Raw genomic sequence first — 56,033 nt, forward strand, 5'->3', positions numbered from 1 at the left:
TCTTCTTGGACTGCGCCTGTACGGCCGTGTCGCAGACCTTCTTGGCCCAGTCGTCCAGCTTCTTGTTGCCGTCGTCGTCCGAGCACCCCGACAGCGCCAGTACCAGTACCGCACCGCCGGACACTGCGGCCGCGAGCTTCTTGTTCACCGGATTGGTCCCTTCCATGGCTCTCGGCCCCGGAACTTACACGCCGACCGGGCCGGGACCCCACGCCGGGCATCCCCTACTGCCCCTATTGCAGCCATTTGCACCAAGGGGCGCGGGGCGAGAGAAGGCTCACGACACGCGCCGTACCGCCCGCCGGAACGCACGAGGGGCGGGCGGCGCCTCAAAAAGCGCCACCCGCCCCCGTGTTGGGACGGCGGGACCGGCTACGAGACGACCGCGGGGTCGGCCGAGCTGGCGACCTTCCCCGAGTTCTCCTCGTCACCGACGGCGATGCCGCGCCGCTTGGAGACGTACACCGCGCCGACGATGACCGCGATGGACAGGACCGCGATCAGGACGCGCATCCCGACGCTCTTGTCCTCTCCGTAGCTGAACTTGACGACGGCGGGCGCGATGAGCAGCGCCACCAGGTTCATCACCTTCAGGAGCGGGTTGATCGCCGGGCCCGCGGTGTCCTTGAACGGGTCGCCGACCGTGTCGCCGATCACCGTCGCGGCGTGGGCCTCGCTGCCCTTGCCGCCGTGGTGGCCGTCCTCGACGAGCTTCTTCGCGTTGTCCCACGCGCCACCGGAGTTGGCGAGGAAAACCGCCATCAGCGTGCCCGTGCCGATCGCGCCGGCGAGGAACGCGCCGAGCGCGCCCACGCCGAACGTGAAGCCGACCGCGATCGGCGTGAGCACCGCGATCAGTCCGGGCGTGGCCAGCTCGCGCAGCGCGTCCTTGGTGCAGATGTCGACGACGCGCCCGTACTCGGGCTGCTCCGTGTAGTCCATGATCCCCGGACGCTCGCGGAACTGCCGCCGCACCTCGTACACCACGGCCCCGGCCGACCGCGACACGGCGTTGATCGCGAGCCCCGAGAAGAGGAACACGACCGCGGCGCCGAGCACGAGGCCCACCAGGTTGTTGGGCTGTGAGATGTCCATCACCAGGTTCATCGGGGCGCCGTCGCCGAGCTTCTGGCCGACGTCGTCGGCCGCCTCGGCGATCGCGTCCCGGTACGAGCCGAACAGCGCCGAGGCCGCGAGGACGGCCGTGGCGATGGCGATGCCCTTGGTGATGGCCTTGGTGGTGTTGCCCACGGCGTCCAGGTCGGTGAGCACCTGCGCGCCCGCGCCCTGGACGTCGCCGGACATCTCGGCGATGCCCTGCGCGTTGTCGGAGACCGGCCCGAAGGTGTCCATGGCGACGATGACGCCGACCGTGGTGAGCAGGCCGGTCCCGGCGAGCGCCACCGCGAACAGGGCGAGCATGATCGACGTACCGCCGAGCAGGAACGCCCCGTACACGCCGAGGCCGATCAACAGCGCCGTGTAGACGGCCGATTCCAGTCCGACGGAGATGCCCGCGAGGACGACCGTGGCCGGGCCCGTGAGCGAGGTCTTGCCGATGTCCCTGACGGGGCGTCGGCTGGTCTCGGTGAAGTAGCCGGTCAGCTGCTGGATCAGCGCGGCCAGGACGATGCCGATGGCGACCGCCACGACCGCGAGGACCCGTGGGTCGCCGCTCTTGGTCAGGATCGCCGCGTCCTCGACGCCGTCCAAGTCCGCGTACGAGGACGGGAGGTAGACGAAGACGGCCACCGCGACGAGGGCGAGCGAGATGAACGCCGAGATGAAGAAGCCGCGGTTGATGGCGGTCATCCCGCTGCGGTCGGAGCGCCGGGGCGCCACCGCGAAGATGCCGATCATCGCGGTGATCACGCCGATCGCGGGCACGATCAGCGGGAAGGCGAGCCCGGAGTCACCGAACGCGGCCTTGCCGAGGATCAGCGCGGCGACGAGCGTGACGGCGTACGACTCGAAGAGGTCGGCGGCCATCCCTGCGCAGTCGCCGACGTTGTCGCCCACGTTGTCGGCGATGGTCGCGGCATTGCGCGGATCGTCCTCCGGAATGCCCTGTTCGACCTTGCCGACCAGGTCGGCGCCGACGTCGGCGGCCTTGGTGAAGATGCCGCCTCCGACACGCATGAACATCGCGATCAGCGCGGCTCCGAGGCCGAAGCCTTCGAGCACCTTCGGTGCGTCCGCCGCGTAGACGAGCACGACACAGGAGGCGCCGAGCAGACCGAGCCCCACCGTGAACATGCCGACGACGCCGCCCGTACGGAAAGCGATCTTCATCGCTTTGTGCGAGACGGCGGTGAGATCCTTTTCCGGCTCGCCTTCCGCCGGTGTCGCTTCCCGGGCCGCGGCGGCCACGCGCACATTGCTGCGCACGGCGAGCCACATACCGATATAGCCGGTGGTGGCCGAGAAGGCCGCACCGATCAGGAAGAACACCGACCGGCCGATGCGCTGATTCCAGTCGTCCGCGGGCAGCAGCATGAGCAGGAAGAACACCACGACGGCGAAAACGCCGAGGGTCCGCAACTGCCGCCACAGATAGGCATTCGCGCCTTCCTGCACCGCCGCGGCGATCTTCTTCATGCTGTCGGTGCCCTCGCCGGCCGCGAGCACCTGGCGCACGAGCACCCAGGCGACCGCCAGGGCCGCGATCGCGACGGCCGCGATGACCATCACGATGAGGCGGTTGTCGTCGGTCAGTACCGGACCCGCGAGGATTGAGGGGTGGTCAAGCTGATGAGGGGTAGAAAGCCCCGCCATTCGTCCTCCTTGACGCTTGGGCTGAGCTCAAGATGTGGACGGATTGTAGGGAGCCGGACCTGATCAAAACAGAGCGCCGCAAACGGAATTGGCGCACAGGTGCGTATCTTCAAAAGATCGCAGCCGTCGATTGACCCCGAAAGCGGTAATGCCCCAAAACCATTGACGCCGGAGTCGACCACGCCTTCTCGGCCCCCACCTTCATTGATCACCACCCCCTCGCCCACCAATTTCCTCACTTGTCACATAAACGAAAACCGTGCGCAGGCATACGGAGAACAGATTTATGCAACGAGGGAGACGGCAGGAGGCCGGTCGGGCCGGTCGGCCGGGTGGGGCAGGTGGGGCGGAGCGAGGCAGGTGCGCGGCGCTCGGTGGGGGCACACGGCCGCGGGGCCTTCGCCGGGGCCCTGGGGGCGCAGCTTCGGCAAAGGGGGTTTGGGGATGGGATGCGCTGTCCGGTCCGGTGGAGCCAGGCGGGAGGCCTCGCTGGAGCCCGGCGGGAGGCCTTGCTGGGGCCCGTCGTGGGAGGCCTCGCTGGGGCCCGCGTGGAGGCGCGGCCGGGTGGCCTCGTTGGGGGCCCGCGGGAGCACGGGCGGGAAGCACCCGCTGGGGCATGGCCGGGAGGCACCGCTGGGGCGCGCGTGAAGGCCCGGCTAGGAGGCACTGCCGGGATGGAGCTCGGGGCGCGGCTCGGCAGAGCGGGCGCGGCTCGGCAGAGCGTTGGCCGCGGGCGCGGCCGGGGCGTCGCTAGGGCGTCGTGGGCCAACGCATGCGGATCAGGCCGCCGCCCTCGTCCGCCGTGACCTCCACGTCGTCGACGAGCCCGCTGATCACCGCGAGGCCCATCTCGTCCTCGCCCTCGGCCTCGGGGTCCTCAGCGCCGGGCCGGCCGTCGGACGCGGCCGCGGGCACGACGCGCGGCGCCTCGTCACCGACCTCGATGGAGAACTGCTTCTCCTCCTCGACCAGCGCGACGCGCACGGGCGCGGTGATCCCTGCGGCTTGATGCAGCCCCACGGCACGGGTGCAGGCCTCGCCGACCGCGAGCCTGACCTCGTCGAGGACGGCCTCGTCCACTCCGGACCTTCGCGCCACCGCGGCCGCCACCAGTCGGGCGGTCCTGACGTGCTCGGGCAGCGCGCTGAAGCGGAGTTCAACGGTGGCCATGCATCCCCCTCGGACATACACGCGTGCTGTCGAAGGGCCGGGCCGTCGGCCCGGCCCCCCGCCGTACTGCCACTCCGGGACGGAGCCCGGAAACCCCGGACCTGCCGGGGCGTCCGGCTCAGTCGGTGGCCGCGACCGCTTCGTCGACCGAGGTGTGGATCGGGAACACCTTGGTCAGGCCGGTGATGCGGAAGATCTTGAGAATGCGCTCCTGGTTGCACACCAGGCGCAGCGAGCCCTCGTGGGCCCGCACGCGCTTCAGGCCGCCGACCAGCACGCCGAGTCCGGTGGAGTCGAGGAAGTCCACGCGCTCCATGTCGACGACCAGATGGAAACTGCCGTCGTTCACCAACTCGACCAACTGCTCGCGCAGCTTGGGCGCGGTATAAACATCGATTTCGCCACCGACCTCGACGACCGTACGATCGCCGACGGTACGGGTCGACAGAGACAGGTCCACGGATCCTCCAGCACCTTGCTATCGAGCGGTCGCCCCTCGGGACACCTCGGCCCACGCCCCCGGGACGGATCGCCAGCCGCGATGGCATTCAATCACTTACGGGCAGGCGTGCACGACGCCTTCGGACCATTGTCCATCCCGCCAGTGACACACTCGATGCCGATGGCCAACTTTTCCCCTTCCGGAAGACCCTCGGCGGACACCCCGGCACACGTCTCCCCGCAGACGGTCCTGGACCGTCTGACCACGGGGCCGAGCCGGGCTGCGCGCGTCACTCATACGGAGCACCTGCCCCCGAGGGCGGCCCGCTATGCCGTCTGGCCCGATCGCATCCGCTCCGAGGTCGTCGCCGCCGTCCAGAAGGCCGGAATCGAGCACCCCTGGGCCCACCAGGCACGGGCCGCCGAACACGCGCTTGACGGCACGTCCGTCGTCGTCGCCACCGGCACCGCGTCCGGCAAGTCATTGGCATATCTCACACCGGTGCTCTCCGCCCTCCTGGACGGCGCCGAGGCCGCGAACGGGCGCGGCACCACCGCCCTGTACCTGGCCCCCACGAAGGCCCTCGCCGCCGACCAGCGCCGCGCCGTGCGCGCCCTGGCCGAACCGCTCGGCCCGGCCGTCAGACCCGCCGTGTACGACGGCGACACCCCCGTCGAGGAACGCGAGTGGGTGCGCCAGTACGCCAACTACGTCCTGACCAACCCCGACATGCTGCACCGCGGGATCCTCCCGTCCCACCCCCGCTGGTCCTCCTTCCTGCGGGCCCTGCGCTACGTCGTCATCGACGAGTGCCACACCTACCGCGGCGTCTTCGGCTCGCACGTCGCCCAAGTCCTCCGCCGCCTGCGCCGCTTGTGCGCCCGCTACGGCTCCGATCCCGTCTTCCTCCTCGCCTCCGCCACGGCCGCGGAGCCCGCCGTGGCCGCGCGGCGCCTGACCGGCCTGCCCGTCACCGAGGTCGCCGACGACGGCTCGCCCCGAGGTGAGGTCGTCTTCGCCCTCTGGGAGCCGCCGCTCACCGAGCTCCACGGCGAGAAGGGCGCCCCGGTGCGCCGCACCGCCACCGCCGAGACCGCCGACCTGCTCACCGACCTGACCGTGCAGGGCGTCCGCTCCGTCGCCTTCGTCCGCTCCCGGCGCGGCGCCGAGCTGATCTCCGTGATCGCCCAGGAGCGCCTCAGCGAGGTCGACCGCTCCCTGGCCCGCCGCGTCGCCGCCTACCGGGGCGGCTATCTCCCCGAGGAACGCCGCGCCCTGGAACAGGCCCTGCACTCCGGCGAACTCCTCGGCCTCGCCGCCACCACCGCCCTCGAACTCGGCGTGGACGTGTCCGGCCTGGACGCCGTCCTCATCGCGGGCTATCCGGGGACCCGGGCCTCGCTGTGGCAGCAGGCGGGCCGCGCCGGGCGCTCGGGGCAGGGTTCCCTGGCGGTGCTCGTGGCCCGCGACGATCCTCTGGACACGTATCTCGTCCACCATCCCGAGGCGCTGTTCCACCAGCCCGTCGAGTCGACCGTTCTCGATCCCGACAATCCGTACGTCCTCGCGCCCCACCTGTGCGCCGCCGCCGCGGAACTTCCCCTCACCGAGGAGGACTTCCCACTCTTCGGGCCGACCGCCGAGGAGCTGATGCCGCAGCTGGAGGCCGCGAAGCTGCTGCGCCGCCGCACGAAGGCCTGGCACTGGACCCGCCGCGAGCGCGCCGCCGACCTCGCGGACATCCGCGGCGGGGGCGGCCGCCCCGTCCAGGTCGTCGAGGAGGGCACGGGTCGGCTGCTCGGCACCGTCGACGCCTCCGCCGCGCACACGACCGTCCACGAAGGCGCGGTCCACCTCCATCAGGGCCGTACGTATCTCGTGCGCCACCTGGATCTGGAGGACTCCGTCGCGCTCGTCGAGGAGGCCGTCCCGCCCTATTCGACGACCGCCCGCGACACCACCGCCATCTCCGTCCTCGACACCGACACCGAGATCCCCTGGGGGCCCGGCCGCCTCTGCTACGGCTCCGTCGAAGTCACCAACCAGGTCGTCTCCTTCCTGCGCCGCAAGCTCATCACCGGCGAAGTGCTCGGCGAGACCAAGCTCGACCTGCCGCCGCGCACCCTGCGCACCCGCGCGGTGTGGTGGACGGTCACCGAGGACCAGCTCGACGCGGCCCGGATCAACCCGGAGATCCTCGGCGGCGCCCTGCACGCCGCCGAGCACGCCTCCATCGGCATGCTGCCGCTCTTCGCCACGTGCGACCGCTGGGACATCGGCGGCGTCTCCGTGCCCCTGCACCCGGACACGCTCCTCCCGACGGTCTTCGTGTACGACGTTCATCCGGGCGGCGCCGGGTTCGCCGAGCGCGCCTTCCACACCGCCCGCGCCTGGCTCACCGCCACCCGCGAGGCCATCGCCTCCTGCGAGTGCGAGGCCGGGTGCCCGTCGTGCATCCAGTCCCCCAAGTGCGGCAACGGCAACGAGCCCCTGCACAAACGCGGCGCGGTCCGTCTGCTCACCACCCTCCTGAAGGACGCGCCGGTGGACTGAGCCCTGGCCGGGGGTGCCCACTGGCTCCTGCCGGGGCGTGCCGAGGCCTGTCGGCATCGCGGGCCCGGCCCGTGATCTGACCTCCGTCGTGAACGGCCCGAGCTCCGCCGCCGCCGTCACGTCCGACACCTGGCCTTGGACCTCGCACTTCACGATCCGCGTGCCCTGCGCCCGCGCCACCCGGCCCGCCCGCGCGCAGGCCTCGTCGGGCCCGGCCGTCCAGTGGTCCGCCGCGGCGAGCGCGGCCAGATCCGCGGCGCCGCCCGCCCGGTGCCGGGCGACCGTCACCTGCGCCATCGCCAGGGCGGCACCGGTGACCACGCACAGCACGGCCAGGACGACCACCACCCACACCGTGGCGGCACCCCTGTCGGCCTGGGCGGCGCTCCGGCCCGCCCGGAGGCCCACCTGGACAGCGCTCCGGCCCGCCCGCGGCCCGGCCCGTCTCACGTGCCCACCCCCGCCGCACCCGCCCCCACCGCGTCCTCCGCCAGCGCCACGGCCTCCGCGCGCAGCCGCACCCCGAGCCCCAAGGGCCGCGGGCCCGGTGACGGTGCCACCACCTCGACCCGCACCAGGTCCCCGTCCCGGCGCACGGCGACGCGCGCGCCGGGCGGTGCCGCCTGCCGGGCCGCCGCCACGGCTGTGCCCTGCGGATCCTGACGTGCCATCGCCCGCGCCCCCGCCCTGGCCGCGTCCACGCACTGGATCTGCGCGGACGCGGTCATGAGGATCCACAGGAGCCCCATCGTGAACAGCACCAGGGTCGGCAGGACCACGGCCGCCTCCGCCGTCACGAACCCGGCGTCGCCCCGCTCCTCGGGCCCGCCCGCGCCGCCCCGTCCTGCGGCCCTTGCCCTGCTCCTGGCCCGACCGGAGGTGCCCTCTGCGGCCGCCCCCGCCTCAGAACTGCACATGGAGCGCCCTCTCCACCACCGCTTGCAGCCCGGCGTGGACGGGCCCGCTCGTCACCACCTTGTAGAGCAGCCCGGCGAAGCCCACGGCTGCGATCAGCCCCATGGCGTACTCGGAGGTCGCCATTCCGGCATCCCGCGCGCCGGTGCGCGTCCCCGCCCAGCGGCGTGACGCCCAGGCCCGCGCCGAGTCGTACCCGCGCCCGTGCCCGCGCCCCGGCACCCGCCCACAGCCACGGCCACTCCCCTGACTCCGCCCCTGTCCCTGCTCGTGTCCCTGGACCCGCCCGGGTCCCTGGCCCGGCTCGTGTCCCTGGCCCTGTCGCGACATACCAACCCCCATGAGATGTCCCCTCGTTGAGATACGAAATTTCCTGTCCTTGCTCACAGCCCCCCGCCTTCCGAACTCACAGCCCTCCGCCTTCCGGACTCGCGGACCCTCCGCCTTCCGAACTCACGGCCCTCCGCCTTCCGGACCGCAGGCCTTCCGCCTTCCGGGCTCGCGGCCGCACCCCTCCGCGCGGCCGACGGCACCCCTTCAGCGGGCGCTCAGCAGCGCTCCCCCGAGGCCCATGACCACCGGCACCACCCCGAGCGCGATGAACGCGGGCAGGAAGCACAGCCCCACCGGAGCCGTCATCGCGACCGCGGCGCGGCGGGCCCGGGCGGTCGCCTCGCGGGCTCTGTCCGCCCGGCAGTCCGCGGCGAGGCGGGCCACGGGAGCGGCCGCGGGCGCCCCGGACTCCCCAGCCCGCTCCAGGAGCCGGGCCAGCGCCCCGGCGCCCGGAACGGCGCCCAACTGCCGCCAGGCGTCCGCGGGCTCACCGCCGAGCCGCACCTGTGCCGCGCCCCACGCGAGCCGCTCGCCGACCGGCCCGCGCAGCGACTCCCCGACGGCCTGAGCCGCCACGACCGGCCCGGCCCCGGCAGCCACGCACGCCGCCACCAGGTCGGCCGCCAAGGGAAGTTGCCGCGCGGCCTCAGCCGCGTCGAACTCCGCCTCCTGGCCGGGGCTCCGTCCCATCCGCGCCACGGCGCAGCCGAGCCCCACGCCGACTACGAGGCCCGTCGCCCCGCCGAGCAGCGCCCATCCGGCGGCGACCGCGCCGACCACGGCGAGCCGCACGCGGACCCCGTCCCGCCGCCCGGACAGGCCGCCATGCCACCGCGCGCGCCACCGCCCGCGCCACCGCGGCCTCCACGGCCAGGGCCGACCCGCCCGCCCCTGCTCGCCCAGAGCCGCCACCACGCGTCTGCCCAGGGCCCGTTCACGCCGGACCGCTGTCGCCACGAGGGCCAACCACAGCACCACCACCGCCGACCACACAGCCACCCCCACCCTGTGGAAAACCTCGGCCTCGCTCATCGCCCCTCCGCCTTTCGCATGATCCGCAGCGCCCACCAGGCGCCCGTGCCCTCCAGAAGCCCGCCCACGAGGAGGCACCCGAAGCCCGCTCCCGTGTGCAGCAACACCCGCAGCGGCCGGGCGCCGAGCGCGCCGCCCATCAACAGGCCGAGCGCGGGAAGCCCGGCGAGCAACACGGCCGTCGACCGGGCGCCCGCCAACTGGGCCCGCAGATCGGAGCGTTGGTCACGCTCGGCCCGCAGGGCACCCTCCAGCCGCTCCAGGCCCGCCGCGAGCCCCGCGCCCCGGTCGACAGCGACCCGCCAGCAGGCCGCGAGCCCCAGGAGCCCCTCGGCGCCGGGCTCCCGGGCGGCCTCGCGCAGCGCCCCCGGCACGTCCCCGCCGAACCGCGCCGCCGCGAGCACCCCGGCCCACTCCCCGCCGAGCCCCCGGCCCCCAGACCGACCGGAGCCCACCAGCTCTGCGGACCCCGTATCGGACCGGCCCACCGCGGGGTCTTCCGTGGCCGTCCGCAGCGCCTCGCCCGGCTGCCTCCCCGCGCGCGCCTCGCCCGCGAGCGCCCCGCACAGAGCGATCACCGCGTCCGTGCGCCGCTCCCGCTCCCTGCGGGCCTCCCGGGCCCTGCGCAGCCGCCCGGCCAGGGGCACACCGACCGCCCCCGCGACGAGCGGCGCCATCGATTCGCCCAGGACCGCGATGGCCAAGCCGCCCGCCAGAACCCATACTTCGGACCCCACACGGCCGCCGAGCCGCTCGCGCACCACGGCGACTGTCCGGTGCCACAAGGGCCCGGGGCCCGCCGTCCCGGGCACCGCGAGCGCCAGCCTCGCCCGCCGCAGCTCCCGGACCCGGGCGCGCCCTCCCAGGAGCCACACCGAACCGCCCGCGCACAGCACCGCACCCCATGCCGTCGCCGCGCTCACGCGGTCTCACCCCGGCTTCCGAGCAGGGTGCTCAGCCGCCGCCAGCCGCGCTCCTGGACGAAGCCGCGCTCGCCCCACCGCAGCGCGGGCACCGTCGTCACGAGCCCGGTGGCGTCCCGCTCCAGGACGTGCACTTCGGCCACGCGGCGGCGCCCGGCCCGGTCCCGGGCGAGGTGGATGACCACGGAGAGCGCGGCCGCCACCTGGCTGTGCAGGGCCGCGCGGTCGAGCCCGGCGGCCGTGCCCAGGGCTTCGAGGCGGGCCGGGACGTCCGCCGCGGCGTTCGCGTGCAGGGTGCTGCAGCCGCCTTCGTGGCCCGTGTTGAGCGCGGCCAGGAGATGCACGACCTCCGCGCCCCGGACCTCGCCGACGACGAGCCGGTCGGGTCGCATCCGCAGGGCCTGGCGCACCAGGTCGTCGAGGCCGACGAACCCCGCGCCCTCCTGGTTCGCCGGCCGGGTCTCCAGGCGCACCACGTGCGGGTGCTCGGGGCGCAGCTCCGCGGAGTCCTCGGCGAGGACGATCCGCTCCCCCGGGCCGACCAGGCCGAGCAGGGTGCTCAGGAGCGTCGTCTTGCCGCTGCCCGTGCCGCCGCTGATCACGTACGACAGGCGGGCGTCGAGCAGGGCGCGCAGGAAGCGCTCGCCGCCGGGCGGCACCGTGCCCGCGGCCGTCAGCTCCGCGAGGGTGAAGGCCCGCGGCCGCACGACCCGCAGGGACAGGCAGGTCGAGCCGACGGCGACCGGGGGTAGGACGGCGTGCAGCCGGGTGCCGTCCGGAAGGCGGGCGTCCGCCCAGGGCCGCGCGTCGTCCAGGCGCCGCCCCGCGACCGCAGCGAGCCGCTGGGCGAGCCGCCGCACGGCCGCCGCGTCCCGGAACGCCACCTCCGTGAGCTCCAGGCCGCCGCCACGGTCCACCCACACCCGGTCCGGCGCGGACACCAGGACATCGGTCACCGAAGGGTCCGCGAGCAGGGGTTCGAGCGGGCCGGCGCCCACGAGCTCGGAGCGCAGCTGCTGGGCCGCCCCCAGGACTTCGGCGTCGCCCAGGACGCCTGCCTGGGCCCGCAGGGCTTCGGCGACCCGGGCCGGGGTCGGCTCCGTGCCGTTCGCGGCGAGCCACTGGCGTACGCCGTCGAGCATGCGGGCACCCACGACGGCGTTCATACGCGTCCTCCGGTGGTGTCGGCCGGAAGCTGCTGCCAGAAGGCGGCGCAGAACCGGGCGAGCGGTCCGCGCGCCAGGCCGCCGGGTGGCTGTCCGCCGTCCTGGGCCGCCACGAGGCCGTGCTCCCAGGGCAGCTCGCCGATGAGGGGCAGCTGGAGGAGGCGCGCGACCTCGCCCGCGTCGAGCCCGTCGCCTCCGTCGAGCGTGCCGCGCCCGGACCGGCCTGTGGTGGCCACGACCCGCAGGTCCCGCAGCACCATGCCCGCGGCCGACGCGACCCGGCGCGCCCCGGCCACCGCGCGCAGCTCGCGCGGCACCACCAGGAGGCCCAGGTCGAGCTGGGCGAGCGCCTCGCCCACCGTCTCGTCCACACGGCGCGGCAGGTCCACGACGACCACGCCGCCGCGCCTGCGGGCCGCGGCGAGGACGGCCCGCATCGCCTGCGGGGCGACGGCGACGGTGTCGCCGCGATCCCAGCTGAGCACCCGCAGGTCGTGCAGCTGGGGCAGCGACTCCTCCAGGGCGCCGCCGCCGACCCGGCCGCGCGACTGGGCGAAGGCGGGCCAGCGCAGCCCGTCCGCGGTCTCGCCGCCGAGCAGGACGTCGAGCCCGCCGCCCAGCGGGTCGGCGTCGATGAGCATGGTGCGCCGCCGGGCGCGCGCCGCCGTGACGGCGAGGGCGCAGGCCAGGGTGGAGGCCCCGGCACCGCCCCGGCCGCCGATGACGCCGATGGTGAGGGCGGGCCGCCCCACGCCCTCGGCCACGTCGGCGATGCGGTCCACCAGCCACTGCTCGCCGTCCGGCAGGACGAGGACCTGCTCGGCGCCGATCTCCACCGCGCGCCGCCACACGTCGGAATCGTCCTGATCCCGCCCAACCAGCACCACTCCGCGCCGCCGCGCGGCTCCGCGCACCCGGTCCGCCGCGTCGTCCCCGACCAGGACGAGCGGGGCCGAGGCCCAGGTGTCCTTGCCGCCCCCGCGCTCCGGCACCCCGTGGTGCACCTCGGGTCGCGCACCCGCCGCGGCGCACAGCCGCAGCAGGTCATCCAGCAGGTCCGCGTCCTCGGTGACGATCAGTGGTGCGCCCGGCCGCCCGTCGGACGGCGGCGACGCGTCGCCCGCAATGACTCCGCCCACGATCTCCAGCCCCCTCTCGCTGCACGTCCTTCGAATGCGTGCCTGTGCGCATCCGGATCCGAGCCCGCGGAGACCGGCCAATGGAATCCGGCCATGAACTTCACGAGCGGAATCAGCGTGCTGCGCTCCCGGAAATCGTGTGGATCTTGGTCAATAACTGTGGAGAAGGCGGGGGCTGTGAATATCTCCGTCACCCATACCGGTGAGGCCCCGAACGACTTCCGCAGCGCAGCGCTACGACTACGCACAGTGAGGAATTGTGGGCAGGGCTCAGCGGCGCCCTAGCGGCCCATGTGGACGCTCGGCGAACAATGAAGATCAGAAACCGGGGGCAAAAACCCATCCGGACATGCGACGACCCCCGCCGGGGGGGAGAGCGGGGGTCGTCCCCTCGGTCCGACTCGGGGGGGGAGGAGCCAGACCGGGTTAGCACGGTCGCGAACGATCCGTGACTTCCATGGTGTACCCGAGAGCCTTCTCAGGCAAACCCACGCGCCTCAGCTTACGCCGAATGGTGGGCGCCTATGCTCGGGCTCGTGGAAAACCACTCCTTGCCTCGCACAGCCGCCTTCTTTGACCTGGACAAGACGGTCATTGCGAAGTCGAGCACCCTCACCTTCAGCAAGTCGTTCTACCAAGGTGGCCTGATCAACCGGCGAGCGGTACTGCGGACCGCATATGCCCAGTTCGTGTTCCTCGCCGGTGGCGCCGACCACGACCAGATGGAGCGGATGCGCGAGTACCTGTCCGCGCTCTGCCGGGGGTGGAACGTGCAGCAGGTCAAGGAGATCGTCGCCGAGACCCTGCACGACCTGATCGACCCGATCATCTACGACGAGGCCGCCTCGCTCATCGAGCAGCACCACACCGCCGGGCGGGACGTCGTCATCGTCTCCACCTCGGGCGCCGAGGTGGTCGAGCCGATCGGTGAACTGCTCGGCGCGGACCGGGTGGTGGCCACCCGGATGGTCGTCGGCCCCGACGGCTGCTTCACGGGTGAGGTGGAGTACTACGCGTACGGTCCGACGAAGGCGGAGGCGATCAAGGAGCTCGCCGAGTCGGAGGGGTACGACCTGGAGCGCTGCTACGCCTACAGCGACTCGTTCACCGACATGCCGATGCTCGATGCCGTCGGCCACCCCCATGCCGTCAACCCCGACCGGGCGCTGCGCCGCGAGGCCCTCGCGCGCGAGTGGCCGATCCTGGACTTCCACCGCCCGGTGCGGCTCAAGCAGCGGCTGCCCGCGCCGCCGCGCCCGGCGCTCGTCGCCGCGGCCGCGGTGGGGGCCGCGGCGGCCACCGCGGGCCTGGTCTGGCTCGCCACCCGCCGCCGCTCCGCGGCGGCGAGCTGACACGCGCGCGTGGGGATGCGCCCGGGCTCCGAGGGGCGACCGGAAAGCCCTGTCCGGTTCACCCTTGTTTGAACCTAAAAGTAAAGAAGTGCGCCCAGGGCTTCCGCTTCCCCCAGGACAGTAGTACAAAGGAGTCAACGGCCCGCGAGACCAAGGACATCCGAGAGGATTACCTTCAACCGCAGAACTGGCCCCACGGACCGAAGCATGAACACCGAGCACCCACGCGACGTCGACCCGTCGATTACGGGCCAGCCGCACCAGGTGACGGGCAAAGTTCCCGACCTGATGGGCACATGATTCGAGGACGCTTGGTAACTCGGTGGACATGCCAGCGGCGGTACGAAATCTCGTACCGCCGCAACCCTGTTCAGGGCCCGATCGCCCTCTCCTTGAAGCCCGCTGGGCCGATCGCCCTCTTCTGAGGTCCGCCCCAGGAAGTGCCCCGCCGGAGCCGCCTCAGGCGGCGCCCCGCTGCAGCGCCTCGCACACCGCCGTCGACTCCCTGACGCCCAGCTCAACGGCCTTGCCGCAGTGGGCGATCCAGGCCGCGACCCCCTCCGGCGTCCCGGACGCGTAGCCCGCGAGCGCCGCCGCGTAGGCGTCGCGCCCCAGCTCCGCGTGGCCCGCCTCGGCCGGGCAGACCGACTTCGGGTCGAGCCCGCTGCCCACCAGGACGACGCGCTCGGCCGCACGCGCGACCAGACCGTTGTGCGAGCCGAAGGGCCGCAGCACCGCCAGTTCGCCGTGCACGACCGATGCCATCACCAGGGCGGGTGCCGAGCTGCCCGCGACGACGATGCGTGAGAGCCCCTCCAGGCGTCCCGCCACCTCGTCGGCACCCGGCACCGCCAGCGCGGACACGGGCCCGTCCAGGGGCTCGTCGACCGGCTCGCCCGCGAGGCGCGGACGGCCCGCCGTCTCGTCCGAGTCGGCCGCCGCGACCAGGTGCAGCCGCGCGAGGACCCGCAGCGGCGACTGGCGCCAGATGGAGAGCAGCTGCCCCGCCTCGGCCGTGAGGCGCAGCGCGGCCCCCACGACGCGCGCCTCGGCGTCACCGCTGAAGTCGCTGCGCCTGCGCACCTCTTCGAGCGCCCACGCGGCACCGGACAGCGCGGCGGAACCACGGGCTCCGCGCAGCGCGGCCTCCGAGGTGATCTCGTTGCTGCGGCGGCGCATGATCCGGTGTCCGTAGACGCGGTCCACGGCCTTGCGCACGGAGTCCACGGCGTCCGGGACGCCGGGCAGGGCGCCCAGGGGAGCCAGCGGATCGGGTGTCGTACTCATGAGTACGACCCTACGCACTCGGGGGCGCCGCCCCACGAAGGAGTGGTCTTCTTCACTCAAGGGCCGGTGTGCCGCGGGGCGCGCCACTACGCTAACCGACCATGAAAATCGCTTTCGTGGGGAAGGGCGGCAGCGGCAAGACCACGCTGTCCTCGCTCTTCATCCGACACCTCGCCACCACCGGCGCCCCCGTCGTCGCGGTGGACGCCGACATCAACCAGCACCTCGGCGCCGCGCTCGGCCTCGACGACGAGCAGGCCGCCGAGCTGCCCGCCATGGGCGCGCGGCTGCCGCTCATCAAGGACTATCTGCGCGGCGCCAACCCGCGCATCGCCTCCGCCGAGACGATGATCAAGACGACACCGCCCGGCGACGGCTCCCGGCTGCTGCGGCTCCGCGAGCAGAACCCGGTCTACGACGCGTGCGCGCGGCCGGTGGAACTCGACGGCGGCGCCGTGCGTTTGATGGTCACCGGGCCGTTCACCGAATCCGACCTCGGTGTCGCCTGCTACCACTCCAAGACCGGAGCGGTGGAGCTGTGTCTGAACCACCTGGTCGACGGCCGCGACGAGTACGCCGTCGTCGACATGACCGCCGGCTCGGACTCCTTCGCCTCCGGAATGTTCACCCGCTTCGACATGACGTTCCTCGTCGCCGAGCCGACCCGGAAGGGGGTCTCCGTCTACCGCCAGTACCGCGACTACGCACGGGACTTCGGCGTCGCCCTGAAGGTCGTGGGCAACAAGGTCCAGTGCCAGGACGACATCGACTTCCTGCGCGAGCAGGTCGGCGAGGACCTTCTGGTGACCGTCGGGCACTCGGACTGGGTGCGCTCCATGGAGAAGGGCCGCCCGCCCCGGTTCGCCCTCCTTGAGGACACCACCCGCACCGCCCTGCGCACGCTTCAGGACGCCGTCGACGCCACGTACGAGCACCGCGACTGGGAGCGGTACACGCGCCAGATGGTGCACTTCCACCTGAAGAACGCGCAGAGCTGGGGCAACGCCAGGACCGGAGCCGACCTGGCGTCCCAGATCGACCCCGACTTCGTCCTGCGCGAGGAAGCGGTCGCCACAGCGTGAGAGGCCCCACGGGTGGACCCTCACGGGCCGCTCGCGGCTACCTCTTGGCCGGTTCGGCCCCCGGGACCCCCTTGGGTGCCGGGGCCGGGCGGGCCGAGAGGAAGGCGGGCCAGCCCTCCTTGGGGGCCTTGCCGACGCCGAGCTTGGTCAGCTTGGCGAGGACCTGCGGGTCCTGGGCGTCCAGCCAGTCGGCGAGCTGCCGGAAGGACACGCACCGCACGTCCCTCTTGGTGCAGACCCGCTCGATGGTCTCCTCGACGGCGCGCATGTACGTGCCGCCGTTCCAGGACTCGAAGTGGTTGCCGATGATCAGGGGCGCGCGGTTGCCGTAGTAGGCGCGGTCGAAGCCCTTGAGGAGGCCGTCGCGCATCTGGTCGCCCCAGTACTCATGCCGGGACGGATCGCCCTGGGAGGTCGAACCGGACTGGTTCACCATGAAGTTGTAGTCCATGGTGAGCGTCTCGAAGCCGCGCCCGGGGACGGGGACGAGCTGCATCGACAGGTCCCACAGGCCCTCCTTCTTCTCGGGCCAGAGCTGGTTGTTCACCCCGCTGGTGTCGTAGCGGAAGCCGAGTTCGCGGGCGGCCCGCATGAAGTTCTTCCTGCCTTCGAGGCAGGGGGTGCGGGCGCCGATGAGCTCCTTGTCGTAGTCGAAGGGCAGCGGCAGCGCGCTTTTCACGCCCGCGTTGGTCTTCCAGGCCTTCACAAAGGACTTGGCCTGCCGGATCTCGCTCTTCCAGTCGTCGACGGACCACTCGTCGACGCCCCGGCCCGCGCCGCAGAAGTGGCCGTTGAAGTGCGTGCCGATCTCGTTGCCCTCGAGCCAGGCGCCGCGGAGCTGGTCCACGGTGTCCCTGATTCCCTTGCGGTCGTTGAAGCCGATGTCCGAGCTGCCGGCCAGGTGCTGCGGCGGCTTGTAGAGCCCGCGCTTCTCCTGCGGAAGCATGTACACGCCGCTGAGGAAGTAGGTCATCGTGGCGTTGTTGCGCTTGGCGACCTTGCGGAAGTACGAGAAGAGCTTCTGGCCGTCCTCGCCAGCGCCGTCCCAGGAGAAGACCACGAACTGCGGCGGCTTCTGCCCCGGCGCGAGGCGTTCCGGCCGGGGCAGCAGGGGTTGCTTGCCGGTGAAGGCCGTGGAGCCGTCGCCGATCAGCCGGACCGGTGACTTGGGCGCGGCGGCACCGGCCGGCTTCTTCGCGCCGTGCGCGCCCTCGCGCGCGCTCTTCTTCGTGTCGGACGCGCCAGCTCCGCACCCGGCCAGGGCCGCGACGCAGACCACGAGGGCGGCGAGCCCGGCCGCGGCGGCAGTCCTCTGGTTGGCGGCCATCCGCCCACCTACTTCCGTACGAATCGGGACAGAACCCAAGCAACTTCGCACAGAGGTGCGGGAGCCCCATTACGACAAGCCGATGAATAGGCTTAATCACTCGTTGAGGTGATCACTTGCCCCATTTGCGCCAAAAATCCTGCCGTGACCTTTACTCTGCATTACGATTCGTTTACCGAGAGTTGAGTCGTCCCGCCGCTGCAACGCCGTGACCCACGGCCGCGACCCGCCCTCCGGCAGCCCGTCGGAGGCCCACCTGTTCCGCGACCGCGCCGCCCCGGAGGAGTCGGGAAAATGTCTGCCAGCGTCCCCTCACGCGCCACCGACTCGGCCCCGGCCGCAAGCACCCGGCAGCCGCACGCGCCACCGCCGCGCCGCGCCTTCCGTGTCGCGGGCGCCGACCTCTCCGCGTCGATCGCCGTGTTCCTCATCGCCCTGCCCCTGTCCCTGGGCATCGCCCTCGCCACCGGAGCGCCCCTCCAGGCGGGCCTCGTCGCCGCGGCCGTCGGCGGCGTCGTCGGGGGCCGTCTCGCCGGGTCACCGCTCCAGGTCAGCGGCCCCGCCGCCGGGCTCACCGTCGTCACCGCCGACCTCATCCAGCGCTACGGCTGGCGCACCACCTGCGCGATCACCGTCCTCGCCGGGCTCACCCAGGTGGGCCTCGGCTGTCTGCGCGTGGCCCGCACGGCCCTCGCCGTCAGCCCCGCCGTCGTGCACGGCATGCTCGCCGGGATCGGCGTCACCATCGCGGTCGCCCAGCTGCACATCGTGCTCGGCGGCACCCCGCAGAGCTCCGTGATCGCCAACCTCAGGGCGCTGCCCGCCCAGTTGACCGAGGTGCGTCCGGCCGCCCTGTCGATCAGCCTTCTGACCTTCCTCCTGCTGCTCGTCTGGCCCCGTCTGCCCGGGCGGGCGGGGCGCGCGGCGCGGGTCCTGCCCGCCCCCCTGGTGGCCGTCGCCGCCGCCACGGCGCTCGCGGGCTTCGCCGCGCTCCAGCTGGACAAGGTCGACCTGCCGTCCTGGCGCAGCCACGCGCTCGCGGGACTGCCCGAAGGGCCCGCGCTCGGCCTGGTGGCGGCCGTGCTCACGATCACGCTGGTGTGCAGCGTGCAGTCGCTGCTCGGCGCGGTCGCCATCGACAAGCTCACGTCCGGCCGCCCGGACTCGCCCCCCGGAGTGGGCCGTTCCGACCTCGACCGCGAGCTGCGCGGCCAGGGTGTGTCGAACATCGTCTCCGGCCTGCTCGGCGGCCTTCCCGTCGCCGGAGTGGCGGTGCGCAGCGTGGCGAATGTCCGCGCGGGTGCCGTCAGCAGGAACTCCACGATGCTGCACGGCGTTTGGGTAGTAGTAGCCGCCCTGCTGCTCGTGCCCGTCCTGGAGCTGATCCCGCTCGCCGCCCTCGCCGCCCTCGTCATGGCCGTCGGCATCCAGATGGTCAGCCTGAACCACATCCGTACCGTCACCCGGCACCGCGAGATCCTGGTCTACGCGGTCACCACCCTCGGCGTGGTCGTGCTCGGCGTCCTCGAAGGGGTCGCGCTCGGCGTCGCCGCCGCCGTGGCCGTGGCCCTGCACCGCCTCGCCCGCACCCGCATCACCTGCGACGAGGACGCGGAAGGAGTCCATCACGTGCACGTCCGAGGACAGTTGACGTTCCTCGCCGTGCCCCGCCTCAGCCGCTGTCTGCACCACATCCCGCACCGGGCGCACGCCGTCGTGGAGCTGGACGGCTCCTTCATGGACCACGCGGCGTACGAGACGCTGCAGAGCTGGCAGGACGCGCACGCCGCGCACGGCGGCACGGCCGAGATCACCGGCCGTGGCGGCCAGCGGATCGCCGAGCCCGCCAGGATCGCCCACTGCAGCTGCCGCCCCTGGACGCCGTGGCGCAACCACAACTGCGAGGCGCCCCCGCAGCACTCCCCCGACGCCCCCCACGGCCACCCCCACCACCAGCACGAACTGGCCCAGGGCATCAGCGCCTTCCAGCAGCACACGGCCCCCCGTGTGCGGGGTGAGCTGGCGCGGCTCGCCCGCGAGGGGCAGCGGCCCGTGCAGCTGTTCCTCACGTGTGCCGACTCCCGGGTCGTCACCTCCATGATCACGTCCAGCGGCCCGGGCGACCTCTTCGTCGTGCGGAACGTGGGCAATCTCGTGCCGCTGCCCGGCGCCGAGAGCGGGGACGACTCGGTCGCCGCCGCGATCGAGTACGCGGTGGACGTGCTGGAGGTCAAGTCCATCACCGTGTGCGGGCATTCGGGGTGCGGGGCGATGCAGGCGCTGCTCAGCTCGCCGCCGACCGGGGCGCAGACGCCGCTCAAGCGGTGGCTGCGGCACGGCCTGCCGAGCCTGGAGCGGATGGCCGCGTCCAGCACCGCCGAGCCCTCCGGCAGGATCGCCCCGCGGCTCGCCGGGCGGGCCCCCGCGGACGCGGTGGAGCAGCTGTGCCTGACCAACGTGGTGCAGCAGCTGGAGCATCTGCGGGCCCACGAGGCGGTCGCGCGCCGCCTCGCCGAGGGGACCCTGGAGCTGCACGGGATGTACTTCCACGTCGGCGAGGCCCAGGCCTATCTGCTGGCCGAGGGGACCGGCGGCGCGCCCGGCACGCCCGGCGGCCTGCCCCTGCCGCACGAGGTGTTCAGCCAGGTGCGGCCCTCGCCCGGGACGGGCCAGGTGCGGCCCTCCCCCCGCGCGGAGGCCACGCCGACCGGCTGAAACACGCCAATGGGCTGAAAGTAGCGGTTCCCCCCACCCCGGCGGGGGAACCGCCGCTCGGCCCGCCGGAGAAGGCCGCATCCCTTGCCCCGACAGGCCGCCCCGCCCCCGAGGGGCCCCCTACGCCAATCGCCCCCCGACCTGCTGCCCCCTACAGGTCTAAACCAATAATCGGCAAGCCCTTGTCACCAGGGCCGGGTGTCTGATGAGCTGTGGCTTGGGACACAACGGACACCCTGAGAAAGGGAGATGTCGTGAGTAACGAAAGCCTGGCCAACCTCTTGAAGGAGGAGCGTCGCTTCGCGCCGCCGGCCGATCTGGCCGCGCGGGCCAACGTCAGCGCGGACGCGTACGAGCAGGCCAAGGCTGACAGGCTCGGCTTCTGGGCCGAGCAGGCCCGTCGGCTGACCTGGGCCACCGAACCGACCAAGACGCTCGACTGGTCGAACCCGCCGTTCGCGAAGTGGTTCGAGGACGGCAAGCTCAACGTCGCGTACAACTGCGTGGACCGCCACGTCGAGGCGGGCCACGGCGACCGGGTGGCCATCCACTTCGAGGGCGAGCCCGGCGACAGCCGTGCCCTCACCTACGCCGAGCTGAAGGACGAGGTGAGCCGCGCCGCCAACGCCCTGACGGAGCTGGGCGTCGGCAAGGGCGACCGGGTCGCCGTCTATCTCCCGATGATCCCCGAGGCGGTCGTGGCGATGCTGGCGTGCGCCCGCATCGGCGCCGCGCACTCGGTGGTCTTCGGCGGCTTCTCCGCCGACGCGATCGCCGCCCGCATCAAGGACGCCGACGCCAAGCTCGTCATCACCGCCGACGGCGGCTACCGCCGGGGCAAGCCGTCCGCGCTCAAGCCCGCGGTCGACGAGGCCCTGGGCCGCGTGGAGGGCGTCGACAAGGTCCTCGTCGTACGGCGCACCGAGCAGGAGGTGGCCTGGACCGAGGGCCGCGACCTGTGGTGGCACGACGTGGTCGGGCGGCAGTCGGCCGAGCACGCCCCGGAGGCGTTCGACGCCGAGCAGCCGCTGTTCATCCTGTACACGTCGGGCACCACGGGGAAGCCCAAGGGCATCCTGCACACGTCGGGCGGCTATCTGACCCAGGCGTCGTACACCCACCACGCCGTCTTCGACCTCAAGCCGGAGACCGACGTCTACTGGTGCACGGCCGACATCGGCTGGGTGACGGGCCACTCGTACATCACGTACGGACCGCTGGCGAACGGCGCGACGCAGGTGATCTACGAGGGCACCCCGGACACCCCGCACCAGGGCCGCTTCTGGGAGATCGTGCAGAAGTACGGGGTGACGATCCTGTACACGGCGCCCACGGCGATCCGTACGTTCATGAAGTGGGGCGACGACATCCCCGCGAAGTTCGACCTGTCCTCGCTGCGCGTCCTGGGCTCGGTCGGCGAGCCGATCAACCCCGAGGCGTGGGTCTGGTACCGCAAGCACATCGGTGGTGACAACTGCCCGATCGTGGACACCTGGTGGCAGACCGAGACCGGCGCGATGATGATCTCGCCGCTTCCGGGCGTGACCGAGACCAAGCCGGGCTCCGCCCAGCGCGCGCTGCCGGGCATCGCCGCGACCGTCGTCGACGACGAGGCGAACGAGGTGCCCGACGGCGGCGGTGGCTATCTGGTCCTCACCGAGCCGTGGCCGTCGATGCTGCGCACCATCTGGGGCGACGACCAGCGGTTCATCGACACGTACTGGTCGCGCTTCGAGGGCAAGTACTTCGCCGGGGACGGCGCCAAGAAGGACGAGGACGGCGACATCTGGCTGCTCGGCCGGGTCGACGACGTGATGCTCGTGTCCGGGCACAACATCTCCACCACCGAGGTCGAGTCGGCGCTCGTCTCGCACCCGTCGGTCGCCGAGGCGGCGGTCGTGGGCGCGGCGGACGAGACCACCGGCCAGGCCATCGTCGCCTTCGTGATCCTGCGGGGCACGGCGAACGCCGAGGACGAGGGGCTCGTCGCGGACCTGCGCAACCACGTGGGCGCGACGCTCGGCCCGATCGCCAAGCCCAAGCGGATCCTGCCGGTGGCCGAGCTGCCCAAGACCCGTTCCGGGAAGATCATGCGGCGGCTGCTGCGGGACGTCGCGGAGAACCGCCAGCTCGGTGACGTCACCACGCTGACGGACTCCTCCGTGATGGACCTCATCCAGTCCAAGCTCCCGGCCGCGCCCAGCGAGGACTAAGTCGTTCCTCGGTCGGCTGCGGCTTGTCCGTGGCTGGTCGCGCAGTTCCCCGCGCCTCTTTGGGGCGCGCCTGAGGCACCCGGCGTTCCGTGCGCCGGGTGCCTTTTCGCGCCTGCCGAGCAGGCCGTTTGTCCTTAAAGTGGCTTTCGCCGGATACCCCCGCCGTACCCACCTCGAAGCGATTAGATAAGCTAAGGATCAACGTCAACAACGCGACAAGAATCATCAGGTGCGCCGGGAAGTCTGGTCGGCATGTGCTCAGCCCTGCCTACCCGACCGGAGGTCGACCCCTGTGGCCGCGCCCACCCCCACCAACCGCAAGTTCCTCGGACGCCTCTCCCTGCCCGAGCGCACCTTCGTGGCGAACGCGCTGCGCACCGAGACGGTCGGCGGCGTCCTGCTGCTCATCGCCGCCGTCGCGGCCCTGATCTGGGCGAACACCCCGCTCAAGGAGAGCTACGCGAGCGTTCGGGACTTCCATCTGGGCCCCGGCTCGCTCGGTCTCGACCTGTCCGTGCAGCACTGGGCCGCCGACGGGCTGCTCGCGGTCTTCTTCTTCGTCGCCGGGATCGAGCTCAAGCGCGAGCTGGTCGCGGGCGATCTGCGCGACCCCAAGGCGGCCGCGCTGCCCGTCATCGCCGCGATCTGCGGCATGGCCGTACCGGCGCTGGTCTACACGCTGGTCAACACCGTCGGCGGCGGCTCCACGGACGGGTGGGCCGTGCCCACGGCGACCGACATCGCCTTCGCGCTCGCGGTGCTCGCGGTCATCGGCACCTCGCTGCCGTCGGCGCTGCGCGCCTTCCTGCTCACGCTCGCCGTCGTCGACGACCTCTTCGCGATCATGATCATCGCGATCTTCTTCACCAGCGACCTGAACTTCGCCGCGCTCGCCGGCGCCGTCATCGGCCTCGCCGTCTTCTGGCTGCTCCTGCGCAAGGGCGTCCGCGGCTGGTACGTCTACGTGCCGCTCGCCCTGGTCATCTGGGGCCTGATGTACAACAGCGGCGTCCACGCCACCATCGCCGGTGTCGCCATGGGCCTGATGCTGCGCTGCCACCGCGAGGAGGGCGAGCCGCACTCCCCCGGCGAGCACATCGAGCACCTCGTACGCCCCCTCTCCGCGGGCCTCGCGGTGCCGCTGTTCGCCCTGTTCAGCGCCGGGGTGGCGGTTTCCGGCGGCGCGCTCGGCGACGTCTTCACGCGGCCCGAGACGCTCGGCGTGGTCCTCGGTCTGGTCGTCGGCAAGGCGGTCGGCATCTTCGGCGGCACCTGGCTCGCCGCCCGCTTCACCCGGGCCGAGCTGAACGACGACCTGGCCTGGCCGGACGTCTTCGCGGTCGCCTCGCTCGCCGGCATCGGCTTCACCGTCTCGCTGCTCATCGGCGAACTCGCCTTCAGCGACGACCCGGCCCTCACCGACGAGGTCAAGGCGGCGGTCCTCGTCGGCTCCCTGATCGCGGCGGTGCTCGCCACCGTCCTGCTGAAGCTGCGCAACCGCAAGTACCGCGCGATGTGCGACGACGAGGAGCGCGACGAGGACCTCGACGGCATCCCGGACATCTACGAACAGGACAATCCGGATTACCACTTGCGGATGGCGGAGATCTACGAGAAGAAGGCCGCCGAGCACCGCAGGCGGGCGGAAACGTCAGCCGGGTCGGGCGATCCGGACCACGGTCCGGCATGATCTGTCCAGAACCTTCCGCGCGGCGCCGGTCCCCGAGCGGCAGGATTGCGCACGCTGACCGGCAGACAGAGAAATGAGGAGTACGCGATGAGCGCACCCGACGGTCCCGTCGGCACCGAACGCAGCCTCGGCCAGCTCGTCTCCGCGGCGAGCAAAGAGATGTCGGAGCTGGTGCACGACGAGATCGCGCTGGTCAAGGCCCAGCTGACGCAGGACGTCAAGCGCGGTGCGATCGGCAGTGCCGCGTTCATCGCGGCCGTCGCCGTCCTCATCTTCTCGCTGCCGATGCTGAGCTTCGCCCTGGCCTACGGCATCCGCACCTGGAGCGGCTGGAACCTCGCGATCTGCTTCGTGCTGTCCTTCGCGGCGAACGTCCTGGTGGCGGGCGTGCTCGCCTGGATCGGCGTGATCTTCGCCAAGAAGGCCGCCAAGGGCAAGGGCCCGCAGAAGGCCGCGGCCGCGGCCAAGGAGACGGCTGCCGTACTGCAGAACGTCAAGCCGCATCCGCGCCCCGTGACCCCTGCGACGAGCGCCCTTGAGCTGGAGAAGGGTGAGCGGGCCGACGCTGTGGCACGCTCGACTGCATGACGGACCCCGCCAATACCCCCCAGCACGCCTCCGCGACCGCGTCGGCCGTACGCATCGACGGCCCCTGGACGCACCGGGACGTCGCCGCCAACGGCGCCCGCTTCCACATCGCGGAGCTCGGTGACGGGCCGCTGGTGCTGCTGCTCCACGGCTTCCCGCAGTTCTGGTGGGCCTGGCGGCACCAGCTCGTCTCGCTCGCCGACGCGGGTTTCCGCGCCGTGGCGATGGACCTGCGGGGCGTCGGCGGCAGCGACCGCACCCCGCGCGGCTACGACCCGGCCAATCTGGCCCTCGACATCACCGGAGTGGTGCGCTCCCTCGGGGAGCCCGACGCCGCGCTCGTCGGCCACGACCTGGGCGGCTACCTCGCCTGGACCGCCGCCGTGATGCGGCCCAAGCTGGTGCGCCGCCTCGCCGTCACCTCCATGCCGCACCCCCGGCGCTGGCGTTCGGCGATGCTGCGGGACATGAAGCAGACCGCCGCCGGGTCCTACGTGTGGGGCTTCCAGCGGCCGTGGGTCCCGGAGCGCCAGCTCGTCGCGGACGACGGCGCCCTGGTCGGCCGGCTGATGCGGGACTGGTCGGGGCCGCGCCTCCCGGACGACGAGGCCGTGGAGACGTACCGGCGCGCGATGTGCATCCCCTCGACGGCGCACTGCTCGATCGAGCCGTACCGCTGGATGGTGCGGTCCATGGCGCGCCCCGACGGGATCCAGTTCAACCGGCGCATGAAGCGCCCGGTGCGGGTGCCCACGCTCCATGTGCACGGGTCCCTCGACCCGGTGATGCGCACCCGCAGCGCGGCCGGTTCCGGCGAGTACGTCGAAGCGCCGTACCGCTGGCGGCTGTTCGACGGCCTGGGGCACTTCCCGCACGAGGAGGACCCGGTGGCCTTCTCCAACGAGCTGGTGAGCTGGCTGAAGGACCCCGAGCCCGACCGCTGACACCGCCCGCGGCCGCGGCGTCACCCGAATGCGGGAACGTCAGTCCTACGAACGCCAATTGCCTGGCGCATAGGCCAATTGGGGCCCTTGTGCGCGGTTACCGACCTTGAGGCACGGGCACACGTCCGGGTATGGGCTGGACGCACGACTACAGTGACGTAGCACGCAAGCGCCGCACGGCCACCGTGGTGAACGGCCACGAGGGGGGCGGCGGCCCGCGCGAACAGGGCTACCCGGAGCACTCGGCATCCGCACAGGCCATCGGCATCCCGCGCATCCTGCGGCGCCGCGCGCGCTGGGTCTCGGCGCGATTGCGGCACACGCGCGACTAGCGTTCCGCCGGGAGGCGCGGCGCGAAGTCCGCGGGCCGTCTGTGGCCGGTCGCGCCCACGCGGCGGAGCCGCACATCGACGTAGCCCCGCACCCCTTCGGGGCGCTTCCGCACCGCTACCTCACAGGGCGCACCCTTGGCTGTCGACCTCCTGGTTGGCGGTGCGGCCCCGCTCGATGTCCTCGCGGATCTCGTCCGCCGTCAGGGCGTAGCCGGTGTCGGGGTCGTCGAGCGACTTGGCGAACACGACGCCGTAGACCTCGCCCTTGGGGGTGAGCAGCGGGCCGCCGGAGTTGCCCTGGCGGACCGTGGCGTACAGCGAGTACACGTCGCGGCGGACCGTGCCCCGGTGGTAGATGTCCGGGCCCTTGGCCGTGATGCGGCCGCGGACGCGCGCGGGGCGGACGGTGTACGGGCCGTCCTCCGGGAAGCCCGCCACGATGGCGCCGTTGCCGCTCACGGCGTCGCCCGAGGCGAACTTCAGGGCGGGGGCGGGCAGCGACGGCACGTCGAGCACGGCGATGTCGCGCTCCCAGTCGTAGAGCACGACCTTCGCGTCGTACTTCTCGGCCTCGCCGCCTATCTGCACGCGGGGCTCGTCCACACCGCCGACCACGTGCGCGTTCGTCATGACGCGGCGCGGGGCGAAGACGAAGCCGGTGCCTTCGAGGGCCTTGCCGCAGCTGTGCGCGTCGCCGCTGACCTTCACGATGGAGCGCTTGGCGGTGACGGCGACGTGGCTGCGGGCCAGCTTCGAGTCGGGGGGCGGGACCTCCTTGATCGGCTCGTTCGAGAACGGGCTGAAGACCTGCGGGAAGCCGTTCCTCGCGAGGACCGAGGTGAAGTCCGTGAACCAGGTGTCGGCCTGGCCGGGCAGGGCGCGGTCGATGCCGAGCAGCACCTTGGAGTTGCGGACCTCCTTGCCGAAGGTCGGCAGCGTCGTGCCCGCGAGGAGGGAGCCGATCAGCCAGGCGACCAGGAGCATCGCGACCACGTTGACCAGGGCGCCGCCGGTGGCGTCCAGGGCTCTGGCGGGCTGCCAGGTGATGTACCGGCGCAGCTTGTTGCCCAGGTGGGTGGTGAAGGCCTGGCCGACCGAGGCACAGACGATCACCACGACGACGGCGATCACCGCCGGGGTCGTCGTCACCTTCGCGCCCTCGTCGGTCATGGCGTCCCAGACGACGGGGAGCAGATACACCGCGACGAGACCGCCGCCGAGGAAGCCGATCACGGACAGGATGCCGACGACGAAACCCTGGCGGTAGCCGACGATCGCGAACCACACCGCGGCGAGCAGCAGCAGGATGTCCAGCACGTTCACCGATTCAGTCCTCGCCTCGCATGAGTCCCCGCCCAGCGGTCGCCGTCACGCGCCACGCCTCGCGGGGCGCGCGCCGTCCTCGGCCTCGGTGGCCTCGGTCCCCGCAACCTTGTCATGAGCCCCAGTCGAGCGGGACGCGGCGGTCCCTGTCCCACGGGCGCTCCCACCCGGCGAAGTGCAGGATCCTGTCGATGACCCCGGCGGTGAACCCCCAGACCAGGGCGGACTCCACGAGGAAGGCGGGGCCCTGGTGCCCGCGGGGGTGCACCGCCATCGCGCGGTTCGCCGGGTCCGTGAGGTCCGCCACGGGCACGGTGAAGACCCGGGCGGTCTCGCCCGGGTCGACGACGCCCACCGGGCTCGGCGCGCGCCACCAGCCGAGGACGGGCGTCACGACGAAATCGCTCACGGGGATGAACAGGCTCGGCAGCACCCCGAAGAGCTGGACGCCGCGCGGGTCGAGCCCGGTCTCCTCCTCGGCCTCCCTGAGGGCGGCGCGCAGCGGTCCCTCGCCCTGCGGATCCCCGTCCTCCGGGTCCAGGGCGCCGCCGGGGAACGACGGCTGCCCCGCGTGCGAGCGCAGCGAGCCCGCCCGCTCCATGAGGAGCAGCTCGGGGCCCCGCGCGCCCTCGCCGAAGAGGACGAGCACGGCGGACTGCCGCCCGCCGCCGCCCTCCGGCGGCAGGAACCTGCTGAGCTGGTCGGGCCGCACGGTGGCGGCCGCCCGCACGACGGGGGCGAGCCAGGAGGGCAGGCCTTCGGTGGTGAGGAGGGTCTGCCCGGGGTGGGGAAGGGCGGGGGTGTCCGTGGCCGGGGTGTCCAGGGGGGCGGTGGTGCCCTGCGCGCGGGAGGCGCCGACGGGCTGCGCGCGGGGAGCGTGCGGCTGCCGCGCCCGGGGGGCGCCCGGGGCGGGGTGGGCCTGGGTGCCGCCCGGCGGGTGGGGCCTGGCTCCGCCCGGGGTGTCGTGGGTGTGGGGGCCCCGCGCCCCGTGGGAGTCCGTGCCGTGCTTCTCGCCGTCGTCGCTCATGTCCCTGCCGCCTGTGTGCGTGTCACTCGCGTGCGTCATCGGAACCCCGGTCCCCCCGCGGTCCCCCGTCCGCCCCTCCATCTCTCCACAACGCCACCTGCCCCGCGGATGGTTCCTCGATCACCCGGTGGCGCCGAGCGGCGGCGCGGCCCTGCCCGGATAGTCCGGCGGGGGCTTGAGGCGCTGCCCCGGCAGACCGCCCTTCTCGTACTTCAGGAGCTTCTCGGCCTTCTCCGGGTCCGTCTCGCCCTCGCCGTACGACGGGCAGAGGGGGGCGATCGGGCAGGCGCCGCACGCGGGCTTGCGGGCGTGGCAGATGCGGCGGCCGTGGAAGATCACGCGGTGCGACAGCATCGTCCAGTCGCTCTTGGGGAAGAGCCCGGCGACGACGGCCTCGACCTTGTCCGGGTCGGTCTCCGCCGTCCACTTCCAGCGGCGCACCAGACGGCCGAAGTGGGTGTCCACGGTGATGCCGGGGACGCCGAAGGCGTTGCCCAGGACGACGAAGGCGGTCTTGCGGCCCACGCCGGGCAGCTTGACCAGGTCTTCGAGGCGGCCGGGCACCTCGCCGCCGAAGTCGTCCCGCAGGGCGGCGGAGAGGCCCATGATCGACCGGGTCTTGGCGCGGAAGAACCCGGTCGGCCGGATCACCTCCTCGACCTCCTCCGGATTCGCCGCGGCGAGGTCCTCCGGGGTCGGGTACTTGGCGAAGAGGGCCGGTGTCGTCTGATTGACCCGCAGGTCCGTCGTCTGCGCGGAGAGGACGGTCGCCACGAGCAATTGGAACGGGTTTTCGAAATCGAGCTCCGGGTGCGCGTACGGATACACGTCGGCGAGCTCGCGGTTGATGCGGCGGGCCTGGCGGACGAGGGCCGTGTGCGTCTTGGGCGCGGCGGGCGCCTTCACGCCCCGGGGGGCGGCCTTCGCACCCCCGGCGGACGCCTTCCCGGCGGGAGCCTTCTCCGCCGCCGGGACCTTCTTCGCCGGGACCTTCTTCGCCGCCGGGGCCTTCCTCGCCGGAGCCTTGGCGGCGGAAGCCTTCTCGGCAGGGACCTTCGCGGCGGATGCCCTCTCGACCGGAGCCCTCTTCGCCGCCGGGGCCTTCTTCGCCGGGGCCTTCGCCGCGCCCGCCGTCGCCTTCTTGGTCGCCGCCCGCTTCGCGGGCCCCTCGGCGGCCTCCGCCGCCCCGGCCGACGCCGCCTCGTCCGTCGGCTCCGCAGTGGGCCGAGCGGCCCGTGAAGCGCCTTGATTCGCCATGCGGCCAGCGTACGGGCCCTCACTGACACCGACGGCGGAGATGCGCCGTTGTCACCGCGGAGGGCATCGGCGCCGGGCGCGCGCCGGAGCGCGCTCTCCTCGACGCACCCCCCGCGCCCTCACCGGCGCGCCGCACAGAGTCCGCTTTGTCCGGATTCTCAGGAGTGGCGGAAGCGTGTTCGCCCACAGCAGAATTGTCCTGCGCACCCATCCGTCGCGCCGCCGTGGCCTGTGCTCTCACGGGCCCGTAGGCGGGTGTCCGGCTTCCGGCCGGGCGGCCGCGTCCGGCGCCGATCCCCCGGATCAGCCCCCAATTGGCCCCCTTCCGCATTGCCTCCGTCACAAGTGCGGCAGACTTGAGTGACTGATCACACTGTTTGAACCGTCCGGCAAACTGGGGCACCCGTCCCCTGATGCAGGTCGACAAGGAGAGAACTCGTGGACGACGTTCTGCGGCGCGCCCCGCTCTTCGCGGCGCTCGATGACGAGCAGGCCGCGGAGCTCCGCGCCTCCATGAGTGAGGTGACGCTCGCACGCGGGGACGCGCTCTTCCATGAGGGCGACCCCGGAGACCGCCTGTACGTGGTCACCGAAGGCAAGGTGAAGCTCCACCGCACCTCCCCCGACGGCCGCGAGAACATGCTCGCCGTCCTCGGCCCCGGCGAGCTCATCGGTGAGCTCTCGCTCTTCGACCCGGGCCCCCGCACCGCCACCGCCACCGCCCTCACCGAGGTCAAGCTGCTCGGCCTCGGCCACGGCGACCTCCAGCCGTGGCTCAACGCGCGCCCGGAGGTGGCCGCCGCCCTGCTGCGCGCCGTCGCCCGGCGCCTGCGCAAGACCAACGACCAGATGTCGGACCTCGTGTTCTCCGACGTCCCCGGCCGCGTGGCCCGCGCCCTGCTCGACCTGTCCCGCCGCTTCGGCGTGCAGTCCGAAGAGGGCATCCACGTGGTGCACGACCTCACGCAGGAAGAGCTGGCCCAGCTGGTCGGCGCCTCCCGCGAGACGGTCAACAAGGCCCTCGCGGACTTCGCGGGCCGCGGCTGGCTCCGCCTGGAGGCCCGCGCCGTGATCCTCCTGGACGTCGAGCGCCTGGCCAAGCGGTCCCGCTGACCCGTACGCCGCACCGAACGCACCGCGCCCACCGGGCACGGTGCGTTCGGCGTACGCCCCGACGTGCCGCGTCGGAAAAGTGGGTGCCCCAGGGGCACCCACCCTGCACAGTGGCCCCATGACTACCGTCAGCCGCGGGCTCGACAGCCAGGGGTACATCGAGCGCGAGGGCTCCCTGGGACGGATCCAGGACACCTTCCGGCCCGTCGTCGCCGCCGCGCGCGACCGGGTCGCGGACGTCTTCGGCAAGCGCCTCGACAGCGCCTATCTCTACGGCTCGGTGCCGCGCGGCACCGCCCGCGTCCACCGCTCCGACCTGGACCTCCTGCTCGTCCTGCGCGAGGAGCCGAACGAGGCCGACCGCGCCGACGCGCGCGCCGTGTCCGCCGCCGTCGACAAGGAGTTCACGGAGGTCGACGGCGTCGGCATCCTGCTCCTGAGCCGCGCGCGCGTCCTGAGCGAGCACGAGACGTACGACCACGGCTGGTTCCTCGCCTGCCTCTGTACGCCGCTCCTCGGCGCGGACCTGGCCGAATTCCTGCCCCGCTACCGGCCCGACGGCCGCCTCGCCCGGGAGACCAACGGCGACCTGGCCGCGCTGCTCCCGTCCTGGCGCGAGCGCCTCGACGCCGCCGCGGCCACGGGCGACGACGCGGCCCTGCGGGCCCTGTGCCGGACTGTCTCCCGGCGCCTCGTCCGCACCGGCTTCACGCTCGTCATGCCCCGCTGGCACGGCTGGACCGGCGAACTCGCCGAGATGGCCGAGGTGTTCGGCCGCTACTACCCCGAGTGGGCCGACCGGATGCGGACGGCCGCCGCCGTGGCGTACGAGCCCGTGGCCGACCCCGGTGTGCCGCGCGAGCTCGTGCAGTCGCTCGGGCCGTGGCTCGCTGCGGAGTACACCGCACGGCACGGCATCAAGACACCGGGGCCCTGGGGCTAGATCAGGCCGTGTTCCTTGAGGTACTCCAGCTGCGCGTGCACCGACAGCTCCGCGGCGGGCCACAGGGAGCGGTCCACGTCCGCGTACACGTGCGCCACGACCTCGGACGCCGTCGCGTAGCCGTTCTCGACGGCCGTCTCCACCTGGGCTAGGCGGCTGGCGCGGTGCGCCAGATAGAACTCGACCGCCCCCTGGGCGTCCTCCAGGACCGGGCCGTGACCGGGCAGGACCGTGTGCACGCCGTCGTCGACGGTCAGCGAGCGCAGCCTGCGCAGCGAGTCCAGGTAGTCGCCGAGCCGGCCGTCGGGATGGGCGACCATCGTGGTGCCGCGCCCCAGGATCGTGTCGCCCGTCAGGACGGCCCGGTCGGCCGGCAGGTGGAAGCACAGCGAGTCGGCCGTGTGGCCCGGCGTCGGGACGACGCGCAGCTCCAGGCCCCCGGTGGTGATCACGTCACCCGCGGCGAGCCCCTCGTCGCCCAGGCGCAGCGCCGGGTCGAGGGCGCGGACCTTGCTGCCGGTCAGCTCGGCGAAGCGGGCGGCGCCCTCGGCGTGGTCGGGGTGGCCGTGCGTGAGGAGGGTGAGCGCGACCCGCTTCCCGGCGCGCTCGGCGGTCGCCACGACCTCGGCGAGGTGTCGCTCGTGCAGGGGGCCCGGGTCGATGACGACCGCGAGGTCGGAGTCCGGTTCGGCGACGACCCAGGTGTTGGTGCCGTCCAGGGTCATCGCGGACGGGTTGGGGGCGAGGACGTTGACGGCGCGGGCGGTGGCGGGGCCGCTGAGCACCCCGCCACGTGGCTGGCCCGGCAGGGCCGCTGCTTCGGTCATGCGGGGATGGCTCCCGTCGGCATCGGGGCGGTCGTGGCGGGCGGCGGATTCACGCCGCGCCGCCGGAGGGGATGTGCTTGGTGAACTCCTCGTGGCCCGGCCAGGAGAGCACCAGCTCCCCGTCCTCCAGGCGGGCCCGGGCCAGGACGGGGCTGAGGTCGTGCCCGGCGGCCGCGGCCACCGCGTCGGCGGCGGCCCGGTGCGGGGCCAGCTGGCGCAGGGTGGCGATGGTGGGCGGCATCATGACGAGTTCGCCGCGGTCGTAGCGGGCGGCGGCCGCGGCGGGGCTCAGCCACTCCGTGCGGTCGGCCTCCGTGGAGGCGTTGCGGGTGCGCTGGCCCGCCGGGAGCGCGGCCACGAAGAAGAACGTGTCGTAGCGGCGCGGCTCGAACTCCGGGGTGATCCAGCGGGCCCACGCGCCCAGGAGGTCGCTGCGCAGCACCAGGCCGCGGCGGTCGAGGAACTCGGCGAAGGACAGGTCGCGGGCCACGAGGGCCCGGCGGTCGGCCTCCCAGTCGTCGCCCGTGGTGTCACCGACGACCGAGTCCGGGCCGGGGCCCGCGAGCAGGACACCGGCTTCCTCGTACGTCTCGCGGACGGCCGCGCACACCGTGGCCTGCGCCGCGGCCTCGTCGACGCCGAGCCGGGCGGCCCAGGCGGCGCGCGGCGGGCCCGCCCAGCGGACGGCCCGCTCGTGGTCGCGGGGGTCGACGCCGCCCCCCGGATAGGCGTACGCGCCCGCCGCGAAGGGCATCGACGTGCGGCGCCGGAGCATGTGCACCTCCGGGCCCTCAGGGGTGTCCCGCAGGAGCAGCACCGTCGCGGCGGGACGCGGGGGCGCCGGGGTGAGCTCGCCGTTCGCGAGGGCGCGGACGCGGTCGGGCCACTCCGGGGGGTACCACTGCCCATCTGCCATGGGCGGAGGCTATCCGAGGTGGCGCGGATGTTCGAGAGTCACCTTTCGGCGCCCGGGGCGGGTGGGCGGGCGGGGCGGGGCCGCCGCCCGGCCACCCGTGGTGCTACGGCTTGAGCTCGACCTGGATCTCGACCTCCACCGGGGCGTCCAGCGGGAGCACCGCCACGCCCACCGCGCTGCGCGCGTGCACGCCCGCGTCGCCGAGGGCCGCGCCGAGCAGCTCGCTCGCGCCGTTGAGCACACCGGGCTGGCCGGTGAAGTCGGGGGCCGAGGCGACGAAGCCGGTGACCTTCACGACCCGGGCGATCCGGTCCAGGTCGCCCGCGACGGACTTCACGGCCGCCAGGGCGTTGAGCGCGCACAGCCGCGCCAGGTCCTTGGCCTCCTCGGGCGTGACCTCGGCGCCGACCTTGCCGGTGACGGGCAGCTTGCCCTCCACCATGGGCAGCTGCCCGGCGGTGTACACGTACACCCCCGACCGCACGGCCGGCTGGTAGGCCGCGAGCGGCGGAACGACCTCGGGCAGCGTGTGCCCGAGCTCCGCCAGCTTCGCCTCTACCGTGCTCATGCCTGCTTCTCGCGCTTCAGATAGGCCACCAGCTGCTCCGGGTTGTTCGGCCCCGGGACGACCTGGACGAGCTCCCAGCCGTCCTCGCCCCAGGTGTCCAGGATCTGCTTCGTGGCATGGACGAGCAGCGGCACGGTTGCGTATTCCCACTTGGTCATACGGCGACTGTAATGCCTGGGACCGGCCTGCTATGGACAGCCTCATGCGTAGCCCGCGAGGGGACTGGTTAGGCTCGAAGACGTGAGCAGGCTCCAGGTCGTCAGCGGCAAGGGCGGTACCGGCAAGACCACGGTCGCCGCGGCCCTCGCGCTCGCCCTCGCGACCGAGGGCAGACGCACCCTCCTCGTGGAGGTCGAGGGCAGACAGGGCATAGCGCAGCTCTTCGAGACGGAAGCGCTTCCGTACGAGGAGCGGAAGATCGCCGTGGCCCCCGGCGGCGGGGAGGTGTACGCCCTGGCCATCGACGCGGAACTGGCGCTGCTCGACTACCTCCAGATGTTCTACAAACTCGGCGGCGCGGGCCGCGCCCTGAAGAAGCTCGGCGCCGTGGACTTCGCGACGACGGTCGCGCCGGGCCTGCGGGACGTGCTCCTCACCGGCAAGGCCTGCGAGGCCGTCCGCCGCAAGGACAAGAACGGGCGGTACGCGTACGACTGCGTGATCATGGATGCGCCGCCCACCGGCCGCATCACGCGCTTCCTGAACGTGAACGACGAGGTCGCCGGGCTCGCCAAGATCGGCCCGATACACAACCAGGCCCAGGCCGTGATGCGCGTCCTCAAGTCCCCCGAGACGGAAGTGCACTTGGTGACGCTCCTGGAGGAGATGCCCGTTCAGGAGACCGCCGACGGCATCGCCGAGCTGCGCGCCGCGGGCCTGCCCGTGGGCCGCGTGATCGTGAACATGGTGCGCCCGGCGCTCCTCGACGAGGCCGCGCTCGACCTCGGCCTGGAGCGCACCCCCCGCGCCGCCCTCGCGAAGTCCCTCGCGGCCGCGGGGCTCGGCGGGGCCCGCGGCGCCGCCGGGCGGCTCGTGGACCCGCTCCTGGACCAGGCCGCCGAGTACGCCGCGCGGCACGCCCTGGAGGCCTCCCAGCGCGCCGTCCTCGCCGGTCTCGACCTGCCCCGGCACGAACTGCCGCTGCTGGCCGACGGAATGGACCTGGCGGGCCTGTACGAACTCGCCAAGGAGCTGCGCCGGCAGGGGGTCGCGTGACCTCCCGCCCACCCCGACCGGAAGCACACTCCCGGAAGCCAAGGAACCCATGAGCCTCGATCCGGCACGTGACCCGCTCGACGTAGACGCGCTGCTCGACGACCGCAGGACGCGCATCGTGGTGTGCTGCGGCTCGGGGGGCGTCGGCAAGACCACGACGGCGGCGGCCCTGGGGCTGCGCGCCGCCGAACGGGGGCGCTCCGTCGTGGTGTTGACGATCGACCCCGCCCGCCGCCTCGCGCAGTCCATGGGGATCGACTCGCTGGACAACGTGCCCCGGCGCGTGGAGGACATCAAGGGCGAGGGCGAGCTGTGCGCCATGATGCTCGACATGAAGCGCACCTTCGACGAGATCGTCGAGGCGCACGCGGACAAGGAGCGCGCGAAGGCGATCCTGTCCAACCCCTTCTACCAGTCGCTCTCGGCGGGCTTCGCGGGCACGCAGGAGTACATGGCGATGGAGAAGCTGGGGCAGCTGCGGGCCCGGGACGACTGGGACCTGATCGTCGTGGACACGCCACCCTCGCGCTCGGCCCTGGACTTCCTGGACGCGCCCAAGCGGCTCGGCTCCTTCCTCGACGGCAAGCTGATCCGGCTCCTGATGGCCCCGGCGAAGGTGGGCGGCCGGGCCGGGATGAAGTTCCTGAACGTCGGCATGTCGATGATGACGGGCGCCCTGGGCAAGCTGCTCGGCGGCCAGCTGCTGCGGGACGTACAGACCTTCGTCGCCGCGATGGACACGATGTTCGGCGGCTTCCGCAAGCGCGCCGACGCCACCTACCGGCTGCTCCAGGCGCCGGGCACGGCGTTCCTCGTGGTGGCGTCGCCGGAGCGGGACGCGCTGCGGGAGGCGGCGTACTTCGTGGAGCGGCTCGCGGCGGACGACATGCCGCTGGCCGGTCTCGTGCTGAACCGCGTGCACGGCAGCGGAGCGGCCGGCCTCTCGGCGGAGCGGGCGCTCGCGGCCGCCGAAAATCTTGAGGAGCGCGGCATTGTGGATCAGGAGGACGGGAAGGTTGGAGGGCGTAGCTCCTCTGAGGCTCCCTCCTCCGAGACCCCCGCCTCAGCGGCTCCCCCTTCTTCTGAGGCCCCCGGCAGTTCAGCATCCACCGGCACCCCGTCCGAAGGGCCCGAGCCCGCACCAGCACCCGGACCGGCCCCGTCCGGCGCCGCCGCGCCGTCGGCCGTCGGCGCGTCCGCCGACCCCGCCGTCGAGCGGCTCACCGCGGGCCTGCTGCGGCTGCACGCGGAGCGGATGCGGCTGATCGCCCGGGAGCAGCACACGCGTGACCGCTTCACCGCGCTCCACCCGGAGGTGGCGGTGGCCGAGGTGGCCGCGCTGCCGGGTGACGTGCACGACCTCGCGGGCCTGCGCGCCATCGGCGAGCAGCTCGCGGCGGCGCACGGCACCGCGGGACCCGCCGGGGCGGCGTGATCCCGGCGCCCTGACCGCGGCCCGAAGGCACCTGGACGGCAGCTCTGAGGCACTGGTGGCCCGGCACGGCTCCGGGGCCGCCCGAGCGAGGCGGCCCCCTGGGAGCCGGTCAGCTGATTCGCGTGACGCGTGACGTGGCGTCAGCCCACGGCCGCGTAGCTCTCGTACGTCTCCTCGTCGTCCAAGTCCACGGGCAGCAGGCCCGCGCCGCGCTCGTACTCGGAGCGCGCTGTCTCCAGGAGCCTGCGCCACGAGGTGACGGTGGGGCGCCTGCGCAGCAGCGCACGGCGCTCCCGCTCCGTCATTCCGCCCCACACGCCGAACTCGACGCGGTTGTCCAGCGCGTCGGCCAGGCACTCGGTCCGCACCGGGCAGCCGGTGCACACCGCCTTGGCCCTGTTCTGCGCTGCTCCTTGTACGAACAGTTCATCCGGATCGGTAGTGCGGCAGGCGGCCTGCGCACTCCAGTCGGTTACCCAGCCCATACCGGCGCCGTCCTCTCCCGAATCGAGGCTCCCCCACGGCGGCAGCGGCATATTCACCGCCGCCAGTTGAGGACGTTACGGAAGGTGGGCACAGCGCAACACCCCCTTCGGGCCCAATCTTGAATGGCCCGAACGGACTATGCGTAAGCGGCAGATCACCCGACGGAGTGAGCTGGCGACATGCGTGACCAACCCGGCAAACACGGGCAGTTCAGTTGAGTCACAGCGGACACGGGACGACGCATGAGGCGGATCCGGAGGGGGTTCCGCCGGACCGGCCGTATACGGGCGGTAACCGCGCCGCATTCGACCAACGCTGAACGCACGGGGAAAGGCCGACGTAGAACGTGGTGCGGGACCGCACTGCTGTGACAGCTGAGAGCAGCTTAGGCCAAGGCATATACGCCTGTCCGGCGAATCAGAACGTAGGCTGCCCCCCATGGGAAACAAGCGATCGGGCGGTGGTCTGTCCCCTGCGCAGCAGACCGCCAAGTTCCTGGGCGTCAGCGTGCTCGCGGGCGCGGTGCTCGCCGGGATCGCGCTGCCCGCCGCGGGAGTGATCGGGCTCGCGGCCAAGGGATCGGTCGAGGGCTTCGACGAGATCCCGGCGAACCTGAAGCAGCCGCCGCTGAGCCAGCGCACGACCATCCTGGACTCCGCGGGCGGCCCCATCGCCACCGTGTACTCGCGCGACCGCACCGTGGTCCCGCTGAAGCGGATCTCCCCGTACATGCAGAAGGCGATCGTCGCCATCGAGGACGCGCGGTTCTACGAGCACGGCGCGGTGGACCTCAAGGGCATCCTGCGCGCGCTGAACCAGAACGCGCAGAGCGGCGGCGTCTCCCAGGGCGCCTCGACGCTCACGCAGCAGTACGTGAAGAACGTCTTCGTGGAGGAGGCCGGCGACGACCCCGCGAAGGTAGCCGAGGCCACCCAGCAGACGCTCGGCCGCAAGATCCGCGAGCTGAAGTACGCGATCCAGGTCGAGGAGGAGCTCGGCAAGAAGCGGATCCTCAAGAACTACCTGAACATCACGTACTTCGGTCAGGCCGCGTACGGCGTCGAGGCCGCGTCCCAGCGGTACTTCTCCAAGCCCGCCAAGGACCTGAAGCTCCAGGAGGCCGCGCTGCTCGCGGGCATCGTGCAGTCCCCGAGCCGCTACGACCCGGTGAACGACGCGACCGAGGCCAAGCAGCGGCGCAACGTCGTGCTCCAGCGCATGGCCGACACCCACGACATCTCGCAGGCCGAGGCCGACCGCGCCAAGGAGACCCGGCTCGGTCTGGACGTGAGCCGCCCCAAGAACGGCTGCATCACCGCCGTGAAGGGCGCCGGGTTCTTCTGCAAGTACGTCGAGAAGGTCTTCAAGAACGACCCGACGTTCGGCAGGACCAAGGAGGCCAGGGCCAAGCTCTGGAACCGCGGCGGCCTGCGGATCCGGACCACCCTCGACCCGCAGACCCAGCGTTCGGTGCAGTCCTCGATCAAGGATCACGTCTACCGGACCGACGAGGTGGCGACCGCCGCGACCATCGTCGAGCCGGGCACCGGCAAGATCCTCGGCATGGGCCAGTCGCGCCCCTTCGGCTACGGCAAGAACGAGACCGAGATCAATCTGTCCGTGGACGACGCGATGGGCGGCGGCGCGGGCTACCAGCCCGGTTCGACGTTCAAGCCGATCGTGGCCGCCGCCGCCCTGGAGCGCGGCATGTCACCGGGCAAGCGCTACTCGGCCCCGTACGAGATGCCGTACCCGTCGAGCGTCGCGGCCTGCGACGGCAAGACGTGGCGCAACACCGGCAACCAGAAGCTCACCAACGAGAACGAGTCCGAGGTCGGCCCCTACCGGCTGCGGGAGGCCACCGCGAAGTCGGTCAACACCTACTTCGTGCAGATGATCGGCGACCTCGGCATCTGCCCGGTCACCGAGATGGCCGGGAAGATGGGCGTCCAGCGGGCCAACGGCAAGCCGATGGACCAGGCCCCGTCGGTCGCGCTCGGCACCCAGGAGGTGTCGCCGCTGACGATGGCCAGCGCGTACGCGACGTTCGCGGCGCGCGGCAGGTACTGCACGCCGATCGCCATCGAGTCGATCAGCACGATCGCGGGCAAGTCCCTTCCGGTGCCGAAGTCGACGTGCTCGCGGGCCATGTCGGAGCGGACCGCCGACACGATCAACACCCTCCTGAAGGGCGTCGTCGAGGACGGCACCGGCAAGCAGGCGGGCCTCGGCTCGCGCGACAGCGCGGGCAAGACGGGTACGACCGACTACCGGTACGCGGCCTGGTTCGCGGGCTACACCCCGAACATGTCGGGCGCGGTCTGGGTCGGCGACCCGGCCCACGAGCGCAAGATGATCGACATCTCCATCGGCGGCCGCGGCTACGGCAAGGTCTTCGGTGGCGAGGTGCCGGGACCGATCTGGCGCGACGCCATGAGCGGCGCCCTCACGGGCAAGCCCGACCCGCGCTTCGACACGGTCCGGCTGCCGGGCGACCGGGACCGCGACGACCACGACGGCGCCGGGAACGGCGACGGCGGCGACGGCGGCGACGGCGGTGACGACGGCAAGCCGGGGGACGGCAACGGCGGGAGCCCCTGGCCGGACATCTCCCTGCCGCCGGACGTCATCGGCGGCAACGACAACGGCGGCAACGGCAATGGCGGCGACGGCCCGGGCGGTTGGGGCGACGGCGGTGGCTGGGGCGACGGCGGGCGACGCGACCGCGACTGAGACCGACGCGGCCCGCGCCGGGCCATACGTTGACGGGGGCGGCCCCTGGGCTCTGGCTCGGGGGCCGCTTCCGTGTTGTGCGGGCTGGGAGGGGCGGGGGGGGCGGCCGCCCTAAGGGAGTGGGGGCTGCCGCCGGTGGGGGTGGGGCCCGCTGCCGGAGGTGGGGGCGGCCGCCCGCGGTGGGGCGGGGCTCGCCGCCGGAGGCGGGGGCTACCCGAGGCGGGGGCCGCCGCCCGAACGGGGTGGGGGGCCGCCGCCCGTGAGGGGCGGGGCTCGCCGCCGGGGGCCGGGGGGGCCGCCCGTGGTGGGGCGGGGCTCACCGCCGGAGGTGGGGGCTACCCGAGGCGGGGACCACCCGAAGCAGGGGCCGCCGCCCGAACGGGGTGGGGGCTGCCGCCCGTGTGAGGCGGGGCCCGCCGCCGGAGGCGGGGCGCCGCCCGAGGTGGGGCCGCTGCCCGAGGTGGGGCCGCTGCCCGAGGTGGGGCCGCTGCCCGCGCGGGGCAGGGTCAGCCGCCCGCGACTGGGGGGGGAGCCCGGGGCGGGGGCAGCCCGGGGCAGGGGCCGCCGCCCGCGAAGGGCAGGGGCCGCCCGCCCGAGGCGGGGTCAGCCGGACGCGAGGAGGCGCTTGACCGTGGCGGCGACGCGGCCGCCCTCGGCCTGGCCCGCCACCTTCGGGTTCACGATCTTCATGACCTGGCCCATGGCCCTGGGGCCCTCGGCGCCCGCGGCCTTCGCCTCGGCGACGGCCTCGGCGACGATCCGCTCCAGGTCGTCGTCGGAGAGCTGCTTGGGCAGGTACTCCGCGAGGACCTCGCCCTCGGCGCGCTCGCGCTCGGCCTGCTCGGGGCGGTTGCCCTGGGCGAAGGCGTCGGCCGCCTCACGGCGCTTCTTCGCCTCGCGGGTGATCACCTTCTGCACCTCGTCGTCGGAGAGCTCGCGCTTCTCCTTGCCCGCGACCTCTTCCTTCGTCACGGCGGCGAGCGTCATCCGCAGCGTCGAGGAGCGCAGCTCGTCGCGCCCCTTGATCGCGGCGTTGAGGTCGGCCTGAAGCTTCGACTTGAGCGTGGTCATGGGGCAATTGTGGCAGGTGGGCAGCGCGGTCGGCCCCTTCATTTCCGGGCGGCGGTCCGGGCCCGTCTCCGGCCCGCCCTCCCCGGGCCCTCGCCACCGACGGGACGCACCGGGTCTGACACGATGGAGGCATGCGCGCGCGATACGCAGTACCTCTGGGAATCACGGCGACGGCCGCGGCCGGAATCGCCTACTCCGTGGGCATCGAGACCCGCATGTTCCGGTTGAGGCGGGTGACGGTTCCCGTACTGCCGCCGGGAATGCGACCGCTGCGCGTGCTCCAGGTCTCGGACATCCACATGGTGTCCGGGCAGCGAAAGAAGCAGCGCTGGCTGCGCTCGCTCGCGGGCCTGCGCCCCGACTTCGTGATCAACACGGGTGACAACCTGTCGGACCCGGAGGGCATCCCCGAGGTCCTGGACTCACTGGGCCCGCTGATGGCCTTCCCCGGGGCGTACGTCTTCGGCTCGAACGACTACTACGGGCCCAAACCCCGCAACCCCGCCCGGTACTTGCTCGAGAAGGTCCAGGGCCGCCACGGCCTGAACGGCAACCCGCCCGCGGTGGGCGTCGTCCACATCGACTGGGAGGACCTGCGCGACGGCTTCGACGCCGCGGGCTGGGTCAACCTCACGAACACCCGGGGCACCCTCAAGATCGACGGCTACGAGATCGCGCTCACCGGCCTGGACGACCCGCACATCAAGCGGGACCGGTACGAGCAGGTCGCGGGCGGCCCCGACACCGGCGCCGACTTCTCGATGGCCGTCGTGCACGCCCCCTACCTCCGCTCCCTGGACGCCTTCACCGCCGACGGCTACCCGCTGGTCCTCGCGGGCCACACCCACGGCGGCCAGCTCTGCATCCCCTTCTACGGGGCCCTCGTCACCAACTGCGACCTGGACACGGACCGCGTGAAGGGCCTCTCCACGCACGAGGCCGGAGGCCACACCTCCTACCTCCACGTCTCCGCCGGCTGCGGCGCCAACCGCTACACCCCGCTGCGCTTCGCCTGCCCGCCCGAGGCCACGCTCCTGACCCTCACGGAGCGCCCCGCACACGCCTGACCCACGCCCTCCGGAAAACCGGATTTCGTCTCCGGCCGCCGGTCCGCTAAAGTAATCGATGTCGCCGCGACCTGCACAGCAGAGCTGACAGGAAGCGGAGCATCGACATCGGGGTGTGGCGCAGCTTGGCAGCGCGCTTCGTTCGGGACGAAGAGGTCGTGGGTTCAAATCCCGCCACCCCGACAGAGAAACACCAGCTCAGGGGCCTGATCCGCATCGCGGGTCAGGCCCCTGAGTGGTTCCCGGGGCCATGTTGGGAGCCATTGGGGAGCCGACTTCGAAATCCGGCTCCCAGGGAGCCGCAGAGAGAGCCTCTCCGGAGGCCCCCTCAAGCGGAAGTGATTCCGGTGGCCGTCAGGATCTCCGCGGCCGATGCGCTGTTGCCGTCCTGTACGGCCATGGCCATGGCGGCGCGCGCAGCGGAGGCATCGGCCTGCGGCGGGAGCATCAAGAAGGAGAAAATGTCCTGCCGTCCGCGAGTGATCAGCATCGTGCTGTCCTCGACGGCGGACCAGTCGATGCGGACCATGTGACCGTCGACGACCACGTGGCGCGTGTGCGCGTCCCAGGCGCTCGCGTCCAGGCCGATGCGGGCGAGGGGGCCGAGGCGTTCGGTCAGCGCGCGGATCAGGCCGGGCAGCTGGGTTTCGAGGTCTCGGGAGCGCGGCCACCACGCGCCGTCGAAGGTCCCGTCACGGCGGGGCGTCGTCTCCATCCTCAGTACGGCCGCGCCGGGGGCCGCCTGATGGGTCTGGGTGTCCTCAAGGAGCGTCACGGGAGGCGATGGGTCGGTGGTCATGGCGTGCCGTCCGCTTCTGGACGCGGCACCATGCGCTGCGGGCCCTGCTCGACCGCGGTCCAACCCGCCTTCAATGAGTGGCCGTTGGCGGATGCGTTCTTGAGGCAGTACGTGTTCGTGGCCATGGCGTGACCTCGCCGCCGCGCGGAGCCGGTCCGGTGACTCACCGAGAGTGACACGGGTGTCGGAGCCCGTGTACGCAGAGCCCTCGGCACCACCAGGCTACTCCCAGCCACTGTGCTTCCGGACAGGCGCGGGGGCGCTCAGAAGGTAACGGCCAGGCAGTCGCGGTCGGGGCTGCCGCAGGAGTACGCTGTGTAGTACCGAGAGCATCCCTCGACCGACTTCCATGCCGGTATCTCTCTCGGTTCAACAGCACCGGGCCGGCACGACAGGTCCGGGGACGGGTCGACACCATGACGGTGCTCACCGCACGACCCCCGCCAGCCACACCGATCGCCGAGCCTTCCAACCACCCGCCGTTGCGCCTGTCCCTCAGGCCGCTGGGCCCGCCCTCCGGGCTGCTCGACGGCGCCTGGTGGCCGCGCTCGCGCGACCTCACTCGTGAACTTCCCGCTCTGACCGACCTGTTGGACCCGCTGTGGGGCCGCATCACGCGCGTCACGGTCAACCCGACGCACTGGCCGGTCGTACCGCGCAAGGTGCCCGTCAACGGCCACGTGGTCAAGGTGGGCTGGTACAAGGACGAGCAGGACCCGCACCAACTCCTGGTGCTCTCCTACCACGTCGGGCGCTGGGACCTGCTGATCATCCCCCCGGAGACCGGCGCGGCGGCCGCCGCGCGGCTCATGGCCGCTGCCTGCGATCCCCGGATCGTCCGTACGGGCAGCGCTCTGATCGCCGACGACCTTGGCCGCCATCCCGCGGCCCCGGCCGAGGCGGACCCGCCGGGCCGCACGCAGGCAGAGGCGTGGGAGGCGGAGGGCGGCGCCATGGCCGCACCACCTGTCGGCGCGGTCGGCGGGAGGTGACGGGCCATGGACACCGGCCTCACCTTCGCCGTCATCCTCACGCTGGTCACCCTGGGAGCATTCGTGATCCACCGCCTCAACGACCAGCACGCCGACCGGATCACGCTGTACCAGTACAGCGGTCGCCTCACCGGACGCCGCGGAACCCGCGGCCCCGCGTGGCCGCGACCCGGCACCGCCCCTCCGCCCGCCGTCCGCGCCCGCCGCGACCACCGGGACGGGGGCCGCGGACGCCTCCGCCCACGGCGCAAGGCCAACAGGGCCACGAAGGGGCGAAGGACATGACCGGGCACGTGACGACTGAGCGCTGCCCCGCCGGGCCGAGCCCGCAGAAGCAGTCGGCCGACGGGCGCGTCGAGGTCCGCATAGTCTCGGCCGACCCCGACGCGGCACGGCTGGTTGCACAGGCCCTGAGCCGGGTACTCGTCTGCGACGAACCCCGCAGCTACCCCGCGGGCGGCGAGGGATGCGGCACTCGCCTCCACTTGACGGTGGACACCCTGCGCGCCCGGCAGCCGGAACCGGCACCCAGGTCCTGGCTCGCCGACAGCCGCTCACAGGCACGGCGCACTCACGCCGACGAAACGACCTGACCCCTGGGTCGCCCCTCGCGCACCCGCTGGCCCCGGACCCCGGCCCGCCCCCTCCGGATCGAGGTCAAGGAGCCTTGCATGTCCCCCAGCACCACCGGCAGTACCGCCTGTTCGCAAGCCGCCGCCCCGCCACCCGCCCTCACCTCATCCCAGGCGTACGACGGGACGGCCCCCTTCCCCGCCGAGGCCCCGCCGCCGCCACGCGGCCCCGGCGACCGCCTGTACGTGACCGTGACGGCGACGATCGTCGTGCTCCCGTTCCTGGCGCTCGGCCTGGCCGCCTGGCTGCTGTGGGGAAGCCTCATCCGCCCCGCCGACGTCCTGCTCGCCCTCGTCCTCTACACGCTCACCGGCCTGGGCGTCACGGTCGGCTTCCACCGCGGCCTCACCCACGGCGGATACCGGGCCGTCCGGCCCGTGCGGATCGTGCTCGCGGTGGCCGGGTCGATGAGCTTTCAGGGTGACGTCATCGGCTGGGTCGCCACGCACCGCCGCCACCACGCCTTCACCGACCGTCCCGGCGACCCGCACTCCCCCTACCGCTACGGCACCCGCCTGCGCGGCCAGTTGCGCGGCCTCGCCCACTCCCACGTCGGCTGGCTGTTCCGCAACGACCGCACTCCAGCCGAGCGCTTCGCCCCCGACCTGCTGGCCGACCGTGACATCCGCGCGATCTCCCGAGCCTTCCCGGCCCTGTGCGTCCTCACCCTGGCCCTCCCCTTCGCGCTCGGCTGGGCGATCGGCGGTACCTGGGTCCACGCCACCACCGCCCTGGTATGGGCGGGGCTGGTGCGCATCGCCCTGCTCCACCACGTGACCTGGAGCGTCAACTCCCTGTGCCACATGATCGGTCGGCGCCCCTTCCGCACCCGGCGCCACGACCGGGCCACCAACCTGTGGCCCCTGGCCCTGCTCTCCTTCGGCGAGAGCTGGCACAACCTCCACCACGCCGACCCCACCAGCGCCCGCCACGGCGTGGACCGCGGCCAGATCGACCCCTCCGCCGCCGTGATCCGCCTCCTCGAACGCCTCGGCTGGGTGCACGACGTGCGCTGGCCCACCCCGGACCGCCTCGCCACCCGCCGTTCATGAACGCACTGCGCAAACCGACCGCCTCGCCCCGAACAGGAGCCCTCATGACCTCAACCGCACACCCCCCAGACCTCCCCCTTCCGGTTAAACCCGCCGTGCGTCTGCGCGTGATGCCCCGCGAAGCGATCCCGCGCCGCATCGACGGCGCCTGGTGGCCCCGCTCCCGAGACCTGATGGTCGAACTTCCGCCGCTCTTGGCAGCCTTGCCACCGTCCTGGGGGCACATCGCCGCCGTCAGCGTGCACGCGTCGATGTGGGCCACCGCGCCCGGCCGTGTACTCATCGCCAACCGAGTCGTACGCCTGCACAGAACGTCCGGCGCGCACGGCCGCCACAGCATCTGCCTGCTCACCCCGGGCCGTGGCCGATGGGACCTGCTCGTCGTGCCACCGGAGATCGACCCAGCGGACGCCGAACCGCTCATGGCATCCGCCGTGGCGACGTAGCCGCCATGGCCACGGTCCTGCCCGCCGTCACCGCCCTGCCCCTCGTGACCGTGGCGGCCCGCATGTACCCTCACCCACCCCGGCCGGTCTCGCGGATCGGAGGCGCCATGTCCCTGCCCCATCTGAACGTCCACCGGCTCGACGAGCGCAGCCGGGCGCTGATCACCCTGGCCGGTGAGATCGACCTTGAGACGGCGCCTTTGGTCAGCGCGTCCCTGCGGGAGTGCCTGTACGGGGGGACGTGCACGATCGACATCGACCTGACGGCCGTCACCTTCTGCGACATGAGCGGGCTCAACGCCTTCCTGCACGCTTCCGTGCAGGCCACCACGGCAGGCGGCGCCCTTCGGCTGCACCACCCACCGCCCTCGCTACGGAGGATCCTCGCCCTCACCGGCTGCGCCTTCCTGCTGAACGGCCGTCCGGCGAGCCCCGCCGGGGGCGCTCCCACCGCGCGGCGGCCCGCGCCCCTGTCGTCGGCAGGTGCGCGATGACGGCCGCAGGCTCCGGACCGGGCCACGAGCGCTCCGCCCTGGATGCGGTGCGCCTGCGCTGCCTGAACCGCTGGCAGGCCGAGACGCTCCGGGAGGACCTGGCGGATCTGTACGTCGAGTCCTCGGACACCGCGACCGGCGAGACCTACCGCCGCAGGGAAGACTTCCTGCACCGCCTCGCGGACTCCGTACGACGACCGGGCTTCTCGATGCTGCTCGCCGAGACGACCGCCCTGGCGGGCTGTGCCTTCGGCTTCCCCATCGCGCGCGACGGGACCTGGTGGCGCGGCTTCGAGGGTGACCTCCCCAGGTCCGTCGAGCAGCTGACCTCCTCCGGGCACGCCTTCGCCATCACGCAGATCGTGGTCCACCCGCACGAGCGCACAGCCGGTCTCGCCCGGCTGTTGCAGACGCGGCTGCTCGCCGACCACCACGCCTCGCTCGGCGCCACCTTGGTGGACCAGGCCGACCGCACGGTCCACGCCGCCTTCCAAGCGTGGGGGTGGGAGGACATCGGACAGGTCCGCAGGCCCTCCGATCCCGTGATGCTGCGCGCCTTGGTGCTGCCCCTGGGCGAACGCGCGGCGGGCCGTCCGGACGGCCTCGCGCACAACGCCCGTACGCAGCGGCCCGAGTAACCAGAACCAGACGGAAAGGCGCGGGAGCAAGCCGGACGACGAACAGGACGGGAGGCATGGAGTCGTCCCCTGAGCGAGATCGGGAACGGGAGGCGCGGCGTATCGAGGCGGTACGCCGTTACGACATCCTGGACACCCCGCCGGACGGGGCGTTCGACCGGATCGCCGCGCTGGCCGCGCGTCTCCTCGGGGCGCCGATGGCGACGGTGACGATCGTCGACACCGACCGGGTCTGGTTCAAGGCCGCGTACGGGCTCGACGGTGTCACCCAGGCCAGCCGGGATGCGTGCCTGAGCACCTCGGTCGTCCTCTCCGACGCCCCCCTGGTGATCCGTGACACCCACCACGATGCTCTCGCCCGCGCGCACCCGATGGTGACCGGCCCGGCCGGTGTCCGTTTCTACGCTGCCGCCCCCATCACCACTCCAGACGGCCACCGCCTCGGCGCGGTCGACGTCCTGGACATCCGGCCCCGCCGGATCACACCCGAGCGTGCCGCCGCCCTGACCGACCTGGCAGCGCTGGTCATGGACCAGCTGGAGCTGCGCCTTTCCGCGTTGCGCATGCTGCGCAGGGAACGCGAACTGCTGGAGGCCGCCAACTCGGCACGCGAGCGGGCCGAGCAGGACCGGGCCAAGGCCGCCGAGTTCGCCGCGGCCCTGCAGAGCACCCTGCTGCCGCCGGCCCTGCCCCAGGTGCCGGGCCTGCAGGCGGCCTGCCACTACGCCACCGCCTCCGTCCACGACATCGGCGGTGACTTCTACGACGTCTTTCCCCTCGGCGCCGACCGGTGGGCGTTCTGCCTCGGTGACGTGAGCGGCCGAGGCACGACGGCGGCCTCCCTCACCTCGCTGATCCGCCACACCCTGCGTGCCACGGCACCGCTGGAGACCGACCCGCGCGCCGTCCTGGAGACACTGAACACGGCCCTCCTCCCGGACCGGGCCGCCGACGTCCACCTGTGCACACTGATCTTCGGCACCCTGGCCCCCGACCCTGCGGGCGGGTTCACCATCGCTCTGACCGGGGGCGGCCACCCTGCCGCGTACCACCTGCGCCCGGCACGCCGGGGACGGCGGCCCCGTGCGGAACCGATGGAGCTGACTGGCGGCATGCTCCTGGGCGCACTCGCCGAGGCACCGTTCGTCTCCCGGACATTGCGCCTGGCACCGGGCGAGGCGCTCCTGCTCTACAGCGACGGCCTCATCGCGTCCCGCACCTCCCACGGTGCCCGGTTCGACGAGGAGAGCCTGGCCGCGCACCTCACCCACCACGCGGCCACCAGCACGGCGCCCGGCGCGGCCGCGATCATCGACGACCTCACCACGCTCCTTGCCACCTTCCCCGACGGCCCGGCGGACGACGTGGCCCTCCTGGCCCTCAGCGCCACACCCCTGGAAGTCCACGGGCCACCCAGCGGCGCATCGGGCACCACCCACACCAGCGTCCCCTTCCCTGCCGTCGAGAGCCGTCAGGGCACAGGAGCACGCGCACCGGTGACGTGAGGCAGATCGCAAGACGGACGTCGAGTGCTGCCGCCCGCCGCTCGGTCGGTCCGGTCCCGCGGCTGGACCGGTGTACCGGAGCACCGAGAACGGCGCGGGAGCCCCCGGCCGGTTTCCGGCTATGTCGGGGCGCGGCACTTCACAGGCGCCCTGCTCAAGGCGCGTGATGGGGACGAGACTGGGTGGCAACAGGAGACAGCACCCTGTGGGAAGGTGTCCCCGGATCACTCTTGGAGGTGGGTGGGGCATGCCTGAACTGCCGCGCGAGGAGCAGTTGGCGACGGCGTTCGTCGACCTCGCCGACACGTTGGTGCAGGACTTCGACGTCATCGGCTTCCTGCACACGCTCGCCGAGCACTGCGTGGACCTGTTGGATGTCGCGGCGGCCGGAGTCCTGCTCGCCACCCCCGGTGGCCAGCTGGTGGACGCTGCCGCCTCGGACGAGCGCACCCGCCAGCTGGAGCTGGCCAGCATCGAGTGGGACGAGGGCCCCTGCCGGGACTGCTTCCGAACCAGGGAGCAGGTGTCTGACGTACCGCTGGCGACGCAGGCAGCCGCGATGCGCTGGCCCCGGTTCGCGCCGCGGGCCGTGGAAGCCGGCTTCACCTCGGTCGTGGCGGCACCTCTCCGGCTGCACGATCAGGTCATCGGGGCCCTCAACCTCTTCCGGGACCAGCCCGGACCTCTGGACCAACCCCAGCTGCGGCTGGGGCAGGCGCTGGCCGACACCGCCACCATCGGTGTGCTGCAACAGCGGGCGGTGAGTGAGCAGATGACAGTGACCGCACAACTGCAGACCGCCCTGGACAGCCGCATCATCATCGAGCAGGCCAAGGGCTACCTGGCGAACCGCCGCAATATTGGTGTCGAGGAGGCGTTCACCCTCATGCGCCGCTACGCGCGCGATCACCAGACGCGGCTCACCGAGATCGCCCGCCAGGTCCTGCAAGGCACGGCCGACGCCTCTCTCCTCACGCGGCGCGATCGGTGAAGCGTCGGCCCATCGGTGCTGACTGGTGGGCCGGCCGCCGGATGATCCGCACTGTGTCCGAAAGGGGGCGGCTTCGGTGACCCATCCGGTGATGGCCGACTACCTGCGCACCCTCAGCTCCCACACCGGCCCCGGCCTGGCACCACTGCCGCTCGCGGCCTGCACCGACATGCTGGGCCTTGACGGCCTCGGCCTGCTCCTTGCCCCGGGAGGCGGCCAGGCCGAACTGGTGCAGTCCTTCGGTGAGCGCACCCTCGCGCTGGAAGACCTGCAGCAGGTCCAGGGCCAGGGGCCGAGCCTGGACGCCGCCCGCCACGGGGCCCTGATGCTGGTGCCCGACATGGCCGACACCTCCGGCTTCGCCACCGACCGCTGGCCCGGCCTGGCGGGCGCCATCGAAGCGCTGGGCGTACGCGCGGTGTTCTCCTTCCCGCTGCGCATCGGGGTCATCGCGCTCGGCGCGCTCACCGGCCACCGCACCCGGCCAGGACCGATGTCCACCGGCCAGCTCACCGATGCCTTCGGCCTGGCCGACACCATCGCCCAGATCACCATCGCCACCGCCGCCCAGGCAGAGCTGCCCCACACTCCGCTCCTCGACGAGCCCGGCCTCCACTTCGCCGAGGTCCACCAGGCCACCGGCATGCTCGCCGACCAACTGGACACCGACTGCGACCACGCCCTGATCCGCCTGCGCGGCTACGCCTTCAGCCACGACCGGCCCCTGCTGGACGTCGCCCGCGACGTACTGGCCCGCCGACTGCGCCTGGACGACAACGGAGACGGCACACCCAGACCTGTCCAGTGACAGCGCCCTGCCGGGCAGCCCACCGTCAGATGCCCGGCCCAGCGCCCCTGTAGCAGTGGAGCCGTCACGCCCGCAGTACTTCGGCACAACCGGTCAGCAGGACGGCCCAGCCCGCTACCCTGAATCGCCGACTCAGATCCCGTTGGTCCAGTTCCACGCACATCTACCCCGGAGAAGAGGGTCACCATGACCCCGCCCCCTGCAGTGATCTGCGACAAGGAAGTCCGCCCTCACGGAGACTGCACCCTGGTGGTCCTGTGCGGCGAAATCGACATCGACACCGCCCCCGGCATCATCGAATTCCTCGACGACCTCACCCACGCCAATGACACCGACCTGCTGATCGACCTGCGCCCCGTCGACTTCATGGACTGCGCCGGCGTACGGCTCCTCAACCGCGCCCGAGCCAGGTCCAGCGGCCGACACGGACGCCTACGCCTGATCTGCACCGGGTGCGCAATCCTCCACCTGCTCCACCATCCACGGCTACGCCTGGACTTTGAGATCCTGAGCGAGCTGCCCGCGCCCATACCACTGCAGACTGCGGCCTGACTGACGCGAAATCCCTCTGGGCTCACTGCCCCGGCACAGCTAGGCTCACCACGCGGCCCCGGTCCCTGGTCGACTGTGCGCCTCCCGTCCGCTGGTTCTTCAGGGGTACCCAGCGCGCCGGTCGAGGCAACCCGGCCGCGGCCCCATGGGGAGTGGGTCCGCAGGCCGGGCACACGGCAGTCCCCACCATGCCTCCTAGGCGCCACCCCACTCCCAAGGCCGTTTCCGCACTGCCAAGGACCAATCGGAACAGCCCCAGAACGTCCGGAAACACCGTCCACAGGGGAAACCCAGGTCTATCCCGACTCCCCAGGAACCGCTACCCGAGGGCGGCTGCACGTGCGCGCAGGAGGTCATTGAGCACGCGCACTGGAGACGCCGGGCACATGGCCAGCCGGGCGTCGAGTGCCGCCTCCCACTGCTCGGTCAGGCCGAGCATGAGGCGCTTGCGCATGCCGGGAGTGACATGGGCGTAGCGCGCGGAGACGGAACCGTCGAGGTGGCCCATGCGCTCGTCCATGAGGACCTTCTCGGTGCCGAGGTCCTCCATCATCGTCCGGTGGGTGTGGCGTAGGCCGTGGGGTGTGAGGCCCTTGGCGATCGGGAGCCAGCAGGCGTTGGCCCGGTCGGCGGCGCCGCGGCCTCGGGCCGGGATTCCGGGCCACGGCTCGCCGAGGATCGGCACGGGGCGGGCCTCCTGGGGTGCCTTCTTCGGGTACCAGCCGGAGGCCGCCGGGGTGAACAGCCAGGTGGCGAAGCCGTTGCGGCGCCAGTGGGCCGCGTGCTCGGTGGTCGTGCCGCCGCGCACGAATCCGAGCTCGGCGACCGCCTGCTCGACGCGGACCCGGGTGTCCTCCCTTACACGGTCGGGGTGGTTGAGGACGTTGGACACCGTACCCGTGGAGACGTCGGCACGGCGTGCGACGTCGACGAGCTTCGCGCCCTGGTGGCCTACGCTACGGGCCGCCCCCTGGCCTCGGAAGACGTACGTCCTGCCGTGGCAGGGGCAGGGCGTCGGCTTCGTGCGGGCGATGTGGTTGGCGACCAACGCGGACAGCCAGTCCATCGCGTCGATGGTGCGGTAGCTGTCGTCCTTGGGCGGACAGCGGACCAGTTCGCCGGTGTCCAGCTCGTACAGCTGCCACTCGACGCGGAATGCACCGGGGCGTACGAACTCCGTTTCCAGGCCGACGATTTCGCCCCAGCGCTTGCCGGTGTAGCCCTTGAGGACCGTGGCGACGAACTCGTCGTCGCGGCCGGAGAGCAGGGCGGCCCTCTCGGCGGTCAGAAGGATGCCGAGCGCGTCAGTGACGACCTTCTCCGGGCCGCGGTCGCGGGAGCGCCCGGCGCGCTTGCCTCTGCCGCGCCGCCTGGCCGCCGGGTTGGACGTGATCAGACCCTCGTCGATCGCGTCCTCGAAGATCAGGTGGAGCGTGGAGCGCCAGGTCTTGACGCTGGAGGCCGCGTACGCGGCCCGCTCCTTCTTCTCCCACAGCTCGACGTCCGTGCGCAGGATGCCCGCGAGCGCCTTGTCCTCGAACTCGGGGAGCAGGTGCTCCTCGATGTGGCGCTTGTAGTTCTGCATCGTCGAGGCAGCCAGGTCCTGGGCGGCGTACCAGCGGCTCGCGTACTCGCCGAAGGTCTCCTGGCCGAGCGCCGGGTCGCGCCAGTCGCCGCGCCGGTACTTGTTCTCCGCCTCGCTGGCGGCGCGCTGGGCCTCGCCCTTGGTGGCGAACTTGAGCGCCTTGCCGTTCTCGTCGACGACCGTCAGGTGCCTGCCAGGCGCGATCTTGTAGCGACCGCGCCAGTAGTTTCCGCGCTTCTCCGCGAAACCCACGTATTCGTCCCCTTTCCCGTGTCGTCGGCTAGGCGGCGGTCCCGAACTGGCCTTGGCGGACTCGGCGCGGAGGCCGGGCGCGCAGGCGAGCCATGGGCGCGGACGCGGCAGGCGACGTGGAAGGGGGAGGGGGTGGCGTCTTGGGAGCGCGGGCAGCCGCAGCCTGCTGCTGAGGGGCAGCCGGGTGGGCCTCGTGCATGCGGATGATCTCCGCAAGGTGGTCGCCGGTGAAGCGGTAGGCACGGCCGACCCGCGTGTACGGGATCAGGCGGCGGCGGGCGCGGTCCTTGACCCACCAGGCGGAGCAGCCGAGGACCTCGGCGACCTCCTCGGGAAGGTAGAGGCGCGGAAGATGTGTGGAGGCAGGGGATATTGCGGGTTGATGCAAGGGGGGTGAGTCCTCTTCTGGCGGGCATGTGGCACGGCAATGCCGACCCGCCGGTCGATCGCTAGGGATGAAGGTGAAGCTCCCACGCTGGGGGTTTGCGGACCCAGGGCGGAAGCAGGAACCGGAGGCTATGCCTCGGCGACGGAGCCGGTATCACCGTGCTCGCCGGGCGGAGGACCGTGCATCTTCAGCATGGTCTTGTTGGCCTCCTCCGCGATGGCGCTCTGGACCATGAGGTCGGCTTCTTCGCGGATGTCGGGGTGCTCGGCGAGGTAGGCGTCGAGCGCGTCGCGTGCCTCTGCGAAGGCCATGTTGGCTCTCTGCGTCACGCGGAACGCGTCCACGACCTCGTCGATGAGCTCCATGGCACGGGCCTTGGCCGCCAGCTGGGGCGGCCCGACGAGGTTGCGCAGGTCGATGCCGAAGACCTCGGCGAAGCCGATGGCGTCGTCGAGGTTGATGCGGCGCTTCCCGTTTTCGATCCGCCAGACCGCGGACGGGTTCATCTCGAAGCCGGCCTCGTTGAGCCGGTCGGACAGGGCGTTGGTGCTCCAGCCGCGCGCCTCGCGCTCCACCCTGATGCGGGTTGCGACGTTCGCCTCGCCGCTGAGCAGGACGCCCTCGGACGCTTCTTCCTCCGCCACCGCCACCTCCTTCCGTTCGTAGCGACGCACTGCAGTTTGCGGCACGACCTAAACAGTAGCATCTTCACTGCGAGATGAAAAACACTGCTGCGATCTGCAATTCATGTGGCATACTGGTGGCACCCACCCCACCAACCCGAGGAGCCCCGCACGACCGCACGTCACATGAAAGAAGCCCCCGGCGATGCCGGGGGCTCAAGCGCAAACCTCTCAACCGCCATCCCTAGCGATCGACCCGCGGAGTCCGGGATTGCCGTCCCATATGGCCCGCGAGCAGAGGAGCTGATGCCCAGTATGGCCGATGCCCAACTGAAAACGCCATCCCCGCACGTCACCGCCCACCCGATGCCCGCCGCACCGTCGGCGGCGAAGGCGGGGCGATAGACATGGCACGGATACGCACCATCAAGCCGGAAGCCTTCACCTCGGAGTCGCTGGCCCAGGTCTCGATCTCCGCGGAACGGACCTTCTTCGGGCTCCTCACCCAGGCCGACGACCACGGCCGCTTCCGCGACCAGGCCGCCGTCATCACCGGTGCCCTGTGGGCACTGCGCCCCGAGCACGGCCCGCTCGCGGTCGAGGACGACCTCACTCAGCTCGCCGGAGCCGGGCTGATCTGCCGCTACCAGGGCGACGACGGCAAGAACTATCTGCACATCGTCACCTGGGCCAAGCACCAGAAGATCAATCGGCCCAGCGGCAGCCGCTGCCCCGCCTGCCCGCACCATGAGGGCGGACGGCCCGCGCAGCCTGATGGGAGCCCTCACGGAGAACTCACGGAGCCTTCAGTGAGCCCTCCCGGAGTCCTCGCTGAGGACTCACGCACTCTGCGGGAGCCTTCGCTGAAGAACGGCGAACCCGCGGGTCAGGAGGGTTTCAGTGAGGCATCACGGAGGATTCCGGGAGGGCTCACGGAGGACTCCGTGAGCCCTCATGGTCCGGATCTAGGACCTAGGATCCTGGATCTAGGATCACCTCCGGTGGGGGACGCGAGCGCCCCCCGCACCCGAGTCCGTCTCGACCAAGGCGCTCATCGCCGAGTACGCCGCCGCATGCGCCAACCGACCGCCCACAGGCTTCCTAGGGCATCTCGGCAAGGAGACCGCCCGGCTGCTCGCCGAAGGCATCGACCCTGCGCACGTGCGCGCCGGTCTCGAGCGGCTGCGTGCCAAGGGCCTGCACCCCAGCGTGCTGCCGAGCCTGGTCAACGAGGCCATGAACCCGCCCACGCCGAGCGGCACGTCCGCAGGGCACCGGCCGTGGACCAACCCGGTCGACGCGCAGGCCGCGTACGGGGGTGAGTTGTGACCACGACAACCTCTGCGACCTCTGTCCGCGAGCCGCGCCCGCTGGGCGGCGCCGTGGCCAAGTTGGAGGCGATCCTGGCCGCCCGCGACATCGACCCCACCACGATGGTCGACGCGGCGCCGTCGCCGGAGCCGGTGACCGCGCTCGAGCTGGCCGCCGCCCGTATCCCGCGCCGCTACCGCGACGCCCTGGCCGACCACGCCCACGTGTCGGCCTGGGTCGAGGAGATCGCGGCTGCCGGACGGCCGGGGCCGGGCGGCGCACCGGGCATCGCGTACGGGCCCTCGCTGCTGATCGCGGGCCCGACCGGCACCGGCAAGACCTACCAGGCGTACGGCGCCATCCGCTCTCTGCTCGGCGCCGGGGTCCGGCTGCGCTGGGAGGCCATCACCACCGCCGAACTGCACGCCACCGTGCGCCCGCGCCAGGGCCACGACGGCGAACGCCGCTTCCAGGAACTGGCCCACAGCCCGCTGCTGCTCCTCGACGACCTCGGCGCCGCCAAGGCGTCGGAGTGGACCGAGGAGCTGACCTACCGTCTCATCGACCACCGGTACGTCCACGAGCTGCCCACCCTCATCACCACCAATCTCCCCATCGCCGACCTGCGCACCGCCGTCGGCGACCGCGTCGCCTCCCGCCTCGCCGAGATGACCCGCCGCGTCATCCTCGACGGCCCCGACCGCAGGCGCAGCACCGGCACCGCCCCACACGGGTATTAACAGGCCCTCGCGCTGCCTGGCCCGCCTCGCCGACGGCGCTTGGCCGCCAAGGCTGACGCCGGTGGAGCCGGAGCGGGCCAGCAGAGCCGCTCCTACGCCACCGCCCCAGCCTCACCGCCGCCGGTTGAGCCCCTACCGGCCCGCGTGAAGCGATCACGCGAGCGTCCACGCCGCCCACGGGCCCAGGCGTACACGCGCGGGCCCTCTTTGGAAGGGGCCCGCGTGAACGCCCCCTCCGTGAACACCCTTCACCCCCACTCCACAA

General features: G+C 72.4%; 52 protein-coding genes, 1 tRNA gene and 2 pseudogenes (1 of these 55 only partly in view). 28 read left to right on the top strand and 27 right to left on the bottom strand.

All coding sequences use genetic code 11. The features are described from left to right. From AC5WAM_RS18670 to bldG, 4 genes are all read right to left on the bottom strand, one after another. Nucleotides 1-166, bottom strand: partial view of a small secreted protein gene (locus AC5WAM_RS18670; protein ID WP_366792187.1) — the 5' end (the start) only. 419 nt of this gene lie to the left of the window's left edge; only the first 166 of its 585 coding nucleotides appear in the window; its start codon is at nt 164-166; its stop codon lies beyond the left edge, outside the window. Nucleotides 167-372: 206 nt separating this feature from the next. Beyond that, nucleotides 373-2,775, bottom strand: a complete 2,403-nt coding sequence (locus tag AC5WAM_RS18675) for a sodium-translocating pyrophosphatase (protein ID WP_495523209.1) — start codon at nt 2,773-2,775, stop codon at nt 373-375. A gap of 750 nt (nt 2,776-3,525) precedes the next feature. Next, nucleotides 3,526-3,945, bottom strand: coding sequence for an ATP-binding protein (locus AC5WAM_RS18680; RefSeq protein ID WP_495523210.1), 420 nt, complete (start codon nt 3,943-3,945; stop codon nt 3,526-3,528). A gap of 118 nt (nt 3,946-4,063) precedes the next feature. After that, the gene (bldG, locus tag AC5WAM_RS18685) at nt 4,064-4,405 is read right to left on the bottom strand and encodes an anti-sigma factor antagonist BldG (RefSeq protein WP_030677886.1); all 342 of its coding nucleotides are present in this window, start codon (nt 4,403-4,405) and stop codon (nt 4,064-4,066) included. 81 nt (nt 4,406-4,486) lie between these two features. Between bldG and AC5WAM_RS18690 the strand changes: the two genes are divergently transcribed. Further along, complete coding sequence (locus AC5WAM_RS18690; protein WP_495523211.1) at nt 4,487-6,940, top strand: DEAD/DEAH box helicase; 2,454 nt, start codon at nt 4,487-4,489, stop codon at nt 6,938-6,940. Between the two features lie 120 nt (nt 6,941-7,060). On the opposite strand, the pseudogene AC5WAM_RS18695 reads toward AC5WAM_RS18690, so the two are convergent. From AC5WAM_RS18695 to ssd, 7 genes and pseudogenes are all read right to left on the bottom strand, one after another. Then, nucleotides 7,061-7,390: pseudogene (locus AC5WAM_RS18695) on the bottom strand (Rv3654c family TadE-like protein); the annotation flags it as partial. Next, entirely contained in the window at nt 7,387-7,857 is a 471-nt protein-coding gene (locus AC5WAM_RS18700; RefSeq protein ID WP_495523212.1) for a TadE family type IV pilus minor pilin, read from the bottom strand. The pseudogene AC5WAM_RS18695 and the gene AC5WAM_RS18700, both read right to left, overlap by 4 nt. Then, nucleotides 7,844-8,197, bottom strand: coding sequence for a DUF4244 domain-containing protein (locus AC5WAM_RS18705; protein WP_495523213.1), 354 nt, complete (start codon nt 8,195-8,197; stop codon nt 7,844-7,846). Before AC5WAM_RS18705 ends, AC5WAM_RS18700 begins: the two co-directional genes overlap by 14 nt. 195 nt (nt 8,198-8,392) lie before the next feature. Further along, entirely contained in the window at nt 8,393-8,980 is a 588-nt protein-coding gene (locus tag AC5WAM_RS18710) for a type II secretion system F family protein (protein ID WP_495523214.1), read from the bottom strand. Between the two features lie 236 nt (nt 8,981-9,216). Next, nucleotides 9,217-10,143, bottom strand: coding sequence for a type II secretion system F family protein (locus tag AC5WAM_RS18715; RefSeq protein ID WP_495523215.1), 927 nt, complete (start codon nt 10,141-10,143; stop codon nt 9,217-9,219). After that, the gene (locus AC5WAM_RS18720; protein ID WP_495523216.1) at nt 10,140-11,309 is read right to left on the bottom strand and encodes a TadA family conjugal transfer-associated ATPase; all 1,170 of its coding nucleotides are present in this window, start codon (nt 11,307-11,309) and stop codon (nt 10,140-10,142) included. The genes AC5WAM_RS18715 and AC5WAM_RS18720 overlap by 4 nt, the downstream gene beginning before the upstream one ends. Then, nucleotides 11,306-12,457, bottom strand: a complete 1,152-nt coding sequence (gene ssd / locus AC5WAM_RS18725) for a septum site-determining protein Ssd (protein ID WP_495523609.1) — start codon at nt 12,455-12,457, stop codon at nt 11,306-11,308. Before ssd ends, AC5WAM_RS18720 begins: the two co-directional genes overlap by 4 nt. Nucleotides 12,458-12,972: 515 nt before the next feature. Here ssd and AC5WAM_RS18730 point away from each other — a divergent pair. Next, complete coding sequence (locus AC5WAM_RS18730) at nt 12,973-13,800, top strand: HAD family hydrolase (RefSeq protein ID WP_495523217.1); 828 nt, start codon at nt 12,973-12,975, stop codon at nt 13,798-13,800. 459 nt (nt 13,801-14,259) lie between these two features. Here the strand turns inward: AC5WAM_RS18730 and AC5WAM_RS18735 are convergent, their stop codons facing one another. Then, the gene (locus AC5WAM_RS18735) at nt 14,260-15,087 is read right to left on the bottom strand and encodes a Fic family protein (protein WP_366792177.1); all 828 of its coding nucleotides are present in this window, start codon (nt 15,085-15,087) and stop codon (nt 14,260-14,262) included. A gap of 101 nt (nt 15,088-15,188) precedes the next feature. On the opposite strand from AC5WAM_RS18735, the gene AC5WAM_RS18740 reads away from it, so the two are divergent. Continuing rightward, nucleotides 15,189-16,169 (top strand): ATP-binding protein, encoded by a 981-nt coding sequence (locus tag AC5WAM_RS18740; protein ID WP_366792176.1) that lies wholly within the window; start codon nt 15,189-15,191, stop codon nt 16,167-16,169. Between the two features lie 37 nt (nt 16,170-16,206). Here the strand turns inward: AC5WAM_RS18740 and AC5WAM_RS18745 are convergent, their stop codons facing one another. Further along, nucleotides 16,207-17,496, bottom strand: a complete 1,290-nt coding sequence (locus tag AC5WAM_RS18745; RefSeq protein WP_366792175.1) for a polysaccharide deacetylase family protein — start codon at nt 17,494-17,496, stop codon at nt 16,207-16,209. A gap of 294 nt (nt 17,497-17,790) precedes the next feature. On the opposite strand from AC5WAM_RS18745, the gene AC5WAM_RS18750 reads away from it, so the two are divergent. The 6 genes from AC5WAM_RS18750 to AC5WAM_RS18775 all read left to right on the top strand — a co-directional run bounded on the left by AC5WAM_RS18750 (nt 17,791) and on the right by AC5WAM_RS18775 (nt 25,978). After that, nucleotides 17,791-20,211 (top strand): bifunctional SulP family inorganic anion transporter/carbonic anhydrase, encoded by a 2,421-nt coding sequence (locus tag AC5WAM_RS18750; protein ID WP_495523218.1) that lies wholly within the window; start codon nt 17,791-17,793, stop codon nt 20,209-20,211. Nucleotides 20,212-20,423: 212 nt separating this feature from the next. After that, nucleotides 20,424-22,424 carry an acetate--CoA ligase gene (gene acs, locus AC5WAM_RS18755; RefSeq protein ID WP_495523219.1) on the top strand — a complete coding sequence of 667 codons (2,001 nt, stop codon included), beginning with the start codon at nt 20,424-20,426 and terminating at the stop codon, nt 22,422-22,424. Between the two features lie 292 nt (nt 22,425-22,716). Further along, the gene (nhaA, locus tag AC5WAM_RS18760; protein WP_495523220.1) at nt 22,717-24,114 is read left to right on the top strand and encodes a Na+/H+ antiporter NhaA; all 1,398 of its coding nucleotides are present in this window, start codon (nt 22,717-22,719) and stop codon (nt 24,112-24,114) included. 87 nt (nt 24,115-24,201) lie between these two features. After that, the gene (locus tag AC5WAM_RS18765; RefSeq protein ID WP_138961037.1) at nt 24,202-24,702 is read left to right on the top strand and encodes a phage holin family protein; all 501 of its coding nucleotides are present in this window, start codon (nt 24,202-24,204) and stop codon (nt 24,700-24,702) included. Then, nucleotides 24,699-25,646: an alpha/beta fold hydrolase gene (locus tag AC5WAM_RS18770; protein ID WP_138961036.1), complete on the top strand. Its 948-nt coding sequence runs from the start codon at nt 24,699-24,701 to the stop codon at nt 25,644-25,646. Before AC5WAM_RS18765 ends, AC5WAM_RS18770 begins: the two co-directional genes overlap by 4 nt. A gap of 131 nt (nt 25,647-25,777) precedes the next feature. Then, nucleotides 25,778-25,978 (top strand): hypothetical protein, encoded by a 201-nt coding sequence (locus AC5WAM_RS18775; RefSeq protein WP_150512289.1) that lies wholly within the window; start codon nt 25,778-25,780, stop codon nt 25,976-25,978. Between the two features lie 120 nt (nt 25,979-26,098). Here AC5WAM_RS18775 and AC5WAM_RS18780 read toward each other — a convergent pair whose 3' ends face one another. The 3 genes from AC5WAM_RS18780 to nth all read right to left on the bottom strand — a co-directional run bounded on the left by AC5WAM_RS18780 (nt 26,099) and on the right by nth (nt 29,585). Next, the gene (locus tag AC5WAM_RS18780) at nt 26,099-27,301 is read right to left on the bottom strand and encodes a MarP family serine protease (RefSeq protein WP_366792171.1); all 1,203 of its coding nucleotides are present in this window, start codon (nt 27,299-27,301) and stop codon (nt 26,099-26,101) included. A 112-nt stretch (nt 27,302-27,413) separates the two neighbouring features. Next, the gene (locus tag AC5WAM_RS18785; RefSeq protein WP_495523610.1) at nt 27,414-28,124 is read right to left on the bottom strand and encodes an NUDIX hydrolase; all 711 of its coding nucleotides are present in this window, start codon (nt 28,122-28,124) and stop codon (nt 27,414-27,416) included. Nucleotides 28,125-28,448: 324 nt separating this feature from the next. Next, the gene (gene nth, locus AC5WAM_RS18790) at nt 28,449-29,585 is read right to left on the bottom strand and encodes an endonuclease III (RefSeq protein ID WP_495523221.1); all 1,137 of its coding nucleotides are present in this window, start codon (nt 29,583-29,585) and stop codon (nt 28,449-28,451) included. A 438-nt stretch (nt 29,586-30,023) separates the two neighbouring features. Between nth and AC5WAM_RS18795 the strand changes: the two genes are divergently transcribed. Next, nucleotides 30,024-30,698 carry a Crp/Fnr family transcriptional regulator gene (locus tag AC5WAM_RS18795; RefSeq protein WP_006382668.1) on the top strand — a complete coding sequence of 225 codons (675 nt, stop codon included), beginning with the start codon at nt 30,024-30,026 and terminating at the stop codon, nt 30,696-30,698. Between the two features lie 118 nt (nt 30,699-30,816). Next, entirely contained in the window at nt 30,817-31,641 is an 825-nt protein-coding gene (locus AC5WAM_RS18800) for a nucleotidyltransferase domain-containing protein (protein ID WP_495523222.1), read from the top strand. Here the strand turns inward: AC5WAM_RS18800 and AC5WAM_RS18805 are convergent. The 4 genes from AC5WAM_RS18805 to sp36 form a co-directional block, all read right to left on the bottom strand. Beyond that, the gene (locus tag AC5WAM_RS18805; protein ID WP_366792167.1) at nt 31,638-32,468 is read right to left on the bottom strand and encodes an MBL fold metallo-hydrolase; all 831 of its coding nucleotides are present in this window, start codon (nt 32,466-32,468) and stop codon (nt 31,638-31,640) included. The two genes, AC5WAM_RS18800 and AC5WAM_RS18805, sit on opposite strands and share 4 nt — an antisense overlap. Before the next feature lie 49 nt (nt 32,469-32,517). Further along, the gene (locus tag AC5WAM_RS18810; RefSeq protein WP_495523223.1) at nt 32,518-33,384 is read right to left on the bottom strand and encodes an NUDIX hydrolase; all 867 of its coding nucleotides are present in this window, start codon (nt 33,382-33,384) and stop codon (nt 32,518-32,520) included. A gap of 103 nt (nt 33,385-33,487) precedes the next feature. Next, nucleotides 33,488-33,952: a RidA family protein gene (locus AC5WAM_RS18815; RefSeq protein ID WP_366792165.1), complete on the bottom strand. Its 465-nt coding sequence runs from the start codon at nt 33,950-33,952 to the stop codon at nt 33,488-33,490. Next, nucleotides 33,949-34,110 carry a Sp36 family protein gene (gene sp36 / locus AC5WAM_RS18820; RefSeq protein ID WP_003975360.1) on the bottom strand — a complete coding sequence of 54 codons (162 nt, stop codon included), beginning with the start codon at nt 34,108-34,110 and terminating at the stop codon, nt 33,949-33,951. The genes AC5WAM_RS18815 and sp36 overlap by 4 nt, the downstream gene beginning before the upstream one ends. 82 nt (nt 34,111-34,192) lie before the next feature. On the opposite strand from sp36, the gene bagA reads away from it, so the two are divergent. Both bagA and bagB read left to right on the top strand, forming a co-directional pair. Next, complete coding sequence (gene bagA / locus AC5WAM_RS18825; RefSeq protein ID WP_366792164.1) at nt 34,193-35,167, top strand: ATPase BagA; 975 nt, start codon at nt 34,193-34,195, stop codon at nt 35,165-35,167. A 49-nt stretch (nt 35,168-35,216) separates the two neighbouring features. Next, nucleotides 35,217-36,602 (top strand): ATPase BagB, encoded by a 1,386-nt coding sequence (bagB, locus tag AC5WAM_RS18830; RefSeq protein ID WP_366792163.1) that lies wholly within the window; start codon nt 35,217-35,219, stop codon nt 36,600-36,602. Nucleotides 36,603-36,742: 140 nt separating this feature from the next. Here the strand turns inward: bagB and AC5WAM_RS18835 are convergent, their stop codons facing one another. Continuing rightward, nucleotides 36,743-37,087 (bottom strand): WhiB family transcriptional regulator, encoded by a 345-nt coding sequence (locus AC5WAM_RS18835; RefSeq protein WP_171075821.1) that lies wholly within the window; start codon nt 37,085-37,087, stop codon nt 36,743-36,745. 439 nt (nt 37,088-37,526) lie between these two features. On the opposite strand from AC5WAM_RS18835, the gene AC5WAM_RS18840 reads away from it, so the two are divergent. Next, nucleotides 37,527-39,821: a transglycosylase domain-containing protein gene (locus AC5WAM_RS18840; protein WP_495523224.1), complete on the top strand. Its 2,295-nt coding sequence runs from the start codon at nt 37,527-37,529 to the stop codon at nt 39,819-39,821. Between the two features lie 603 nt (nt 39,822-40,424). Here the strand turns inward: AC5WAM_RS18840 and AC5WAM_RS18845 are convergent. Next, nucleotides 40,425-40,892 carry a GatB/YqeY domain-containing protein gene (locus tag AC5WAM_RS18845; RefSeq protein WP_495523225.1) on the bottom strand — a complete coding sequence of 156 codons (468 nt, stop codon included), beginning with the start codon at nt 40,890-40,892 and terminating at the stop codon, nt 40,425-40,427. 131 nt (nt 40,893-41,023) lie between these two features. On the opposite strand from AC5WAM_RS18845, the gene AC5WAM_RS18850 reads away from it, so the two are divergent. Then, nucleotides 41,024-41,959, top strand: a complete 936-nt coding sequence (locus AC5WAM_RS18850) for a metallophosphoesterase (RefSeq protein WP_366792160.1) — start codon at nt 41,024-41,026, stop codon at nt 41,957-41,959. 109 nt (nt 41,960-42,068) lie between these two features. Then, nucleotides 42,069-42,142, top strand: a tRNA-Pro gene (locus AC5WAM_RS18855). A 145-nt stretch (nt 42,143-42,287) separates the two neighbouring features. Here the strand turns inward: AC5WAM_RS18855 and AC5WAM_RS18860 are convergent. Both AC5WAM_RS18860 and AC5WAM_RS18865 read right to left on the bottom strand, forming a co-directional pair. Further along, nucleotides 42,288-42,758 (bottom strand): DUF5994 family protein, encoded by a 471-nt coding sequence (locus tag AC5WAM_RS18860; RefSeq protein ID WP_495523226.1) that lies wholly within the window; start codon nt 42,756-42,758, stop codon nt 42,288-42,290. Then, the gene (locus tag AC5WAM_RS18865) at nt 42,755-42,883 is read right to left on the bottom strand and encodes a hypothetical protein (protein ID WP_495523227.1); all 129 of its coding nucleotides are present in this window, start codon (nt 42,881-42,883) and stop codon (nt 42,755-42,757) included. Before AC5WAM_RS18865 ends, AC5WAM_RS18860 begins: the two co-directional genes overlap by 4 nt. A 291-nt stretch (nt 42,884-43,174) precedes the next feature. Between AC5WAM_RS18865 and AC5WAM_RS18870 the strand changes: the two genes are divergently transcribed. From AC5WAM_RS18870 to AC5WAM_RS18915, 10 genes are all read left to right on the top strand, one after another. Beyond that, complete coding sequence (locus AC5WAM_RS18870; RefSeq protein WP_495523228.1) at nt 43,175-43,750, top strand: DUF5994 family protein; 576 nt, start codon at nt 43,175-43,177, stop codon at nt 43,748-43,750. 6 nt (nt 43,751-43,756) lie between these two features. Next, nucleotides 43,757-44,035, top strand: a complete 279-nt coding sequence (locus tag AC5WAM_RS18875; protein WP_495523229.1) for a hypothetical protein — start codon at nt 43,757-43,759, stop codon at nt 44,033-44,035. Nucleotides 44,036-44,421: 386 nt separating this feature from the next. Then, the gene (locus AC5WAM_RS18880) at nt 44,422-45,435 is read left to right on the top strand and encodes an acyl-CoA desaturase (protein WP_495523230.1); all 1,014 of its coding nucleotides are present in this window, start codon (nt 44,422-44,424) and stop codon (nt 45,433-45,435) included. 95 nt (nt 45,436-45,530) lie between these two features. Then, nucleotides 45,531-45,881 carry a DUF5994 family protein gene (locus tag AC5WAM_RS18885; protein ID WP_495523231.1) on the top strand — a complete coding sequence of 117 codons (351 nt, stop codon included), beginning with the start codon at nt 45,531-45,533 and terminating at the stop codon, nt 45,879-45,881. Between the two features lie 5 nt (nt 45,882-45,886). Then, nucleotides 45,887-46,375, top strand: a complete 489-nt coding sequence (locus AC5WAM_RS18890) for an STAS domain-containing protein (RefSeq protein WP_495523232.1) — start codon at nt 45,887-45,889, stop codon at nt 46,373-46,375. After that, entirely contained in the window at nt 46,372-47,013 is a 642-nt protein-coding gene (locus AC5WAM_RS18895) for a hypothetical protein (RefSeq protein ID WP_495523233.1), read from the top strand. Before AC5WAM_RS18890 ends, AC5WAM_RS18895 begins: the two co-directional genes overlap by 4 nt. A 56-nt stretch (nt 47,014-47,069) precedes the next feature. After that, a complete protein-coding gene (locus AC5WAM_RS18900; RefSeq protein ID WP_495523234.1) occupies nt 47,070-48,518 on the top strand; it encodes a PP2C family protein-serine/threonine phosphatase in 1,449 nt (482 codons plus the stop codon). Between the two features lie 247 nt (nt 48,519-48,765). Then, complete coding sequence (locus AC5WAM_RS18905) at nt 48,766-49,509, top strand: ANTAR domain-containing protein (RefSeq protein WP_495523235.1); 744 nt, start codon at nt 48,766-48,768, stop codon at nt 49,507-49,509. 76 nt (nt 49,510-49,585) lie between these two features. After that, nucleotides 49,586-50,317 (top strand): ANTAR domain-containing protein, encoded by a 732-nt coding sequence (locus AC5WAM_RS18910; protein WP_495523236.1) that lies wholly within the window; start codon nt 49,586-49,588, stop codon nt 50,315-50,317. Between the two features lie 186 nt (nt 50,318-50,503). Next, complete coding sequence (locus tag AC5WAM_RS18915; RefSeq protein ID WP_495523237.1) at nt 50,504-50,869, top strand: STAS domain-containing protein; 366 nt, start codon at nt 50,504-50,506, stop codon at nt 50,867-50,869. Between the two features lie 319 nt (nt 50,870-51,188). Here the strand turns inward: AC5WAM_RS18915 and AC5WAM_RS18920 are convergent, their stop codons facing one another. From AC5WAM_RS18920 to AC5WAM_RS18930, 3 genes are all read right to left on the bottom strand, one after another. Beyond that, nucleotides 51,189-52,706, bottom strand: a complete 1,518-nt coding sequence (locus AC5WAM_RS18920) for a LacI family DNA-binding transcriptional regulator (protein WP_495523238.1) — start codon at nt 52,704-52,706, stop codon at nt 51,189-51,191. Between the two features lie 28 nt (nt 52,707-52,734). Then, nucleotides 52,735-53,094 (bottom strand): helix-turn-helix domain-containing protein, encoded by a 360-nt coding sequence (locus AC5WAM_RS18925; protein WP_495523239.1) that lies wholly within the window; start codon nt 53,092-53,094, stop codon nt 52,735-52,737. 128 nt (nt 53,095-53,222) lie between these two features. Further along, entirely contained in the window at nt 53,223-53,738 is a 516-nt protein-coding gene (locus AC5WAM_RS18930; RefSeq protein WP_495523240.1) for a helix-turn-helix domain-containing protein, read from the bottom strand. Between the two features lie 386 nt (nt 53,739-54,124). Between AC5WAM_RS18930 and AC5WAM_RS18935 the strand changes: the two are divergent. Further along, nucleotides 54,125-55,046, top strand: a pseudogene (locus AC5WAM_RS18935) (hypothetical protein). After that, a complete protein-coding gene (locus tag AC5WAM_RS18940) occupies nt 55,043-55,768 on the top strand; it encodes an ATP-binding protein (protein ID WP_495523241.1) in 726 nt (241 codons plus the stop codon). Before AC5WAM_RS18935 ends, AC5WAM_RS18940 begins: the two are co-directional and overlap by 4 nt. The last annotated feature ends 265 nt before the right edge of the window (nt 55,769-56,033 follow it).

It is taken from the genome of Streptomyces sp. JLYT201, assembly GCF_059448825.1.

What these genes read in the sequence shown, in the direction of transcription:
- AC5WAM_RS18735 (WP_366792177.1), bottom strand. Translation starts at nt 15,087, where the DNA reads ATGAGTACGACACCCGATCCGCTGGCTCCCCTGGGCGCCCTGCCCGGC.
- AC5WAM_RS18745 (WP_366792175.1), bottom strand. Translation starts at nt 17,496, where the DNA reads ATGGCCGCCAACCAGAGGACTGCCGCCGCGGCCGGGCTCGCCGCCCTC.
- AC5WAM_RS18765 (WP_138961037.1), top strand. Translation starts at nt 24,202, where the DNA reads ATGAGCGCACCCGACGGTCCCGTCGGCACCGAACGCAGCCTCGGCCAG.
- AC5WAM_RS18800 (WP_495523222.1), top strand. Translation starts at nt 30,817, where the DNA reads ATGACTACCGTCAGCCGCGGGCTCGACAGCCAGGGGTACATCGAGCGC.
- AC5WAM_RS18805 (WP_366792167.1), bottom strand. Translation starts at nt 32,468, where the DNA reads ATGACCGAAGCAGCGGCCCTGCCGGGCCAGCCACGTGGCGGGGTGCTC.
- AC5WAM_RS18915 (WP_495523237.1), top strand. Translation starts at nt 50,504, where the DNA reads ATGACCCCGCCCCCTGCAGTGATCTGCGACAAGGAAGTCCGCCCTCAC.
- AC5WAM_RS18720 (WP_495523216.1), bottom strand. Translation starts at nt 11,309, where the DNA reads ATGAACGCCGTCGTGGGTGCCCGCATGCTCGACGGCGTACGCCAGTGG.
- nth (WP_495523221.1), bottom strand. Translation starts at nt 29,585, where the DNA reads ATGGCGAATCAAGGCGCTTCACGGGCCGCTCGGCCCACTGCGGAGCCG.
- AC5WAM_RS18750 (WP_495523218.1), top strand. Translation starts at nt 17,791, where the DNA reads ATGTCTGCCAGCGTCCCCTCACGCGCCACCGACTCGGCCCCGGCCGCA.
- AC5WAM_RS18775 (WP_150512289.1), top strand. Translation starts at nt 25,778, where the DNA reads ATGGGCTGGACGCACGACTACAGTGACGTAGCACGCAAGCGCCGCACG.
- AC5WAM_RS18870 (WP_495523228.1), top strand. Translation starts at nt 43,175, where the DNA reads ATGACGGTGCTCACCGCACGACCCCCGCCAGCCACACCGATCGCCGAG.
- sp36 (WP_003975360.1), bottom strand. Translation starts at nt 34,110, where the DNA reads ATGACCAAGTGGGAATACGCAACCGTGCCGCTGCTCGTCCATGCCACG.
- AC5WAM_RS18675 (WP_495523209.1), bottom strand. Translation starts at nt 2,775, where the DNA reads ATGGCGGGGCTTTCTACCCCTCATCAGCTTGACCACCCCTCAATCCTC.
- AC5WAM_RS18860 (WP_495523226.1), bottom strand. Translation starts at nt 42,758, where the DNA reads ATGACCACCGACCCATCGCCTCCCGTGACGCTCCTTGAGGACACCCAG.
- AC5WAM_RS18865 (WP_495523227.1), bottom strand. Translation starts at nt 42,883, where the DNA reads ATGGCCACGAACACGTACTGCCTCAAGAACGCATCCGCCAACGGCCAC.
- AC5WAM_RS18705 (WP_495523213.1), bottom strand. Translation starts at nt 8,197, where the DNA reads ATGGGGGTTGGTATGTCGCGACAGGGCCAGGGACACGAGCCGGGCCAG.
- AC5WAM_RS18900 (WP_495523234.1), top strand. Translation starts at nt 47,070, where the DNA reads ATGGAGTCGTCCCCTGAGCGAGATCGGGAACGGGAGGCGCGGCGTATC.
- AC5WAM_RS18890 (WP_495523232.1), top strand. Translation starts at nt 45,887, where the DNA reads ATGGCCACGGTCCTGCCCGCCGTCACCGCCCTGCCCCTCGTGACCGTG.
- AC5WAM_RS18740 (WP_366792176.1), top strand. Translation starts at nt 15,189, where the DNA reads ATGAAAATCGCTTTCGTGGGGAAGGGCGGCAGCGGCAAGACCACGCTG.
- bagB (WP_366792163.1), top strand. Translation starts at nt 35,217, where the DNA reads ATGAGCCTCGATCCGGCACGTGACCCGCTCGACGTAGACGCGCTGCTC.
- AC5WAM_RS18815 (WP_366792165.1), bottom strand. Translation starts at nt 33,952, where the DNA reads ATGAGCACGGTAGAGGCGAAGCTGGCGGAGCTCGGGCACACGCTGCCC.
- AC5WAM_RS18730 (WP_495523217.1), top strand. Translation starts at nt 12,973, where the DNA reads ATGCTCGGGCTCGTGGAAAACCACTCCTTGCCTCGCACAGCCGCCTTC.
- AC5WAM_RS18700 (WP_495523212.1), bottom strand. Translation starts at nt 7,857, where the DNA reads ATGTGCAGTTCTGAGGCGGGGGCGGCCGCAGAGGGCACCTCCGGTCGG.
- AC5WAM_RS18895 (WP_495523233.1), top strand. Translation starts at nt 46,372, where the DNA reads ATGACGGCCGCAGGCTCCGGACCGGGCCACGAGCGCTCCGCCCTGGAT.
- AC5WAM_RS18905 (WP_495523235.1), top strand. Translation starts at nt 48,766, where the DNA reads ATGCCTGAACTGCCGCGCGAGGAGCAGTTGGCGACGGCGTTCGTCGAC.
- AC5WAM_RS18840 (WP_495523224.1), top strand. Translation starts at nt 37,527, where the DNA reads ATGGGAAACAAGCGATCGGGCGGTGGTCTGTCCCCTGCGCAGCAGACC.
- AC5WAM_RS18880 (WP_495523230.1), top strand. Translation starts at nt 44,422, where the DNA reads ATGTCCCCCAGCACCACCGGCAGTACCGCCTGTTCGCAAGCCGCCGCC.
- AC5WAM_RS18875 (WP_495523229.1), top strand. Translation starts at nt 43,757, where the DNA reads ATGGACACCGGCCTCACCTTCGCCGTCATCCTCACGCTGGTCACCCTG.
- AC5WAM_RS18835 (WP_171075821.1), bottom strand. Translation starts at nt 37,087, where the DNA reads ATGGGCTGGGTAACCGACTGGAGTGCGCAGGCCGCCTGCCGCACTACC.
- AC5WAM_RS18690 (WP_495523211.1), top strand. Translation starts at nt 4,487, where the DNA reads ATGGCATTCAATCACTTACGGGCAGGCGTGCACGACGCCTTCGGACCA.
- AC5WAM_RS18850 (WP_366792160.1), top strand. Translation starts at nt 41,024, where the DNA reads ATGCGCGCGCGATACGCAGTACCTCTGGGAATCACGGCGACGGCCGCG.
- AC5WAM_RS18680 (WP_495523210.1), bottom strand. Translation starts at nt 3,945, where the DNA reads ATGGCCACCGTTGAACTCCGCTTCAGCGCGCTGCCCGAGCACGTCAGG.
- AC5WAM_RS18845 (WP_495523225.1), bottom strand. Translation starts at nt 40,892, where the DNA reads ATGACCACGCTCAAGTCGAAGCTTCAGGCCGACCTCAACGCCGCGATC.
- AC5WAM_RS18770 (WP_138961036.1), top strand. Translation starts at nt 24,699, where the DNA reads ATGACGGACCCCGCCAATACCCCCCAGCACGCCTCCGCGACCGCGTCG.
- AC5WAM_RS18810 (WP_495523223.1), bottom strand. Translation starts at nt 33,384, where the DNA reads ATGGCAGATGGGCAGTGGTACCCCCCGGAGTGGCCCGACCGCGTCCGC.